This window comes from Paenarthrobacter sp. NPDC058040, assembly GCF_042885775.1.
In the GTDB taxonomy this organism is placed as follows: domain Bacteria; phylum Actinomycetota; class Actinomycetes; order Actinomycetales; family Micrococcaceae; genus Arthrobacter.
Window position 1 is genome coordinate 1 of record NZ_JBHVRN010000007.1, and the last position, 55,048, is coordinate 55,048.

The 55,048-nt window shown below is 64.1% G+C and carries 55 protein-coding genes and 1 pseudogene (1 of these 56 cut by a window edge); 33 read left to right on the plus strand and 23 right to left on the minus strand.

Translation table 11 applies throughout. The features are described from left to right. Positions 1 to 134: pseudogene (locus tag ACFVSJ_RS10685) on the minus strand (aspartate aminotransferase); the annotation flags it as partial. A 156-nt stretch (positions 135 to 290) separates the two neighbouring features. On the opposite strand from ACFVSJ_RS10685, the gene ACFVSJ_RS10690 reads away from it, so the two are divergent. The 9 genes from ACFVSJ_RS10690 to ACFVSJ_RS10730 all read left to right on the plus strand — a co-directional run bounded on the left by ACFVSJ_RS10690 (position 291) and on the right by ACFVSJ_RS10730 (position 7,198). Next, on the plus strand, positions 291 to 920 hold the full coding sequence (locus ACFVSJ_RS10690) for a DedA family protein (RefSeq protein ID WP_387436715.1): 630 nt from the start codon (positions 291 to 293) through the stop codon (positions 918 to 920). A 179-nt stretch (positions 921 to 1,099) separates the two neighbouring features. Beyond that, positions 1,100 to 1,402, plus strand: a complete 303-nt coding sequence (locus tag ACFVSJ_RS10695; RefSeq protein WP_387436717.1) for an urease subunit gamma — start codon at positions 1,100 to 1,102, stop codon at positions 1,400 to 1,402. An 8-nt stretch (positions 1,403 to 1,410) separates the two neighbouring features. After that, a complete protein-coding gene (locus tag ACFVSJ_RS10700) occupies positions 1,411 to 1,764 on the plus strand; it encodes an urease subunit beta (protein WP_387436719.1) in 354 nt (117 codons plus the stop codon). Next, complete coding sequence (gene ureC / locus ACFVSJ_RS10705; protein ID WP_387436722.1) at positions 1,761 to 3,491, plus strand: urease subunit alpha; 1,731 nt, start codon at positions 1,761 to 1,763, stop codon at positions 3,489 to 3,491. Before ACFVSJ_RS10700 ends, ureC begins: the two co-directional genes overlap by 4 nt. A 7-nt stretch (positions 3,492 to 3,498) precedes the next feature. Next, entirely contained in the window at positions 3,499 to 3,975 is a 477-nt protein-coding gene (ureE, locus tag ACFVSJ_RS10710) for an urease accessory protein UreE (RefSeq protein ID WP_387436724.1), read from the plus strand. Then, entirely contained in the window at positions 3,956 to 4,636 is a 681-nt protein-coding gene (locus ACFVSJ_RS10715) for an urease accessory protein UreF (protein ID WP_387436726.1), read from the plus strand. The genes ureE and ACFVSJ_RS10715 overlap by 20 nt, the downstream gene beginning before the upstream one ends. A gap of 14 nt (positions 4,637 to 4,650) precedes the next feature. After that, positions 4,651 to 5,268 carry an urease accessory protein UreG gene (gene ureG, locus ACFVSJ_RS10720; RefSeq protein WP_387436729.1) on the plus strand — a complete coding sequence of 206 codons (618 nt, stop codon included), beginning with the start codon at positions 4,651 to 4,653 and terminating at the stop codon, positions 5,266 to 5,268. A 185-nt stretch (positions 5,269 to 5,453) separates the two neighbouring features. Continuing rightward, entirely contained in the window at positions 5,454 to 6,155 is a 702-nt protein-coding gene (locus ACFVSJ_RS10725) for an urease accessory protein UreD (RefSeq protein ID WP_387436731.1), read from the plus strand. Continuing rightward, positions 6,155 to 7,198: a HoxN/HupN/NixA family nickel/cobalt transporter gene (locus ACFVSJ_RS10730; RefSeq protein WP_387436733.1), complete on the plus strand. Its 1,044-nt coding sequence runs from the start codon at positions 6,155 to 6,157 to the stop codon at positions 7,196 to 7,198. Before ACFVSJ_RS10725 ends, ACFVSJ_RS10730 begins: the two co-directional genes overlap by 1 nt. Positions 7,199 to 7,291: 93 nt before the next feature. On the opposite strand, the gene ACFVSJ_RS10735 is transcribed toward ACFVSJ_RS10730, so the two are convergent. Beyond that, a complete protein-coding gene (locus ACFVSJ_RS10735; protein ID WP_387436735.1) occupies positions 7,292 to 8,269 on the minus strand; it encodes a serine hydrolase domain-containing protein in 978 nt (325 codons plus the stop codon). A 117-nt stretch (positions 8,270 to 8,386) separates the two neighbouring features. Here ACFVSJ_RS10735 and ACFVSJ_RS10740 point away from each other — a divergent pair, with 117 nt between their 5' ends. The 4 genes from ACFVSJ_RS10740 to ACFVSJ_RS10755 all read left to right on the plus strand — a co-directional run bounded on the left by ACFVSJ_RS10740 (position 8,387) and on the right by ACFVSJ_RS10755 (position 10,546). Further along, positions 8,387 to 8,896: an RNA polymerase sigma factor gene (locus ACFVSJ_RS10740; RefSeq protein ID WP_387436737.1), complete on the plus strand. Its 510-nt coding sequence runs from the start codon at positions 8,387 to 8,389 to the stop codon at positions 8,894 to 8,896. Between the two features lie 2 nt (positions 8,897 to 8,898). Then, positions 8,899 to 9,915: a hypothetical protein gene (locus tag ACFVSJ_RS10745; protein ID WP_387436739.1), complete on the plus strand. Its 1,017-nt coding sequence runs from the start codon at positions 8,899 to 8,901 to the stop codon at positions 9,913 to 9,915. A gap of 206 nt (positions 9,916 to 10,121) precedes the next feature. Continuing rightward, on the plus strand, positions 10,122 to 10,319 hold the full coding sequence (locus ACFVSJ_RS10750) for a hypothetical protein (protein ID WP_387436741.1): 198 nt from the start codon (positions 10,122 to 10,124) through the stop codon (positions 10,317 to 10,319). Next, positions 10,316 to 10,546, plus strand: coding sequence for a hypothetical protein (locus ACFVSJ_RS10755; protein WP_387436743.1), 231 nt, complete (start codon positions 10,316 to 10,318; stop codon positions 10,544 to 10,546). The genes ACFVSJ_RS10750 and ACFVSJ_RS10755 overlap by 4 nt, the downstream gene beginning before the upstream one ends. A gap of 70 nt (positions 10,547 to 10,616) precedes the next feature. Here the strand turns inward: ACFVSJ_RS10755 and ACFVSJ_RS10760 are convergent, their stop codons facing one another. Genes ACFVSJ_RS10760 through ACFVSJ_RS10775 form a run of 4 tightly spaced genes read right to left on the minus strand, consistent with a single transcriptional unit; the run spans position 10,617 to position 14,332 of the window. After that, a complete protein-coding gene (locus tag ACFVSJ_RS10760) occupies positions 10,617 to 11,447 on the minus strand; it encodes an aldo/keto reductase (RefSeq protein ID WP_387436745.1) in 831 nt (276 codons plus the stop codon). Between the two features lie 59 nt (positions 11,448 to 11,506). Further along, a complete protein-coding gene (locus ACFVSJ_RS10765; protein WP_387436747.1) occupies positions 11,507 to 12,523 on the minus strand; it encodes an SDR family oxidoreductase in 1,017 nt (338 codons plus the stop codon). After that, positions 12,520 to 13,491 carry an aldo/keto reductase gene (locus tag ACFVSJ_RS10770; RefSeq protein ID WP_387436748.1) on the minus strand — a complete coding sequence of 324 codons (972 nt, stop codon included), beginning with the start codon at positions 13,489 to 13,491 and terminating at the stop codon, positions 12,520 to 12,522. Before ACFVSJ_RS10770 ends, ACFVSJ_RS10765 begins: the two co-directional genes overlap by 4 nt. A gap of 19 nt (positions 13,492 to 13,510) precedes the next feature. Then, positions 13,511 to 14,332 carry an aldo/keto reductase gene (locus ACFVSJ_RS10775; RefSeq protein WP_387436750.1) on the minus strand — a complete coding sequence of 274 codons (822 nt, stop codon included), beginning with the start codon at positions 14,330 to 14,332 and terminating at the stop codon, positions 13,511 to 13,513. Between the two features lie 189 nt (positions 14,333 to 14,521). On the opposite strand from ACFVSJ_RS10775, the gene ACFVSJ_RS10780 reads away from it, so the two are divergent. Next, a complete protein-coding gene (locus ACFVSJ_RS10780) occupies positions 14,522 to 15,409 on the plus strand; it encodes a helix-turn-helix transcriptional regulator (protein ID WP_387436752.1) in 888 nt (295 codons plus the stop codon). Between the two features lie 63 nt (positions 15,410 to 15,472). Here ACFVSJ_RS10780 and ACFVSJ_RS10785 read toward each other — a convergent pair whose 3' ends face one another. Continuing rightward, the gene (locus ACFVSJ_RS10785; RefSeq protein WP_347111077.1) at positions 15,473 to 15,682 is read right to left on the minus strand and encodes a dodecin; all 210 of its coding nucleotides are present in this window, start codon (positions 15,680 to 15,682) and stop codon (positions 15,473 to 15,475) included. Positions 15,683 to 15,883: 201 nt separating this feature from the next. Between ACFVSJ_RS10785 and ACFVSJ_RS10790 the strand changes: the two genes are divergently transcribed. After that, positions 15,884 to 16,315: a universal stress protein gene (locus tag ACFVSJ_RS10790; protein WP_387436754.1), complete on the plus strand. Its 432-nt coding sequence runs from the start codon at positions 15,884 to 15,886 to the stop codon at positions 16,313 to 16,315. Positions 16,316 to 16,394: 79 nt separating this feature from the next. Here the strand turns inward: ACFVSJ_RS10790 and ACFVSJ_RS10795 are convergent, their stop codons facing one another. The 6 genes from ACFVSJ_RS10795 to ACFVSJ_RS10820 are packed head-to-tail and all read right to left on the minus strand — an operon-like array spanning position 16,395 to position 24,301. Then, entirely contained in the window at positions 16,395 to 18,089 is a 1,695-nt protein-coding gene (locus ACFVSJ_RS10795; RefSeq protein WP_387436757.1) for a thiamine pyrophosphate-binding protein, read from the minus strand. Further along, positions 18,086 to 18,862, minus strand: coding sequence for a cyclase family protein (locus tag ACFVSJ_RS10800; protein WP_387436759.1), 777 nt, complete (start codon positions 18,860 to 18,862; stop codon positions 18,086 to 18,088). Before ACFVSJ_RS10800 ends, ACFVSJ_RS10795 begins: the two co-directional genes overlap by 4 nt. Positions 18,863 to 18,869: 7 nt before the next feature. Further along, complete coding sequence (locus ACFVSJ_RS10805) at positions 18,870 to 20,462, minus strand: phytoene desaturase family protein (protein WP_387436761.1); 1,593 nt, start codon at positions 20,460 to 20,462, stop codon at positions 18,870 to 18,872. A 14-nt stretch (positions 20,463 to 20,476) separates the two neighbouring features. After that, entirely contained in the window at positions 20,477 to 22,216 is a 1,740-nt protein-coding gene (locus tag ACFVSJ_RS10810) for a flavin reductase (protein ID WP_387436763.1), read from the minus strand. Positions 22,217 to 22,242: 26 nt separating this feature from the next. Continuing rightward, positions 22,243 to 23,481 carry a styrene monooxygenase/indole monooxygenase family protein gene (locus ACFVSJ_RS10815; protein ID WP_387436765.1) on the minus strand — a complete coding sequence of 413 codons (1,239 nt, stop codon included), beginning with the start codon at positions 23,479 to 23,481 and terminating at the stop codon, positions 22,243 to 22,245. 31 nt (positions 23,482 to 23,512) lie between these two features. Then, positions 23,513 to 24,301 (minus strand): SDR family oxidoreductase, encoded by a 789-nt coding sequence (locus ACFVSJ_RS10820; protein WP_387436767.1) that lies wholly within the window; start codon positions 24,299 to 24,301, stop codon positions 23,513 to 23,515. A 449-nt stretch (positions 24,302 to 24,750) separates the two neighbouring features. On the opposite strand from ACFVSJ_RS10820, the gene ACFVSJ_RS10825 reads away from it, so the two are divergent. Then, a complete protein-coding gene (locus tag ACFVSJ_RS10825; RefSeq protein ID WP_387436769.1) occupies positions 24,751 to 25,719 on the plus strand; it encodes an AraC family transcriptional regulator in 969 nt (322 codons plus the stop codon). A gap of 168 nt (positions 25,720 to 25,887) precedes the next feature. On the opposite strand, the gene ACFVSJ_RS10830 is transcribed toward ACFVSJ_RS10825, so the two are convergent. From ACFVSJ_RS10830 to ACFVSJ_RS10840, 3 genes are all read right to left on the minus strand, one after another. After that, entirely contained in the window at positions 25,888 to 26,460 is a 573-nt protein-coding gene (locus ACFVSJ_RS10830) for a nucleotidyltransferase domain-containing protein (protein WP_387437068.1), read from the minus strand. Positions 26,461 to 26,573: 113 nt separating this feature from the next. Beyond that, a complete protein-coding gene (locus ACFVSJ_RS10835; protein WP_387436771.1) occupies positions 26,574 to 27,275 on the minus strand; it encodes a FadR/GntR family transcriptional regulator in 702 nt (233 codons plus the stop codon). Positions 27,276 to 27,348: 73 nt separating this feature from the next. Beyond that, on the minus strand, positions 27,349 to 28,152 hold the full coding sequence (locus ACFVSJ_RS10840) for an alpha/beta fold hydrolase (RefSeq protein ID WP_387436773.1): 804 nt from the start codon (positions 28,150 to 28,152) through the stop codon (positions 27,349 to 27,351). Positions 28,153 to 28,283: 131 nt separating this feature from the next. Between ACFVSJ_RS10840 and ACFVSJ_RS10845 the strand changes: the two genes are divergently transcribed. The 5 genes from ACFVSJ_RS10845 to ACFVSJ_RS10865 all read left to right on the plus strand — a co-directional run bounded on the left by ACFVSJ_RS10845 (position 28,284) and on the right by ACFVSJ_RS10865 (position 33,582). After that, positions 28,284 to 29,777 carry a four-carbon acid sugar kinase family protein gene (locus ACFVSJ_RS10845; protein WP_387436774.1) on the plus strand — a complete coding sequence of 498 codons (1,494 nt, stop codon included), beginning with the start codon at positions 28,284 to 28,286 and terminating at the stop codon, positions 29,775 to 29,777. Positions 29,778 to 29,802: 25 nt separating this feature from the next. Beyond that, positions 29,803 to 30,702 (plus strand): NAD(P)-dependent oxidoreductase, encoded by a 900-nt coding sequence (locus ACFVSJ_RS10850; protein WP_387436776.1) that lies wholly within the window; start codon positions 29,803 to 29,805, stop codon positions 30,700 to 30,702. Positions 30,703 to 30,815: 113 nt separating this feature from the next. Next, positions 30,816 to 32,282: a GntP family transporter gene (locus tag ACFVSJ_RS10855; protein WP_387436778.1), complete on the plus strand. Its 1,467-nt coding sequence runs from the start codon at positions 30,816 to 30,818 to the stop codon at positions 32,280 to 32,282. Next, complete coding sequence (locus tag ACFVSJ_RS10860) at positions 32,282 to 33,157, plus strand: class II fructose-bisphosphate aldolase (protein ID WP_387436780.1); 876 nt, start codon at positions 32,282 to 32,284, stop codon at positions 33,155 to 33,157. Before ACFVSJ_RS10855 ends, ACFVSJ_RS10860 begins: the two co-directional genes overlap by 1 nt. Positions 33,158 to 33,195: 38 nt before the next feature. Beyond that, on the plus strand, positions 33,196 to 33,582 hold the full coding sequence (locus ACFVSJ_RS10865) for a DUF1304 domain-containing protein (protein ID WP_387436781.1): 387 nt from the start codon (positions 33,196 to 33,198) through the stop codon (positions 33,580 to 33,582). 69 nt (positions 33,583 to 33,651) lie between these two features. Here ACFVSJ_RS10865 and ACFVSJ_RS10870 read toward each other — a convergent pair whose 3' ends face one another. From ACFVSJ_RS10870 to ACFVSJ_RS10880, 3 genes are read right to left on the minus strand one after another with little or no spacing between them, the layout of a single operon-like run. Further along, positions 33,652 to 34,071, minus strand: coding sequence for a VOC family protein (locus ACFVSJ_RS10870; protein ID WP_387436783.1), 420 nt, complete (start codon positions 34,069 to 34,071; stop codon positions 33,652 to 33,654). Between the two features lie 43 nt (positions 34,072 to 34,114). After that, positions 34,115 to 34,498 (minus strand): hypothetical protein, encoded by a 384-nt coding sequence (locus tag ACFVSJ_RS10875; protein ID WP_387436785.1) that lies wholly within the window; start codon positions 34,496 to 34,498, stop codon positions 34,115 to 34,117. A gap of 21 nt (positions 34,499 to 34,519) precedes the next feature. After that, on the minus strand, positions 34,520 to 35,134 hold the full coding sequence (locus ACFVSJ_RS10880) for an AsnC family transcriptional regulator (protein WP_387436787.1): 615 nt from the start codon (positions 35,132 to 35,134) through the stop codon (positions 34,520 to 34,522). Positions 35,135 to 35,270: 136 nt separating this feature from the next. Between ACFVSJ_RS10880 and ACFVSJ_RS10885 the strand changes: the two genes are divergently transcribed. From ACFVSJ_RS10885 to ACFVSJ_RS10900, 4 genes are all read left to right on the plus strand, one after another. Beyond that, positions 35,271 to 36,689: an MFS transporter gene (locus ACFVSJ_RS10885; RefSeq protein ID WP_387436789.1), complete on the plus strand. Its 1,419-nt coding sequence runs from the start codon at positions 35,271 to 35,273 to the stop codon at positions 36,687 to 36,689. Then, positions 36,686 to 37,891, plus strand: coding sequence for an amidohydrolase (locus ACFVSJ_RS10890; RefSeq protein WP_387436791.1), 1,206 nt, complete (start codon positions 36,686 to 36,688; stop codon positions 37,889 to 37,891). The genes ACFVSJ_RS10885 and ACFVSJ_RS10890 overlap by 4 nt, the downstream gene beginning before the upstream one ends. A 72-nt stretch (positions 37,892 to 37,963) precedes the next feature. Further along, positions 37,964 to 39,301: an acyltransferase gene (locus tag ACFVSJ_RS10895; RefSeq protein ID WP_387436792.1), complete on the plus strand. Its 1,338-nt coding sequence runs from the start codon at positions 37,964 to 37,966 to the stop codon at positions 39,299 to 39,301. Next, positions 39,298 to 39,651 (plus strand): GNAT family N-acetyltransferase, encoded by a 354-nt coding sequence (locus ACFVSJ_RS10900; RefSeq protein WP_387436794.1) that lies wholly within the window; start codon positions 39,298 to 39,300, stop codon positions 39,649 to 39,651. The genes ACFVSJ_RS10895 and ACFVSJ_RS10900 overlap by 4 nt, the downstream gene beginning before the upstream one ends. On the opposite strand, the gene ACFVSJ_RS10905 is transcribed toward ACFVSJ_RS10900, so the two are convergent. Next, the gene (locus ACFVSJ_RS10905) at positions 39,648 to 40,190 is read right to left on the minus strand and encodes a hypothetical protein (RefSeq protein WP_387436796.1); all 543 of its coding nucleotides are present in this window, start codon (positions 40,188 to 40,190) and stop codon (positions 39,648 to 39,650) included. The two genes, ACFVSJ_RS10900 and ACFVSJ_RS10905, sit on opposite strands and share 4 nt — an antisense overlap. 234 nt (positions 40,191 to 40,424) lie before the next feature. Between ACFVSJ_RS10905 and ACFVSJ_RS10910 the strand changes: the two genes are divergently transcribed. Together ACFVSJ_RS10910 and ACFVSJ_RS10915 are read left to right on the plus strand one after the other, a co-directional pair. Continuing rightward, positions 40,425 to 42,002: a sigma-70 family RNA polymerase sigma factor gene (locus ACFVSJ_RS10910; RefSeq protein WP_387436798.1), complete on the plus strand. Its 1,578-nt coding sequence runs from the start codon at positions 40,425 to 40,427 to the stop codon at positions 42,000 to 42,002. Between the two features lie 131 nt (positions 42,003 to 42,133). Continuing rightward, positions 42,134 to 45,079, plus strand: coding sequence for a hypothetical protein (locus ACFVSJ_RS10915; RefSeq protein WP_387436800.1), 2,946 nt, complete (start codon positions 42,134 to 42,136; stop codon positions 45,077 to 45,079). A gap of 66 nt (positions 45,080 to 45,145) precedes the next feature. Here ACFVSJ_RS10915 and ACFVSJ_RS10920 read toward each other — a convergent pair whose 3' ends face one another. Beyond that, positions 45,146 to 45,508, minus strand: coding sequence for a hypothetical protein (locus ACFVSJ_RS10920; RefSeq protein ID WP_387436801.1), 363 nt, complete (start codon positions 45,506 to 45,508; stop codon positions 45,146 to 45,148). 269 nt (positions 45,509 to 45,777) lie between these two features. Here ACFVSJ_RS10920 and ACFVSJ_RS10925 point away from each other — a divergent pair, with 269 nt between their 5' ends. The 5 genes from ACFVSJ_RS10925 (at position 45,778) to ACFVSJ_RS10945 (ending at position 51,987) form a co-directional block, all read left to right on the plus strand. Continuing rightward, entirely contained in the window at positions 45,778 to 47,340 is a 1,563-nt protein-coding gene (locus ACFVSJ_RS10925) for a pyridoxal phosphate-dependent decarboxylase family protein (RefSeq protein WP_387436803.1), read from the plus strand. Next, entirely contained in the window at positions 47,337 to 48,680 is a 1,344-nt protein-coding gene (locus ACFVSJ_RS10930; RefSeq protein ID WP_387436805.1) for a lysine N(6)-hydroxylase/L-ornithine N(5)-oxygenase family protein, read from the plus strand. Before ACFVSJ_RS10925 ends, ACFVSJ_RS10930 begins: the two co-directional genes overlap by 4 nt. Next, on the plus strand, positions 48,677 to 49,267 hold the full coding sequence (locus ACFVSJ_RS10935) for a GNAT family N-acetyltransferase (protein ID WP_387436807.1): 591 nt from the start codon (positions 48,677 to 48,679) through the stop codon (positions 49,265 to 49,267). Before ACFVSJ_RS10930 ends, ACFVSJ_RS10935 begins: the two co-directional genes overlap by 4 nt. Beyond that, positions 49,264 to 51,111, plus strand: coding sequence for an IucA/IucC family protein (locus tag ACFVSJ_RS10940; protein WP_387436809.1), 1,848 nt, complete (start codon positions 49,264 to 49,266; stop codon positions 51,109 to 51,111). The genes ACFVSJ_RS10935 and ACFVSJ_RS10940 overlap by 4 nt, the downstream gene beginning before the upstream one ends. Before the next feature lie 96 nt (positions 51,112 to 51,207). Then, positions 51,208 to 51,987, plus strand: coding sequence for an SDR family NAD(P)-dependent oxidoreductase (locus ACFVSJ_RS10945; RefSeq protein ID WP_387436811.1), 780 nt, complete (start codon positions 51,208 to 51,210; stop codon positions 51,985 to 51,987). Here ACFVSJ_RS10945 and ACFVSJ_RS10950 read toward each other — a convergent pair. Next, a complete protein-coding gene (locus tag ACFVSJ_RS10950; protein ID WP_387437069.1) occupies positions 51,977 to 53,485 on the minus strand; it encodes an MFS transporter in 1,509 nt (502 codons plus the stop codon). The two genes, ACFVSJ_RS10945 and ACFVSJ_RS10950, sit on opposite strands and share 11 nt — an antisense overlap. Positions 53,486 to 54,006: 521 nt before the next feature. Between ACFVSJ_RS10950 and ACFVSJ_RS10955 the strand changes: the two genes are divergently transcribed. Continuing rightward, on the plus strand, positions 54,007 to 54,663 hold the full coding sequence (locus tag ACFVSJ_RS10955; protein ID WP_387436813.1) for a ScbR family autoregulator-binding transcription factor: 657 nt from the start codon (positions 54,007 to 54,009) through the stop codon (positions 54,661 to 54,663). Here the strand turns inward: ACFVSJ_RS10955 and ACFVSJ_RS10960 are convergent. After that, on the minus strand, positions 54,660 to 55,048 hold the final stretch of the coding sequence (locus ACFVSJ_RS10960) for an FUSC family protein (RefSeq protein WP_387437070.1). Its footprint extends 694 nt past the window's final position; 389 of the gene's 1,083 nt are visible here — the last part of the coding sequence; its start codon lies beyond the right edge, outside the window — the gene reads right to left on this strand; the stop codon is at positions 54,660 to 54,662. The two genes, ACFVSJ_RS10955 and ACFVSJ_RS10960, sit on opposite strands and share 4 nt — an antisense overlap.

Consider the following 55,048-nt stretch of genomic DNA (forward strand, 5'->3'; position numbering starts at 1 on the left):
GTGGGGATGTTGATGTCGCCAAGGTGGAAGGGGTAGACGAGGTTGCCCTTCGCCTTCCAAGCGGCAGCGGCCTGCGCGACGCTGAAAGCAGTTTCGGTGCCCAGGCGTTCGAGCCGGTGTGCGAGTTTCTGCATGTGCGGTATAACTCCTCATCGAGCTGGTCACGCTTGTAGCGTGAGGTACGCAACTAGTATATTAGTGATGTATTAGGCTGTCTACGGGTTGCCTGAGAATTAACTGCTGCCGTCCGGCCCTCCCTTGGGAACCGGATTTCTGCCACACTCGGAGCCATGCAGTCGCTGTTCGAGGGACTCCTCCACGCCAGCCCGTTGGTGGTGGTCTGCATCGTCTTCGCCTTGGTCTTCGCCGAAGACGCCCTGTTCATCGGCTTCGTCATTCCCGGCGAGACGGCCGCCGTCATTGGCGGAGTCTTCGCCAGCCAGGGCGATCTGCCGCTGTGGTTGATGATCCTGGTGGTTGTCTCCGCAGCCATCCTCGGCGACACCGTGGGCTACGAGATCGGCAAGCATCTGGGCCCTCGCATCATGCGGATGAAGATCCTGGACAAACGGCGGGCCCGCCTGCAGCACGCGGAAGACTTCCTGGCCAGGCGGGGCGGCCTCGCCGTATTCCTCGGACGTTTCACGGCGTTCTTCCGTGCCGTCATGCCTGCCCTTGCCGGGCTCAGCCAAATGCCCTACCGCCGTTTCGCGACGTGGAACTTCACCGGCGGCATCGTGTGGGGAAGCCTCTTCGTCACCATCGGCTTCGTTGCCGGGAATTCCTACGAGGAAGTAGCCCGTATTTTCGGCCGTGGTGCCGCGCTGGTGGTCGCGGGCATCGCCGTCGTGATTCTCATCATCTGGCAGGTGCGGAAGCACCGGGCCGAGGGGAAGCCGAAGGCCGCTCCGCGGGAGTAGGAAACGCGGACGAAACTTTGCAAGTCATACGCTGGTCGCAATTCGTTGGCAGGGATCTCAAGTGGATATGTCAGACGTTTGGAGCTATAAGAGTAGTAGCGCCCGACGTCCTCGGCTGTTCCAGCCTCGAGTGATCTGACGTCCGTCTGCGCAGCACCAGGAAGTTTGAAGGAGAACCTATGCATCTTTTGCCGCGTGAGCAGGAAAAACTCATGATCGTGGTGGCGGCTGACCTTGCCAGGCGCAGACAGGCGCGCGGGTTGAAACTGAACTACCCGGAATCGGTAGCGATCATCAGTTACGAGCTCATCGAGGGTGCCCGCGACGGCAAGACAGTGGCCGAACTCATGAGCTACGGAACAACGCTCCTCCGCCGCGAGGACGTGATGGAAGGCGTCCCTGAGATGATCCACGACGTCCAGATCGAGGCCACCTTCCCCGACGGCACCAAGCTCGTCACCGTCCACGACCCCATCCGCTAGGAGCCCACATGATCCCCGGAGAGTACCGGCTCCAGCCCGGAGCCATCGTCTGCAACGGCGGCCGCGACGCGATCGCCGTCGAAGTCATCAACCGAGGCGACCGTCCCGTCCAGATCGGTTCGCACTACCACTTCGCCGAGGCGAACCGCGCACTTGAATTCGACCGCGAAGCCGCCTATGGCCGCCGCCTGGACATCCCGGCAGGCACCGCCGCGCGCTTCGAACCCGGCGATACGAAAACCGTCCACTTGATCGATCTGGCAGGGTCCCGCGAAGTCTTCGGGCTGCGGAACGCCGTTAATGGAAAGCTCGACGGCGGCACACGCCCGGGCGGGGCCGTCGCCGAAGGAGCCGCAGAATGAGCTTCGAAATTTCCCGTAAGCAGTACTCGGAGCTTTACGGCCCCACTACCGGTGACGCCATCCGTCTTGCCGACACCGAACTTTTCCTTGAGATCGAGAACGACCTCACCAGCTATGGCGAAGAGGTGGTGTTCGGCGGCGGCAAGGTGATCCGGGACGGGATGGGCCAGAACGGGCAGTTGACCCGTGCAGAGGACATCCCGGACACCGTCATCACCAACGTCATCGTGCTGGACTACACCGGCATCTACAAGGCCGATGTCGCCCTCAAGGACGGCCACATCTTCAAGATCGGCAAGGCCGGCAACCCGCAGATCACCGACGGCGTGGACATCGTGATCGGTGCCAGCACGGAGATCATCGCGGGTGAGCGGAAGATCCTCACCGCAGGCGGCATCGACACCCACATCCACTACATCTCCCCGGAGCAGGTCCCCACCGCACTGTGCAACGGAGTCACCACCATGGTGGGTGGCGGGACCGGGCCCGCGGAAGGCACTAAAGCCACCACCATCACTCCCGGCCCTTGGCACATCTCCCGCATGCTCCAGGCTGTAGAGGGACTCCCCATCAACATCGGCATCTTCGGGAAGGGCCACGCCTCCGCCGTCGAGCCCCTCGCAGAGCAGATCCGCGCGGGTGCCGTCGGCCTGAAAGTCCACGAGGACTGGGGCGCCACCACGTCCTCCATCGACATGTCCCTGCGCGTTGCTGACGAATACGACATCCAGGTGGCCATCCACACGGACACCCTGAACGAGTGCGGTTTCGTTGAGGACACCATCAACGCCATCGATGGCCGCGTGATCCACACCTTCCACACTGAAGGCGCAGGCGGAGGCCACGCACCGGACATCATCAAGATCGCCGGGCTGCCCAACGTGCTGCCCGCGTCCACCAACCCCACCCTGCCGTACACGAGGAACACCATCGAAGAGCACTTGGACATGCTCATGGTGTGCCACCACCTCAACCCGGACATCCCGGAAGACGTGGCCTTCGCCGACTCACGCATCCGTGCCGAAACCATCGCCGCGGAGGACGTCCTCCACGATCTTGGCGTCTTCGCCATCACGTCCTCCGATTCCCAGGCCATGGGCCGGGTTGGCGAAGTGGTCACCCGCACGTGGCAGGTGGCCGATGCCATGAAGCGCCAACGCGGAGTGCTGCACGATCCCTCCGGCGCCGTGCACGGCTCCCCGGACAGCGACAACTTCCGCCTGAAGCGTTACGTGGCCAAATACACCATCAACCCGGCCATCGCGCAGGGCATGGCGGACAGCATCGGCTCGGTGGAACCGGGCAAGTTCGCCGACCTGGTGCTGTGGGATCCGGCGTTCTTTGGAGTGAAACCGGAAGTGGTGATCAAGGGCGGCCAGATCGCGTACGCCCTCATGGGCGACTCCAACGGCTCCATCCCCACGCCGCAACCCCGCACCATGCGGCCGATGTTCGCCACGTACGGCAAAGCGCTGCAGCAGTCCTCCATCACGTTCCTGTCCAAGGCCGCAATCGAGGCAGGCGTACCGGAAAAACTCGGCTTGGAACGGGTTATCCGGCCAGTCAGCGGCATCCGCGACGTACGCAAAGGGGACCTCAAGCACAACGGCGAAACCCCGGACATCGTTGTCGACCCCGAAACCTACAAGGTGACGGTGGACGGCGTCGAGGCCACCTGCGAACCCTCCGACGTGCTGCCCATGGCGCAGCGCTACTTCCTCTTCTAGGACATCCATGATCATCGAAAAAATCCTGGGCAACCTCCACGAGGTACCCCACAGTACCTACGCCGGACACCATAAGGAAAAGGTCGTCCTCCCCAGCGCCCTGCTGGTCAAGCGCATCCAACGCGTCACCACCGATCACGGCAAAGAACTCGGCATCCGCCTCCCCTCAGGATCCGGAGACCTCCGCGACGGCGACATCCTCGCCGTCGAAGACGCCAACGTCATTGTCATCTCCGTGCTGCCCACGGACGTCCTGGTGATCGCAGCCCGGACCATCCACGAAATGGGCGTCGTGGCACACTCGCTCGGCAACCGCCACCTCCAGGCGCAGTTCTTTGAAGCTTCGTCGGACTACGGGGCCGAGGTCATGGTGTGCCAGTACGACCACACCGTCGAGGACTATCTCAAGCATGTTGGCGTGCCGTATGAGAGGCAGGAGCGGGTGATGCCGGTGCCGTTCCGCCATGCAGAGCACACGCACTGATTACCAACTGGCTCTCCAGCAGCTGACCGACTCGGCGTTGCCCACAGGAGCGTTCGCCCACTCCTTGGGGTTTGAGGGGTACATCGAGCGGGAGCTGGTTTCAGACGAACTGTCCTTTAGCCGGTGGCTGGGCGCGTTCGTGGGCCAGCAGCTGACCTACTCCGACGGCCTCGCAATCCGCTTTTTCTACGAGGATGTTGCCCTGCCCGAGTTGGACGAAGCCCTCACCGGATGCCTGCTGGCGCGGGAGGTGCGCGAAGCGTCATCCAAGATGGGTGGGCGATTGCTCGAGATCGGCAGCGAGGTATTTCCGTCTCCGGAGCTGGAGGCCTACCGAAGCCTGGTCCGGGAGGGCAAAGCGGTGGGCCACCAGCCCCTGGCGTTCGCCGTCGTCGCGCGTTCACTCGGCGTGCCTCTCCGCGAGGCGCTGGCCGCCTACTTCTTCGCCACCGTCACCTCGCTGACGCAAAACGCGGTACGCGCCATCCCGCTCGGCCAAAACGCCGGGCAGCGGGTACTTAGGAGCGCGCACGACGCCGTTGCTGCCGCCGTCGATGCGGTCCCGCACCTGAGCTGGGACGACCTTGGGGCCGTGAGCCCCGGACTGGAAATTTCACAAATGCGGCACGAGCGCCAACGCGCCCGCATGTTCATGAGCTAAACCAAGGAGGACACATGACTGAGCCCATCATCATCGGCATCGGCGGACCCGTCGGAGCGGGAAAGACCCAACTCGTGGAGCGCATCACCCGCCACATGAGCACGGACATCTCCATGGCCGCCATCACCAACGACATCTACACGATCGAAGACGCCAAAATCCTCGCAGCCAACGGCATCCTGCCGGAGGACCGGATCATCGGCGTCGAAACCGGCGGCTGCCCGCACACCGCCATCCGCGAAGACACGTCCATGAACACCGCCGCCATCGAAGAACTCAAGCAACGTCACCCGGACCTGCAGGTGATCTTCGTCGAATCCGGCGGCGACAACCTCTCCGCAACGTTCAGCCCCGAACTCGTGGACTTCTCCATCTACATCATCGACGTCGCCCAAGGCGAAAAGATTCCGCGCAAGGCCGGCCAAGGCATGATCAAGTCGGACCTGTTCATCATCAACAAAACGGACCTGGCACCCCACGTGGGCGCTGACCTGTCCATCATGGAGCGGGACTCCAAGGAATTCCGCGGGAACAAGCCGTTCTGCTTTACGAACCTGAAGACTGATGAGGGGTTGCAGGAGGTCCTTGGCTGGATCAAGCGCGACGTCCTGATGCTCGACCTGGCGCAATGAGTCAGCCGAGTTTCGCTCTCGTCTCACCTCGGGCCGCGTCCGCGCATCGCCCTGTGCGGGGGCGGTTGGAGCTTGGCGTCAGTGTGCGCCGGGGGCGTTCCGTTGCTTCGCGGCAGTTTCATGAGGGGGCTTTGCGGGTGTTGCGGCCGCACTATCTCGATGGGAGTGGGCAGGTTTGCTACGTCATGGTCAATCCTGGCGGGGCTTACCTGGGGGCGGATTTGTTCCTTATCGATGTGGAGGTGGAGGCCGGCGCGGAGTTGTTGCTGACTACGCAGTCGGCCACCAAGATTTACCGGACGCCGGGGTCGTTTGCTGAGCAGCGGACGGTCATCAGGCTGGGGGAGCGGTCGCGGTTGGAGTTGGTTCCGGACCAGCTCATCGCCTACCGGGAGGCCAGCTACAGGCAGGTTTCGCACATCAGCCTCCACCCGTCGTCGAGCCTGGTCATGGCGGAAGTCATCACGCCGGGGTGGTCGCCGGACGGAGCCGACTTCCGATACGAGGAGTTGCGGCTCCGGAATGAGATCCGGGTGGAAACGTCGGCCGGTCCCAAGCTCCTTGCGCTCGACAACCTCCTGATCCGGCCGCCGATGGGCGACGTGACGGGCATGGGCTTCATGGAGGGCTTCAGCCACTTGGGCTCGCTGATTGTGGTGGACCCGCGCGTGGACCAGGAACTGGCCGACGAGCTGGACCGGATCGCCCGTGACTATCGGGCCCATTCGGGTGTTTCATTGACCATCAGCGTTGCCGGGACCACGGGGTTGGTCCTGCGCTCGTTGTCCAACAGCACCCAGGAACTCAACGAATTGCTGGGCGCCTGCACAGGCCTTGTACGGAAGCGCTGGCACGGGCAGGAGCCCTTGAACCTAAGGAAGTATTAATGACTGCGCTGACTGAGTTCGCCACGATGTACCGGGAACGGGAGACGCTGTCCCTGCGGACCCGGCTGCTCTTCACCTTCGGTGCCGTAGTCGCATTGCATGCTGCCGCCGTCGTGCTTTTGCTGTTCGGTTCCGTTGGAAGCGCGCAGCCGCTGGCGCTGGGCCTGGTGGTCACCGCCTACGTTGCGGGAATCAAGCACAGCTACGACTGGGACCACATCGCCGCGATCGACAACTCGACGCGGAAGTTCGTGGCGCAGCGAAAGGACCCGGTGAGCGTGGGGTTCGCGTTCAGCCTGGGGCACAGCTCCGTGGTGGTCCTGGCTGGTTTGCTGGTGGTGGCGGGTGCGACGGTGATCGGGCAGTTCATGGAGGACGGCACCACCGGCAACAAAGTCCTTGGGCTCATTGGCAGTGGTGTTTCTGGCCTGTTCCTGCTGGTCATGGGCTTGTTCAACGGCTCGGCGTTTGTGCGCGCAACGCAGGTTTACCGCAACGTGCAGGCCGGCGGCGACGTCCGCCCCGAAGACCTGGAGGCCAAGGGATTCGTGGCCAGGCTCCTGGCCAAGCCGCTGTCCAAAGTGGAGCGTCCGCGCAACATCTACGTGATCGGCTTCCTGTTCGGGCTGGGCTTCGACACTGCAACCACCATCGGGTTGCTGGTCATCACCACGACGGCGTCACTCGCCGGAGTCTCGCCGCTCGCCCTGATGGCGTTGCCGTTGGCGTTCACCGCAGCGATGACCCTGTGCGATTCCGCGAACGGCGTGGCCATGATGAAGATGTACAAATCGGCCATCCACAACCCGCGACGCAAGCTTGGGTTCAACGCCGTGATCACGGGCATTTCCGCGGTGTCGGCGCTGTTCATTTCTGTCATTACGCTGGGTGGGTTCCTGAACGCTGCCTTCGACCTGGAAGACCCCGTGACCACGTGGCTGGGCGAAATCGACCTCGGCGACGCCGGCCTGATCCTGGTGGCCCTGCTGCTGCTCGTGTGGGCCGTCTCAGCCTGGCGTGGACGGATGAAACCCGCCGCCTGACCTGCACACCTCGTCGACCCAACTGGGTCGCAGTTAAGCGCGTTTTGACGGCTGTAAACGCGCACAAATGCGACCCAGTTGGGCGTGCGGGGGCTAGGAAGCCGCGACGGCGTTGAACAGTTCCGTCGTGTCGACGCCCAGGTCCGGGGTGTCCAGGACGTTGGTCAGGAACACCACGCAACGGTCCTGCTCCGGCAGCATCCACCACTCCGTACCCGCCCACCCCGGGTGGCCGTAGATCCCGCGGGCCGTCAACTCGGATTCATTCGCGGGCAGTTGGAAGCCAAGTCCGGTGTGGCGTCGCGGGCTGGGCAGGACACTGATGAAGGGGACGTCCTTGGTTCGCGGCCTCCGCATCGCCGCCAGCGTGGCGGGTTGGACCGCCTTCCCGGAATCGCGCAGGAGCTCGGTGCCCAGATTGAGCAGGTCCGCAGCGGTTCCGAAGAGGCCAGCGCCGGGATGCCTGTTCTTGTACATGGCGTGGACATCGAGGCTGGGTTCGCTGTCCACATGGACGGTGTGTGGCTTGCATCCGGCATCGAAAGTCAGTCCCTGGGCCCCCGTGTCGGCGGCGAGGGCAAGGAGCTGCTCCTCAAACGGACGCCCATCGGCCCACTCAGCCATGGCAGCAGCCCCTTCAAACGCGAGGTTGCAGTACTGCACCAACGAACCCGCGTAAAAAGTCTGCCCCGCCTTGGTGAGGGCATCACGCAGGGGAGTCGCGGCGTCGATATTCGGGTCGGTAATCCCGGAGCGGTGACTGAGCAGGTGTTCCAAGGTGACGTTGTCCGTGCGGTCTGCGCCGAAACCCGGAACGGCGGTGGCCAAAAACGTACCCAACGACAACTTGCCCAACTCCACCTGCCGCATGACCGTCAGCGCGGTGATGGGCTTGGTCACCGAGAAAAGGGCAAAGTGGTCGTCGGCCGTCGCGTTCCTGCCGCCGTCGCTCCCAAACGCCACGATCTCCTCGATGCCTTCGCTTGAGGCGATGCCGAGCACCGCCACCGGCACCCGCCCTTGCTCGGTCTGCTTCCGGGCCCAGTCGATGGCCGGTCCTGTATTTACCATGGCTCGAATCTATCGCGCCTTTCTCCAGATTTTTCGAACAAGCTGTAACCCAGGTGCGGCACCCGGAAACTATATGGGTATCCTGCAGTTCCGGGTTCTATTCATCAGGGGGAAATCGTGCTTTCCGAGCGCGAATTGGCGTTTATCGCCATTCACAAAGACAGCTACCCAGCCGTCTTCAGGTTTGTTGGCCGACGCGTCGAGTCGGTGGAGGTGGCAGAGGAAATTGCCGCCGATGTATTCCGTGTGGTGTGGCAGAAATGGTCCGACGACACCCGGCCCGAACTCGCCTACTTGTTGGGCATCGCCCGCAATTTGGTGGGCAACGCCTACCGCAGCCGCGACCGCCAACAGGCGCTCCAAGAGAAACTGCGCACGACGACGGTGCAGCGTTTCGGTGGTGGATCCGAAAACGTCGCGGTACAGGATGCGATGGCGCGGCTGCGCGAAAAGGACCGCGACATCCTCCAGTTGGCCTACTGGGACGGCTTGGGTTCCGCCGAAATCGCGCTGGTCCTCCAATGCAGCGAATCGGCCGCCAAGGTCCGTCTGCATCGCGCCCGCACAGCATTCCGGAAACAACTGCCTGCAGGTTTAGAGACGACTACAGAGAAGTTGGGGGTCTGACCATGGATCCGATCAAGAACCAGATTGCCGCAATCGACCCGTTCGATCCCGCCACAGAGCCGAGCGGGGAGGAAGCCCTGCACAGAATGCTGTCCGGCTCCACGGTCTACAGCGACACGAACCCGCTGCGGAGCGTTCCCTCGCTCGAGGATCGCCGACGCCGCAAGGCACGCATCGCGGGAGGCCTGCTCCTCGGCGCCGCAGCCGTCACGGCCGGCGTGTTGGTGGCCTCGAACTTCGGCCCGGTCAGCTCCACGCCGGCGCCGGCAGTAACCCTGGACACCGCCACGCCAACGCCTTCCGTCACGCCGACACCGTCGCCCACCGCAACGCCCTCGGCAAGCACGACGCCGGAACCCACCCAGGTGCCGACGCCCACCACATCCGCTGTGGCCACCACGGTGCCGGTGGTGCCACCGGTCCAGGTGCCGACGACGAAGACGTTCACATTCCCTGATGGGCATTTGTCGTTCGTGTACCCGGCGGATTGGACCATCCAGACGGAGCAGGGCCCCTACAGTGCGCCGGAAGACCAGGCTAATTCGATTATTGCCCACGTCTACGATGCCGCCGGATCCGACGTGGCGAGGATTTTCAACGGGATGTATGGCGACGGCACAGCTGGACCTGTAAACCGAACGATTTTGGATCGCGCTGTGGTTGCAGGCGTAAGGGACAACTCCGGTGAGACGGTGGAGTTTGGATTCTCTTGGACTCAGTCCCGATACGTTCCCTACGAGGGGCCCGCATATGAGGGTATGCCGACCGCGCCAACTGGTCCGCCGGAGGATCCGCCCTACTACACCATGGACGTCCGGATCTCCTCGATGCTGGAATCCGGACCCACGACGTCCGGCACCAACCAGGTCCGGGTACCCAACGGCATCATGAACGCGTACGTGAACTTCGACCCCAACAAAAGGCCAACCTTCGCCACCCCTGCGGCAGCCAAGGCGTGGATGGGCACGCAGCAGTACGCCCAGCTCAAGGCAATGTTGCTCAGCCTGAGTTACAAATAGGACCAAAAGAAGGCCCGCAGGACCTTGATCGGAGGATCTGCGGGCCTTCCGCCGCGCCCAGGGTCGAAAATGTGCTGGGCAAGTGCATGGCACTGTGCATAAACCTTGTGCAATTGCCTATAACAAAGGGCTCCCAAGTTTCATAGGGTTGAGGAGATCTGCTTCACACTGCACAATGCCCTAGCTACCAAGGATGAGATTCAACGATGAAGAGCATCGCCCTCCTGCGCGAACGAGCCACCCGCGTTATGCCCACCGGTTCCCACTGCCCGGCCTCGGGCTTGTGGAGCCCGGATTCCGAGCCGGACGCGGTCCAGGTTTTCCCTGAGGGGCACGTCCTTCCGGCGCACAACGGGGTTGCTACGGTGTGGCGGCGCCGTTCAGCCGCCGACGTCTCGGCATGAGCAGGAGCATCCTCAGCAGGCCGGAGGATTACAGGCACGTTCCGGCGGCGGAATGGACGGGACTCAAGGCCGGAGATCCGATCTGGATTTACGATGTCGCCTGGGGCGCGGGAACCGGACGCGTGGACGACGTCTCGCAGCACCAGGAGCTCTTGTGGGTTGTCCTCGAACCGACCGGCCGCAAACTCCTGTGCGGCACGGACGACGTTGAGGTCTGGGCCGCCTAAGAACCACCGAGATGGCATTAGGTGCCAATGTTTGAGCGGAGCATTGGCATCTAATGCCATCTCGGCGTATTTAATGCCCCTGCACGTCGGAGTCCACGCCGGCGTCAGGTCCGGCGTCGAGGGTTTGCAGGCCAGCCAGATCGTCGTGGTCCAGTTCGAAACCGAAGACGTCCAGGTTCTCCTGCATGCGCTGCGGATTGGCCGTCTTCGGAATGGCCACCAGGCCCTGCTGGACATGCCAGCGCAGCACTATTTGGCCCGGGGTCTTGCCGTGCTTTCCGGCAATCGTTGCCAACACCGGAGCGTTAAGAAGGTCGCTGCTGGCACCCAGCGGGCTGTACGACTCCGTGACGATGCCGTGTTGATCGTTGAAGGCCCGGGCCGCCGGACGCGGGATGGAAGGGCTGACCTGGATCTGGTTCACCGCAGGAACCACGCCCGTTTCCGCGAACAGCCTGTCAAGGTGCGAAGGCTTGAAGTTGGAAACGCCGATGGAGCGGACCTTGCCGGATGCCTGGAGTTCCTCGAAGGTCTTCCACGTGGCGACGAACTCGTCGCGGCGGGGGAGCGGCCAGTGGATCAGCAGCAGGTCCACGTAGTCCAGGCCGAGGCGCTTCAAGGAACCGTCCAGCCCTGCAACAGCTTTGCCGGAGCCCTGGAACTCGCCGTCCAGCTTGGTGGTGATGAACAGTTCCTCCCTCTCCACGCCGCTGTTCCGGATCCCGTTGCCCACGCCGGTTTCATTCCCGTACTTCACCGCGGTGTCGATATGCCGGTATCCGCGGGAGACGGCTTCCACCACGGCTTCGGCCACCTGGGCATCGTCCAAGGGCCACGTGCCCAGGCCCAGTTGGGGAATGCTGAACCCGTCGTTGAGTTTGATGAGCGGGGCAAGTGCCATTGGCCAATCTCCTTAGCGTGGGAACGTGCGGAAAACCGAAAGACAGCGTTCTTGCTGTTCTACGCCGGCTGCGCAGGACTTGGCAACAAGGCCTGCCGGGACCAGTCGTAGAGCCGGTCACTCAAGGTCATGAAGTCCTGGTCCACCACCTGTAGGTCCGGATGCTGGTCATGCCACTCCACGATCTCCCGGGCGCCATCAGCAAAGGGAATGGTTGCTGCGTAGTCCGGGACCAGTGCCTTGATCTTGGTGTTGTCGAAGACCACCGAATGGGAACGGTCGCCCAGGAGGTTTGGTCCCAGCGCGGGACTGTGCGCCGCGATGGTCTCCGAGGAAACGTGGAAGAGCTCCGGCTCGGGAACGCCGGCGGCCCGTGCAAACAAGCGATAGACCTGGTCCCACGGGAGGAATTCGTCAGAGGTAATGGTGTAGCTTTCGCCAACGGCCTGCGGGCGCCCGAGGAGTCCAACGAACGCCTTGGCAAAATCCCGGCTGTGGGTGAGCGTCCACAGCGAGGTCCCATCGCCGTGGACCAGCACGGGCTTGCCTGCGCGCATCCGGTGGATGTCAGTCCATCCACCCACCATGGCGATTTTGCTCCGGTCATAGGTGTGGGACGGCCGAACCACGGTGACCGGGAAATCCTGCTCCCGGTATGCCTGGAACAAGACTTCCTCGCAGGCAATCTTGTCCCGCGAATACTGCCAGAACGGGTTCTTCAGGGGCGTCGATTCCCGGATCGGCAGTGTGGTGGGCGGCTTCTGGTAGGCCGAGGCGGAACTGATGAAGACGTACTGGCCTGTCCGCCCGCGGAACAACTCCAAAGCCGTGCGAGCCTGGTCCGGAGTGTAAGAGATGAAGTCCGCAACGGCGTCGTACTCCCGTCCGCCAAGTACCTCACGCACCGCCTGGACATCGCGGATATCGGCGTGGAGCACCTCGGCGCCTTCGGGGACCGGCCGCCCGGCCGACCGTCCGCGGTTGAGGATGGTCAGCCGGTGGCCCAGCGCGACGGCGCGTTCAGCCGCCGCCGCACTGATGACACCGGTCCCGCCGATGAACAGGATGCTGCTCACCAGGCGTAGTCCTCCGGGGCGGGGCGGTGGCCCGGGAAAATGTCGTCCAGGCGCTTGAGGGCGTCCTCGTTCAGGGTGACGTCCAGCGCCCGGATGGCCGAGTCCAGCTGCTCCTGGGTGCGCGGACCGACGATGGGCGCCGTCACTGCGGGCTGGTGGAGCAGCCACGCCAGCGCTACATCGCCGGGTGCGTGTCCCAGTTCGTCGGCGAAATCCTCGTACTGGCGGATCTGGTCTTCGTGCTGGCGGAGGGTCTCCAGGGCCCGGCCTTCGGTGCGGCGGACGCCTTGCTCTTCCTGCTTCAACACGCCACCCAGCAGGCCACCCTGCAGCGGTGACCAAGGGATCAGCCCGAGTCCGTACTGCTGGGCCGCGGGGATGACTTCAAGCTCCAACTCCCGGCGGAACAGGTTGTAGATGGACTGTTCGCTGACCAAGCCCGTGTAGTTGCGGCGACGTGCCGCTTCCTGGGCCTGGGCGATGTGCCATCCGGCAAAGTTGCTGCTGCCCGAGTACAGGATCTTGCCCTGCTGGACTGCCACCTCGATGGCCTGCCAGATCTCGTCCCACGGAGTATCGCGGTCGATGTGGTGGAACTGGTAGACATCGATGTAGTCCGTCTGCAGGCGCTTCAGGCTGGCATCCAGGGCCCGGCGGATGTTCAACGCGGACAGCTTGGATTCGTTGGGGCGATCGGTCATGGTGCCGTACAACTTGGTGGCTATCACGGTCCGTTCGCGGCGCTCGCCGCCCTTCGCGAACCAGCGGCCGATGATTTCCTCGGTCCAGCCGCGGTGCTCGGTGCCGCCGTACACGTTGGCGGTATCGAAGAAGTTGATGCCAGAGTCCAGCGCGGAATCCATGATCGAGTGCGAGGCTTCTTCCTCGGTCTTCGGGCCGAAGTTCATGGTGCCCAGGCATAGGCGGGAAACTTTGAGGCCGGAGCGGCCCAAGTGCGTGTACTGCATGCTGTTGGTGTCCTTCTCTCTAGAGCTGGGTAAAAGCTGCGACGGCGGGATCGGAGCCGATGCGGGCTCCCGCGTCCAGGGCGGTGATCGCGGCGAGTTCGGATTCGGTGAGGCTCAAGTCCGCCGCGCCGATGTTCTCCCGCATGCGGGCAGAGTCGGCGGACTTGGGAATCACGATGGTGCCCTGGGCCAGGTGCCAGGCGAGGATGACCTGGGCGGGCGTGGTCTCGTGGGCCGCGGCAACCAGGGCCACTTGCTCGGCGTTCAGGTCCTTGCCCTGGCCGAGCGGGCTGTAGGCTTCCACGGCAATCGTCAGGTCGCGGCACTTGTCCGCGAGCCCAGCCTGCTGGAACGTCGGGTGGAGCTCGATCTGATTGACCGCCGGAACCACTTCGGCGTCACGGAGCAGGGTGTCCACGTGGTCGGCAAGGAAGTTGGAGATGCCAATGGCGCGGATTTGCTTGTCCTGGTAAAGCTTCTCCATTTCCTTCCATGCCTGCGTGAAGAGCCCTTGGGACGGAACAGGCCAGTGGATCAGGTACAGGTCCAGCACGTCCAGGCCCAATGCTTCACGGCTGCGCTGGAAAGCATCGTGCGCTTCGCCCTGCTCGCCGTTCCGGAGCTTGGTGGTGATGAAGAGTTCCTCGCGGGGGATGCCCGATGCCGCGATGGCCGCACCCACGCCGGCTTCGTTCCGGTAGGCCGCGGCTGTGTCGATGTGCCTGTATCCGGCTTCGAGAGCGTCTTCCACCACCTTCTGCGTCTCTTCCGGAGGCACTTGGAAGACGCCGAATCCGAGCTGGGGAATGGTGACGCCGTTGTTCAATGTCAGCTCTGGCATGGAAGGTCTCCTTAGACAAGTTGGTTCGTGGAGCCGCGATTTCCAGAAAGCGTTTTCAGTAGGCTCTGTATCGAGCCTATGCAGTTTTGGCCCGCGAGTCAGCCCCACTGCGTGATCCTGTTTTTCCTAGGTCTGCCAGTCCTACCCACAGAGATAGGCGGGTGGCGGTCGCAGGGGCAGAATGGATGGATGGGTCAAAGCGCTGAGTTCGGAAAGTTCCTCAAAGTCATGCGTGCCCGCCTCTCCCCGGACGATGCCGGCGCCTTGGGGTCAACGGGTTCCCGCCGTGTTCCGGGCCTCCGCCGCGAGGAAGTGGCCAGGCTCTCCGGAGTAAGCACGGACTACTACACGCGGCTGGAACAGGGACGGAACATCCACCCGTCCAAAGCGGTCCTCGACTCGGTGGCTCGTGCCCTGCGCCTGGACGCGGGGGAACAGGCCCACATGCTGGACCTGCTGGCTCACTGCGCCAACTCCGCTGCGGGTCCGGGCCCCGTACAGAAGGTTCGCCCTGCCGTACGGCAGCTGCTTGACGCCGTCGGGGATGTCCCGGCGATGGTCCTGGGCCGCCGGACGGATGTCTTGGCCGCCAACCGCATGGCCAACCTGTTGTTCACGGACTTCACGTCTTTGCCTGCCGCGGAACGGAACCTGACCCGCTGGCTGATCCTCGATTCCGCCGCCGGCGTGCTCTTCCGTGACTGGAAGACCGTGGCGGCCGAGGCCGTGGGGTCCTTGCGCATGGACGTCGGACGCCACCCGAACGATCCCCAGACCAATCAGTTGGTGGGTGAACTCGCCGTCCACAGCGAGCACTTCCGCCAATGGTGGGCCGGGCACCGGGTTGCTACCCGCTCCGCCGGCGCCGTCCGCCTGCACCATGCACTCGTGGGCGACCTCGAGTTGAACTTTGAAACCCTCAGTCTCCCGGACGACGCCGACCAGCACCTGCGGGTGTATTCCGCGAAGGCCGGTTCGCCGTCGTCGGACGCTTTGACGCTGCTGAGCAGCTTCGGCGAGGTGGGGGTGGAATCAACGCCAGCCGAGCCTGAACCAGCCCGCCGAGATGACAGTTAATGCCAATGTTTGCGGTAAACATTGGCATTAACTGTCAATTCGGCGAAGGGTTGGAGGGCGGGCTCAGCGTTCCAGGCGGAAGCCAAGCTTGATGGTGACCTGCCAATCGGCCACGGCACCATCCTCAAGGTGGCCGCGGATCTCCTTGACCTCGAACCAGTCCAGGTTGCGAAGGGTCTGGGATGCGGCGGAAATGCCGTTCTTGATGGCGTCGTCAACGCCCTCGGTGGAAGTTCCTACAATTTCGGAAACGCTATACGTGTGGCCAGCCATGGGTGCTCCTCATCATCGTCACTGAATCCTTCGGAAATCCCGGCCCGCCAGGCAGGCCGTCCATGCAGACTAGCCCACGGATCATCGCGCGGCCAGAGCTTGTTTCGGGCATGGCTCCCGTGCCAGTCGTTGCTCGTCCAGCCGCGGGATCGCGTGTAGATTTTCTTGCAGCACCACCCAAACCATCAATGAGGAGCACTCATGTCAGAAGTGATCGTTGTCGGCGTTGACAACAGCGAAACCGCCAAGCGGGCAGCCGTGGCAGCAGCAAAGATGGCCACGGCACTCGGTGCCGAGTTGCACGTGATCAGCGGTTTCTCGGATGACCGCATCGAGGAATTCGGCAGCGGCAGCGACCGCATCACGGTTTCCTCGGCCGATTCCGCCGAGTACGTGGCCCGCAAGGTTGCCGAGGAGCTTGACGTTCCGGACAACAGCGTCAAGTACTACGCCGCCCGCGGTACTCCGGCGAACGCCCTCATCAACTACGCCGAGACGCACAACGCCTCGCTGATCGTTGTGGGCAACAAGCGCATGAAGGGCCTGGGCCGCGTCCTGGGCAGCATCGCGAACAGCGTGGCCCACGGCGCTCCGTGCGACGTGTACATCGTGAACACCGAAGTGGACGCGTAAGCACCCAAGTAGGTCGCAGTTGAGCGCGTTTTGACCGCTCATAACGCGCTTAACTGCGACCCAGTTGGGGGCCCGGCACTTAGTGGCCTTGGAACGCCTCCGCCAGCCACCACGAACCGCCGTCGGAGGCGATCTTCGCGTCGATCACGAGCGGCCTGTCCTGCGTCCCGGCAGCGTACGCCTCCAGCCAAGGCTGCACTGTGGCCAAGTCGCCCACGGTCCGGACAGTGACGCCCTCGGCCCCGAATCCCCGCGCGATGGCGGCGATATCCGTCTCCGGGAACACCACACTGGCTAGATCCTGTTCGGGATTCCCTGACGCGAAATGGTGCACTTCCGCCCCGTATGCGGCGTCGTTGTAGATGATGCAGACCAGCGGCAGCTTCATCCGAACCGCGGTTTCGAGCTCGCTGATGCCCATGAGGAACCCGCCGTCGCCGGCACCGAGCACCGGGAGACGGTCCGGTTGCGCCGCGGCTGCTCCGATTGCCGTGTACAGCCCCAGCCCGATCGCCTGGAAAGCCTGCGTGAAGCAGAAACCGAACTCGTCCGGCACGGCAAGATACTGGCTCGGGTAGCCCATGAAGTTGCCCGAATCCACGGAAACGATCCGCTCGGCCGGGAGCAAGGAATCCAGTTCGCGGCTCAGGACGCGTGGATCTATACGGACATCCGTGGACACATCCGGAGTGGAAACGTCCCGCCACCGCGAACCCTCCTTGATGGCCAACGCATTCGCCTCGGTGCGGTACTTCTCTGCGGGCTCCGGCTGTGAAGCGGCCAGCGCGGCCAAGGCGTCCGTGGCGGTCAGTGCGGAGTCACCCAGCACGCCCAGCGAGATGGGCCGGTTGGCGCCCAGCGCGGCGTCTTCGACGTCGATCTGGACCACCTTGGCGTCCGGGGAGATCAGGAGTCCGTGCCGCATGGTCCACATGTTCAGCGTGCAGCCCCACCCGACGATCAGGTCTGCTCCGCTGATGAACTCCGCCGTGACGGGCGAGGAGAAACCGCCGGAAATCCCGAGGTTGTGCGGATCGCCGTTGAACAGGCCGCTCGCCACCGCGGAGGTCGCTACCAGGGCACCGGCATGCCGCGCCAGGGCCAAGATTTGGTCCCGGGCACCCCGCCCGCCGCGCCCGGCCACGAACACCGGCCGCTCAGCTTCGGCGATCAAAGCCACCAGCCGCTGCACCGCGGCGTCGTCCGGCCGCACCGTCCAGGGAACAGGTACGACGACGGCACCCACCTCGTCCGCGGCGGCTCCACTTTGGATGTCGAGCGGCAAGCTGAGGACCACGGTGCGGCGCTCGTTGACGGCGGTGCGGAAGGCCCGGACGGTGTCAGCTACGGCGGTTGCGGGGGAGTGGATGCGTTCGGCCACGGCGCCGACGCTGCGTGCCAGGGCGTCCTGGTCGATCTTGAAGTTTGACCTCGTAGCGGCTGCCTGGGTGTCGGCTGTCAGGACGATCATGGGTGTGCGGCTCTTGGCAGCTTCCCCTACGCCGGTGATGGCGTTGGTGAGTCCACAGCCTTGATGCGTGGTGACCACGCCTACTTTGCCGGACATCCGCCCGTAGGCATCGGCCATGGTGGCGGCACCGCCCTCATGCCGGGCAGCAGTGAAGGGAACGCCTTCAGCCATGAGGGTGCCGGTGACATCGAAGTTGCCGCTGCCCACCACGCCGAAGACATGCCCGACGCCGAGCTTCGCCAACGTCCGCCCGACGAGCGTGGAAACCCTGGGCTGCCCGTTCAATTCCGGTTCCGTGCTCATGCGTGCTCCACCAGCGCATACACGCGGCTGGGACTGCCCGTGCCACCGACGATGGGCAGTGGAGCAACCACCAGCGTGGCGCCGGTGACCGGGAGCCGGTCCACGTTCCGCAGCGACGTCACACCATACTTGTCGGCGCCCAGCAGGAAGGAGTGGACCGGGAACATCGGGTCCAAGGTACCGGCCTGCCCGGCGTCGATACCCACGGTTTCCACGCCGAAACCGCTGATCGAGGCGTTGCCCGCGAGCCATTTGGCACCTGCCGCGGAGACCCCGGGAGTGTGGGGACCGGCGTCGTCCGCGTTGACGAAAGCCGCAGCGTCCCCGCCGCGGGCCGCCCAACCGGTGCGGAAGATGACCCAGCAGTTCTCCGGGAACAACCCGTGCTCAGACTGCCACTGCTCGAAGTGTTCCGGTTCCAGCAGGAAATCAGGGTCCTCCGCAGCTTCGGCAACCTTATCGATGACCGCAACCGGTCCCACCAGTCGGTGGGGTTCGATCTGGTCCACGGATTTGCCGTCCTTGCCGGTGATCCAGTGGACCGGGGCGTCCAGGTGCGTCCCGGCGTGCTCCCCAACAGTGACGTCGTTCCACGCCCAGGCCGGGCCGGCGTCGTCGAAATTGCTGACCGGCGAGACCGAGAGTCCCACCGTGTTCGCGAACGGCTGCGGCAGGTTCAGGATGGGGGTTTCGGAGCTGAGCGGGGTGGTGAGGTCGATGATTTCCACCGAGCCATTCGAAAGGGCTGCAGTGAGCCCGGCCAGAACAGACATTGTTCTCCTATCGCGTGGTGTTCTTGGATCGTTTGGACATGATGCGCTGGGCCGCGAGGTGGCCGGAACCGCCGGAGAGGCCCGGCCCCGGGTGGGTTGAGGCACCGATGTGCCAGAGGCCTTTGACGTGTGTTTGGTGCCCCGCGGCTTGGGGAAACGGCCGCCACAGCAGGTTTTGGAAGAGCTCGGCCGATCCGCCGTAGGGGTCGCCGTGCACTGCGTTCGGGTTGGCGGCGGCGAGGTCCGTCGGGGCGATGATGTCGGAGGCGAGGACGGTTGCCTGGGTTCCGGGGGCAAACTGCTCCAGCCTGGACAGGACCCGTTCAAGGTAGCCCTGCTTGAGCTTCTCGGTCCAGCCTTCCGCTACGGAGAGCTGGCCCGCCGCGTCCCCCACAGGGGAGAAGGGGACCTCCTGGAGTTGGAGCCATAGCGTCGCCTTGCCCTCCGGTGCGCGCGATGGGTCCAGGACATATTGCTGGCCCACCACCACCGTGGGCTCAGCCGGCAGCAGGCCTGCCTCCGCCTGGGCGCACGCAATGCCCGTACTGTCCGAACCGCTGCTGAGATGGATCAGTGGAACGTTGTTCAGCCGGGGATCGAGCCACTCCACGGGCTTGTCCAGTGCCAGATGGATCTGCATGGCGCCGCGGCCGTTCTGGTATCGGGTTGCTGCCTCGGACAGCTCCGCCGGCGCATCGGGGAGCAGCCGCGTGTAGAGGGCCTGTGGTGAAACGTTGGCCAGGACCGTGGTTGCCGGAACGATCCCCTGGGACGTCCGGACCCCGGTCACCGAGCCGGATACGGACAGGATCTCCTGGGCTTCGGCACCCACCATGATCCGGACCCCGTGATCACGCAACAGTGACTCAAAGGCCTCGACAAAGCGCGAGGCACCACCTTTCACTACGGGAAGGCCAAAGCCGTGCATGCTCATCGCCATGACGGGCAGCATCACCCCACCCGTCGCCTGGTCCGGCCCGAGCCCGGCGTGCAGGAGCCACGGCGACCACAGCTGGTCCACTTCCCAACCATCGAAGCGGCTGCGGAGGTAGTTCCGGCCGCTCATCACCGAATTCCGGACAAACTGCTCGTTAGCCTTGATCCGGCCGGTCCGCAGGGCACCGAAGGCCAGTTTCAAGACCCCCGCAAAAGAACGAAGCTCGGCTCCGAAAGCCCCGAACACGGTGCCGGAGTGCCTGCCCAGCTCATCCAGCATGGCGAGGTAGGCCGCTTGGTCCTGCGGCTCCTTGAATGCTGCCGCCGTTTCAGCCGGATCGCGGTGGGCGATGACCACCCGGCGGCCGCCCGACGGGTCGGCGGCAACCGAGGCCGTCACGGCGCCGGAGGTGTTGCAGTACTCGAGGCCCCTCGCGTGCAGATCACTTCCCAAGGCCGCATAGGCGCCGCCCGATACGAACAGCGGATGCCAGGACGAGAACGAGTCGTGGATGAACCCTGGGAGCGTCCGTTCTCCGGAGTGGATGAAGCCGCCCAAGCGCTCGGACTGCTCGATCAGGCACACCCGTTGCCCGGCCATCGCCAGTTCCGCTGCCGCAACCAGGGAGTTGATGCCGGAACCGATCACAGCAACGTCGTACATGGAGGGATCCTCTCTCAGAAATCGGGGTGCGTGGCCGTGGCGTGGTACTTGCCGCTGTGGAACACGAGGGGAGCGCCGCCGTCGTTGCTGTATTTCTCCACCTCGCCAACGTAAATCACATGGTCGCCCGCGTCGTGGCGCGACACCGTGCGGCACTGGAACGTGGCCACGGCGCCATCCAGCAGGGGAACCCCCGCGATGCCTTCGGTGGTCTCCGCTCCAGCGAACTTGTCCGTGGACGGAGTGGCGAATTGGCGCGAGAGGACGTGCTGGTCGCTGGCCAGGATGTTGATGGCGAAGTGGGACGCGTCCTCGAAGTCCGTCAGGCTGGGGGCACGTTTGCTGGGGCACCAGAGCACCAGCGGCGGCTCCATGGAAACCGAGGTGAAGGAGTTCGCCGTCATGCCCACCTTCCGGCCATCGGGAGAGACAGTGGTGACCACCGTGACACCGGTGGCGAACTGCCCCAGCGCGCTCCGGAAATCGCGGACGTCGAACACCGAGGTGTCCTCTTCCTTCCGTGCCTGCATGAAGTCCGCGGCCGCCGTCGGATCGAACCACCAGGGGTAGGACGTGCGGGGATCGTCGAACCCGGCGACGATGCTCGCCGCCAGCGCCGGGTGCTCCGCCGCCTCGCTCAGGAGGGTCACCTGGTGGTCCCGCCGCGGTTTGAGCAGGTCATTGGTCCACGCAACGGACCATTGCCCCCAGCCACGCCAGAACTCGTCGAAGGTCCGCTCCATCCACTCGCGGTCAAACGCCTGCTTGCCGCGCCGGACGATTGAATCGAGGTAATACTTCGCGGCCAGCGTGGCGTTGTTGGACCCCTGTCCGGTCAAGGGATCGTTGAGGACCACGGCATCGCCCAAGCCGAACACCAGGCTGCCATTCGCAAGCTCGCCGACAGCGGAACGCACGGTGGGCGTGATGCGACCCAGGAGCGTGGCGCCGCTATCGGTCAGTTGCGCCCCCTCGAAGGCCTGCGCCTCGTGCGGGAAATGGTCGCGCAGGATCTCCAGCGAACGCTCCAGCTGCTCTTCGGGAGTCACGACGCCGGCCCAACGGTCCATGGGGCCGCCCACCACGCCCTCGAACACCATCATGCGGCAGGGCCCGGACACTGTGAGGCCGGGGAACGTGAAGAACTCGCCCACGCCGGGTGCCATGGACATCCGGATGCCGTCGCCGCCCGGGCCGGCGGCAGCACCGCCGTCGTTATTGCCGGCTGCGGTGACGTAGTTCAGGGCCAGGACGCGCTGGGGGCGGTCGAAAGGCGACTTGGCCTTGTCCCGCGGGAAGATCTGGCCGATCTCGCCCTTGCCCGTGCTGACGATCACCAGTTCGTAGTCGCGGGACAATTCCTCCAGCATGCGCGGGGTGACTTTCTCGATCCGGAAGTCGCCGCCCGCAGCGACGAACCGTTCGATCCACTGGGCACTCTTGATGCGCTGGTCGATGGACCGGGCCGGGGCGTCCAGCGGAGCTTCCCATTCGATGACCTCCGGCTCGCGGTCGACGCGGACCCTGATGGACGTGATCTCCGGAACGGCTCCTGATTCTTGTGGTGCTGTGCCCATCTGGGCCTCGGCGTCCAAGGCCGTGGAGAACATGCACTGGCTGGACATGACTTTTCCGGTGCGGATCTGGGCCGCCGAGCGATCAGAAAACAGCGTGACCGCGTAGCCCTCCCGCTGCAGGCCCAAGGCCAGTTGGGCGCCGGATTCGCCGGCCCCGATAATTGCGATGTTGCGCATGGTGAGTCCTTAGTAGCAGGGGCGTGCTAGGAAACGTTGGCCTCTTGAAGGCTGGCGAGGTAATCGGCAGCTTTGTCCGGGTGCATGAACCACTCCTGGAACTCAGGAGGGTGGTTGAACCCGTTCGCGAAGCGATGGGCGATCTCAGGTGCTTGGTTGGCCGCGCCCAGGAGTTCCAGGACATGCGGCGGGGGAGGAGCCAGCAACGCATTGGTCCACTGGGCAACGTGCTGTGCGTAGTCCCAGTAGCGCTCGAACGTAGCCTGCATGAATCCGGCGTTGTACTCGCCGCCGTGCCGGACGATGCTGTCCAGGTACGACGCCGCACACTTGCTCGCGTTGTTTGAACCCTGACCGGTGATGGGATCGTTCAAAACCACGACGTCGGCCAGGCCCAGTACCTGCCTGCCGCTGGGGAGCGTTGCGATCGGGTGGCGGACGGTGGGGGCGAAGCGGCCCTGCAGGATGCCGTTGGGGTCGGTCAGTTCCACGTCGTTGGCCCGCTCGGCTTCCCAGGGAAGGAAGGTCTTGAGGATGTTCTTGGAGGTTTCCAGGTGCTCCTCGGGAGTGAGGCCCTTCCAGACATCCATGGGGCCGCCGGGTACGCCTTCGAAGACCATGATTTCGCAGGGGCCTGTGGTGGTGAGCGCCGGGAAAACGAAGTACTCGCCCACTCCCGGGATGAGGTTGAAGGACACCGCGGAGTAATCCTCGCGGGGCGTCAGGCCCTTCACGTAGGTCAGGGCCAGCGCGCGCTGGGGAGCATCGTAGGTGCTGCGCGCGGCGTCGCGGGTGAAGAGCTGCGCGATCTCTCCCTTGCCGGCGGCCACGATCACCAGGTCCGAGTTCAGGGTGTACCGTTCAAGGTCCTCCACACCGGCGTCTTCGAACACCAGCTCACCGCCGCGCTTGGTGAATTCCTCCATGAACCGGGGGAACTTGACGCGCTGGTCGATGGATTTGGCGTGGTTGTCCAGTCGTGAGGCCCAGCTGATGGCCTTTTCGCCCGGCAGCTCAGGGTGCGGGATGGTGAAGGAAATGCCGTCGACTGTGGGTGCGTCGGGCCAGAAATCCAGCCCGAGGTTCCTCTCGTGTTCCAAGGCATTGTGGAAGATGCACTGGCTCGAAGCTACCTTGCCGTCGCGGATTTCCTCCGGGGTGCGGTTCGAGATGGTGGTGACCTGGAAGCCGGCGTCCAGCAGGCCGATGCCCAGCTGCAGGCCCGACTGGCCTGCACCGACGATGGTGATGTGGCGTTGCGTCATGGTGTTGGATCTTTCTTCTCGTTGGAGTGGTTCAGTTGGCCGCGAGCAGCGGGATGGTTTCTTCGGCGCGTTCCGGCCCCAAAGCCGAGTAGCCGCCGTCGACAGCCCAATCGGCGCCGGTCACGAAACTCGCTTGGTCGCCGGCAAGGAAGGCGACGACGTCACCCACCTCGTGCGGGCGGCCCACCCGCTTGAGTGCGTGGAAGGGCGCGGCCACGGAATCCGTCTTTTCAAGGTTGCCGTTGCTGAGGGAGTCCATGATGTTGCTCCACACCCAGCCAGGGCTCACCGAGTTGACCCGGATGCCGTCCGACGCGAAATCGACGGCCATGCTGCGGGTTACCTGGACCAGTGCGGCTTTGCTGGCGGGGTAGAGCCAACGGCCGGTCTGGGCCACTGAGCTGGAAATGGAGGTGAAATTGATAATGACTCCGTGTCCTGACTTTGCCAGATGCGGCCGCGCGGTGTTGGCCGCCACTACCGCGCTGACCAGGTTGACGTTGAGCGCTTCCAACCACTCGGCCCGGCCTGATGCTGCTCCTTCATCCTTGTATGTGCAGGCGAGGTTGACCAGGATGTCCAGGCTTCCGTGTTTGGCAACGGTCCCTTCCACGAGATCGTTGACGGCGGCATCGTCGGTGATGTCCGTGTGGGAGTAGTGGATTCCTTCTCCGAGCGCCTTGGCGAGGGTGCCGCCGTCGGGGTTGATGTCAGCGACCACCACGGTGGCGCCGGCGTCCCGCAGGGCGGTGACCACACCCTGGCCCACCTTGGTTGCCCCGCCGGTGACGACCGCTGTCCTGCCGCTGAGTCCTGTCATGGCCAAACCTCCGCTTTATCGTGTTACGGAAATATGACGTGCGTCATATTTGTCTTGGAAGCGACTCTAGAGAGCCGTCGGTATCCGGAATATCCAGTTGGCGCGGCGATCATCCGAAAAGCGCAGAGGCCGCTCAGTCGCCCAGCTCATCGGCCGGCTCGACGTCCCAACCGGCCCAGGGTGTCGCGGTCAGGCGTGTGTCCGGCAGTCGTAGTTGGCTTTCCCACGCCTCGAAGTGGCGTTCCCACTCCTCGCGGCGATTGTTGACGAGTTTGATGTTCTTCGCGGGTGCTCACCTCGATTCAGTGCTGTTGCGGGAATATGACGTGCGTCATACTTGTTCTAAAAGCGACTCTAGGCAGCAGCGGATGCACGGAATATCCAGAAGGCGTGAGGATCATCCGATAAGCGCAATGCGTTGCTTGCAGACCCTGTGAAGTAGGTGCCCGATGGTGAGGATCCTTCCCCGCGATGTTCTGCGCGGGCAGCCGACCACGGCCACCAAGGATGTCGACGAGGCACATGCCAAGATTGCCGAGTTGTTCTGCGGCCATGAGCTCGCGCCCCGGACCCGCACGGCCGCGGTGAACATGAAGCTGCGCTCGCAGCATCGCGGGGACGTGGGAATCGAGTTCCTGGACTACGGATCCGACGTCCGCATTGATCCGGAAGGGTTGCAGGACTTCCACTTGGTCCAGATACCTTTGGCCGGCCATGCTTCGATGCGCGTGGGCTCGCAGACGGTTGAATCTACCCCGCGCATGGCCACCGTTCCGCCGCTCGACAGGCCATTCTCCATGGCGTGGGACGCCGGGAGCCCGCACCTGATCGTGTACGTGCGCCGAACGGCACTTGAGCGCGTTGCCTTGGAGCTATACGGGCAGCAGGGCAGTGCGCTGGGCTACGGCATGGACCTCGCAAGCGGCGCCGGCCGCGCTTTCCTGAGGTCCGTCGTCGAACTTCACGATGACCTGATCAGCCAGCCGGCTGCCGCCGCCCCCGCCTTCGTGCAGGGGTTGCTGGCGGACGGCATGATGTCCCGGCTGTTGATGGCGATGGAGCCCGCGGCTCCCGTTTCCCGCGACGAAGAGTCCGAAAGTCGGCTGGTCCGGGAATGCCGGGAACTCCTGGAACGGCACGCTATTGAGGAACTTACCGTCCCGGATATCGCCGAATGCCTGGGCGTTTCCGTGCGAACCCTGCAGACGGCGCTGCGGGCGGAAACCGGTGCCACGCCGTCGGAGTTGCTGCGGTCCATCCGCCTGGACCGTGCCCGCGAAATGCTGCTTGAGGCGACCCCCCGCGAGCAGACCGTCACCGCTGTGGCCGAGTTGTGCGGCTTCACGCATCAGGGCAGGTTCTCGGCGCTGTACCTGCAGACGTTCGGTGAGCTCCCATCGGAGAGCCTCCGCCGCTGACCCCAACTGGGTCGCATTAGTGCGCGTTATGACGGCTCACAACGCGCACAAATGCGACCCAGTTGGGCATGATTCCGCGCCTAGCTCTGAGCTCGTTCAATCAGTGCGTCCATCGCCCTTGCCTAGCCGGCCTTTGCGGATGCTTTCGTTCCCTTGCGCCGTCCTCACTCAGGCCGCCTGGGCGCCACGCAGTTTGCGCTTCAGCCACTTGCCGTCCCCGTAAATCGTCTGCCCTTCGGACACGATGGAATCGAAGATGGGGGCCGGTGCTACTTCCGACTCTCGGTAAACAAGTGGTCGGGTGTCGTTCCCGGTCCAAGCGCTGAGGCCTGCGGCTAAGTCCGCAATCCGTGTCTCGGCTTGCAACTCGTCAACGGCGTCGGGGAGGGCAATGAACAGGTCAATATCGCTATCAGTCCGCATATCATTACGTACTGCCGAGCCGAAGATAGTGACGACGATGGGCCGGAATTCCCATGCGCGCACAGTTTGTTTAGTGCGCTCGGACAGTAGCTCTTTCGCGGACGCCATGGACTTCACGTAATCAGCCAAGAGATGGTCTTGGTTGAGGCTGTAAGTGTGGGTCCTCCCGGCAAGTTTCTCCACGACGATGCCCTGTTCCACCAGCCTGACCAGTGCCTTGCGAACTCCGGCCAGCGAGCCCTTTTCGGGAAGCAGCGCATTAAGGCCCGGCGCGGTGAAGTCCGCCTCCGCCCGCGCGAGTACGTAGAGCACGCCCATATCCAACGTAGGACTAATGGCAGTCAGCGGATTTTGCAGCCTCAAATCAACCCCCAAGGTCTACTATTGTGCGCTTATATACACAATAGTAGACCTTCGACGGGGGTGACGCGCTACGCCTCCAGCACGTACGTCTTCAGGTCGTCCAGGGTCTGCTGCATGTGGGCGTCCATCGCGAGCCTGGCGTCGTTGGGATTCCGGGAAGACAACGCAGTGGTGATGTTCCGGTGGTGCCCGATCGCGTGCTCCTGGATCTCCGGTACCGCGGAGGTTTCGGTGCGGCGGGCTTCCAAGACCCGGTGCAGCGGCTCAAAGAGTACGGCTACAAACACGTTCCCCGAAGCGTGCAGGATGACGTCGTGGAACGCGAGGTCGGCCTCCACGAAGGCGGCAACATCGTTGACTTCGTGCGCGGCCTGCATCTTGTCCACGTGGTCCTTGAGCAGGGCAAGGTCCTGGTCCGAGATCCGCTCGGCGGCCAATTCGCAGGCACCGGTTTCCAGCATGCGCCGGAGTTCGATCAACTGGATGGCGGCCTCGGCATCCTTGGTGCCTTCGGACGCTGCCCGCAGCACGGCCTCAAGGGACGCCCACTGGTTGAGCGGATTGACGAACGTTCCGCGACCCCGTTCAACGCTCAGGATCCGCTGCGCCTCGAGGGTTTTCATGGCTTCACGCACGGTCATGCGGCTCACCTCATGCTTGGCGCTGAGCTCCAGCTCGCCCGGGACTACCGTTCCGGGCGGAAACTCGCCCGCCACAATCCGGTCCAGCAGCTCATCAGCAACGACGCCGACCAGCGACTTGCGTGCCATGTGTCCCCATTTCTGTACTTCGGACCCTCCGGCCGCAGGATTTTCCTTCCGGGCGGAATGGTTGTCAGACATCTTACGCTGGCGGTTGCCAGCTTGTTCTCCAAAATTCATTCAATGTCGCAGCGCACTCACCGGGCCGTTCCCAGTGGACGCTGTGCCCGGCGTCGGCTATTGCGTGCAGACGCCGGCCCGGGGCTGCGGCAACGAATGCTTCCATCTGCCCGAGCGACCGCACGCGGTCCCCGGTTCCGGCGATCACCAGCAGTGGCGCGTGGACGCGCCCGGGCACTGAAGGTTCGACGCCGGTCATGGCCGCCTTCGCGCTGGCAGCGAGAACCGGAAAGGGCGTATCAAACCCCGTGCTGAGCAGCTCCTTGTCCCCCGCGGAGAGCTCTCCGTACCAAGCGTCCATGCACCGCGCGATCGTTCCGGCATCGAAAAAGCCTTGCTCTGCCTGGGATTCAAGCATTCGTCGGAATCCGGGGTTTGGCGGTGCAGGGACCATGCCCACCAAGGCCACCGTGGCCACGAGTTCCGGTCTGGAGGCGGCCAGTGTCAGCGAGACACTCCCGCCCATCGAGTGGCCCACCAGGTGCACTCGGCCACCGCCGCGCGCCTCGATCGCTGCCGCAACCGAGGCCGCCGCCGAATCCAACGTCCACTCAAACCCGGCGGGCAGTTCCTGGCTCGGGTGGTAGCCGGGCAGGTCCACCGTCCAGACGGGTCGTCCGGTGTCCAGCAGTAAAGCAGTCAACGGCTCCCAATACACGGAGCCGGAAGCCCAGCCGTGGATCAAGACGGCTGGAACGTGGCCGCCGGAGGGATCCAAGGGCTCGCGCACGTGCACGAAGCACAGCGGATCCGGGTTTCCAGCCATGGTCCCAGCCTAGTGACGGGAGGCACCTTGCGCGGTGAAGAGCCGTGTGTCACACTAGCATTCAAATGTTAGATGTCTGACATCTTACATTCACAAAACTGCCACACAGATTTCCCACGATGGAGTGCACCGTGATCCTTGAAGCCGACGTTCTGGCCGCCTTCCCGGCGGAAGTTCAGATCCCCGCTCAACTCGTGGCCGACGCCGTTGCCGCGTCCTCTGCTGATACCCCAAAGATCCTGGTGGTCCTGGATGATGACCCCACAGGAACCCAATCGGTGGCCGACCTCGCGGTCCTTACCCGCTGGGACGTGGAGGACTTCACCTGGGCCTTCACCCACATCCGCGAGAACCAGACCAAGCCTGCTGTCTACGTGTTGAGCAACACCCGTAGCCTGGACCCGGCCGAAGCCGCGGCCAGGAACGAGGAAATCGTCCGCAACGCCCTGGCCGCAGCGGCCGGCATCGTCAAGCTGGGCTTCGTGAGCCGCAGCGACTCCACCCTCCGCGGCCATTACCCGCTGGAGCCGGACGTCATCGCCGCCACCGTGGCTGCTGAAACCGGCGAAGCCACGGACGGCGTCGTCATCGTTCCGGCCTTCCCCGACGCCGGCCGCGTCACCATCGGAGGGGTGCACTACATGCGCGCCTCCGGAGAAGACGCCGGCTACCTCACCCCCGTGGCCGAAACCGAATTCGCCAAGGACGCCTCCTTCGGGTTCGCCAACTCCGAAATGGCCAAGTACGTGGAGGAGAAGTCGAAAGGACGCTTCGCCGCAGAAAACGTGATCGTCCTGGACCTGAACATCATCCGCGCAGGCGCCGCAGCCAACGACCCCGCGATCTCCGCCAAGGCCATCGCCGACGCCCTCGAGTCCGCCACGGATTCCACCCCGATCGTGGCCGACATCGTCACCGAAAACGACTTCCGCGCCCTCGCCCTGGGCCTGGAGGAAGCAGAACGCCGCGGCAAGAAGCTCCTCTACCGCGTGGGCCCGCCGTTCGTCCGCGGCCGCATCGGCCAGGAAATCCGCACGGCACTCACCAGCGAAGAAGCCTACGAGGGCAACACCCCCTCCACCGCCGGTGGCCTGATCGTCGTCGGATCCCACGTGGGTCTCACCACCCGCCAGCTCAACGTCCTTACCAGCGAGCACAGCTCGGCAAGGATCATCGAGATCGATGTCGAGAAGCTGCTCACCACAGCAACCGAAGCAGACGAGTACATCGGCACCGTGGTGTCCGACGTCGTCGAAGCCCTCCGCGAAGGCGACGTGATCGTCCACACCAGCCGCCTGCTCATCAAGACCGACGACGCCGCAGCGAGCCTGAAGATCGCCCGCACCGTCTCGGCCGCCGTCGTGGCTGTCGTGAACCGGACCCTGAAGACCTTCCCGCCGCGCTTCGTTATTGCCAAGGGTGGCATCACCTCCTCCGACGTTGCAGCGCACGGCCTGGAAATCCGCCACGCAATCGTCCGCGGCCCCATGCTGCCGGGCATCGTCTCCCTCTGGGAACCGGTGGACGGCCCGGCCAAGGGCATCCCGTACATCGTCTTCGCAGGCAACGTGGGCGACGACCAATCCCTCGCCCAAGTCACCCGCAAACTCAGCAACACCTTCTAACAGCAAAAATTCAATGGAGAACACCATGACCAGCAACTACACCATCACCGTCCTGGGCCTCGGCGCCATGGGCCTGCCGATGGCAACCCGTCTCGCCTCGGAGCTGACCGTTCACGGCTTCGACATCGCCGAAGCCCGCCTGGAGCTCGCTGCTGAGGCCGGCATCAAGACCTTTGCATCTGCCCGCGAAGCCTCCCAGGATGCCGACGCGCTGCTCCTCGCAGTCCGCAACGGCGAGCAGCTGAACGATGTCCTCTTCGGCGAGAACGGCGTTGCGTCGGTCCTGAAGCCGGGCGCCGTCGTGATCCTCGGCAGCACTGTTGGCACCGAAGCGATCCCGGCCACGGTGGCCAAGCTGGCTGAATACGGTGTTGCACTGGTGGACGCTCCGCTTTCCGGCGGGCCCAAGCGCGCTGGCGAAGGCGATCTCCTGATCGTCGTCGGCGCCGAGCCGGAAGCCCTCGAAAAGGCACGTCCCGCGCTGGAGCTGCTGGCTTCCACCCTGAGCATCGTGGGCGACAAGCCCGGCGATGGCCAGGCCCTCAAGACCGTCAACCAGCTCCTGTGTGGCGTGCACATCGCCGCCGCCGCCGAGGCCATGGCCCTCGCCGACGCCCTCGGACTGGACCAGGCGAAGACCCTCGCTGCCCTCGAAGCCGGAGCAGCAGGCTCCTTCATGCTTTCCAACCGCGGCCCCCGCATCCTCGAGGCCTACACCGAGGACGGCGCCGAGGTACTGAGCCGCTTGGACATCTTCGTCAAGGACATGGGCATCGTTGGCAAGGCCACCCGTGCCGCCGGCCTTGCTGCCCCCGTAGCTGCCGCCGCTGAGCAGCTCTACCTCCTCGGCCAGGCCCAGGGCCTCGCCGCCGCCGACGACTCCGCCGTCATCAAGGTTGTCGCGCCCGCCAAGCGCACCGCTTAGGCACCTGCCCAAGTACCCCAGATAGAACCGCGACGACGGCGGTCCCCCCTTCGACGTCGTCGCCCCTTTTTGCCGGTCTTCTAGACTGGTATGTCAAAGGAGACACTCCCCAAATGAATCCCCTCATCAACTCGCTGATGGTTCGCGCCGCTGACGCGCCCGCCATCAAGCCCGCAGTGGAGCTGGGTACTCCGCTGCTGCTGACCATCGCTGCCGCAGGTATCGCCTTGCTGCTGGTGCTGATCATCCGCTTCAAGATCCAGGCCTTCGTGGCCCTGCTGGCCGTCAGCATCCTGGTGGGCGTTGCCGCGCAGATTCCGCTCAAGGACATCTTCACGGTGGTCACCAACGGCGTTGGCAGCACCATGGGCAAGGTGGCGTTGCTCATTGCCCTGGGCGCCATCCTCGGCCGCATGATCGAGGTCTCCGGCGGCGTCCAGTCGCTGGCCACTCACTTCACGGAGAAGCTCGGCGCCAAGCGGGTTGCCGTTGCCCTCACGGCCGTTGGTTTCCTTGTCGCGATCCCGGTGTTCTTCGAAGTGGGCGTCATCGTCCTCGTGCCGATCGTCTACGCCTTCGCGAAGATCGCCAACGTTCACCCCATCAAATTCGGGCTCCCCATGGCCGGCATCATGCTGTCCATCCACGTGGCCGTCCCGCCGCACCCGGGAATCGTTGCAGGCGCCGGCGTCTTCGGCGCGGACATCGGACTCATCACCCTGATCTCGCTGATCATCTGCGTGCCGCTCGGTTTCCTGTCCTACTGGGTTGCCAGCATCATGAACCGCAAGGACTACGAACTTCTCCCTGGCGTCAAGCAGCAGGTGGACGAATTCGGTTCCGACTCCCTGGTCCACGTTGGCCACGACGGCCCCGGCGCCCGTGCCATCGCCCCTCCGCGTCCCGGACTGATCATGTTCCTGATCGCCGCTCCGATCGTCCAGATCCTTCTCGGCACCGTGGGCACGCTCACCATTGCCAAGGACAACTACTGGTACGGCGTCGCGTCGTTCATTGGCAACCCGTTCTTCGCGCTCCTCGTCGCCGTGGCTTTGTCCTTCTTCCTGCTGGCCGTCCGCCGCCACTGGTCCCTGAAGGAAACCGGCGAGATCTTCGAAGGCGCCCTGCCTCCCATCGCGTCCATCCTCATGGTGGTTGCGGCAGGCGGTGTCTTCGGCGAGGTCCTCCGCACCTCCGGCATCGGTGCCGCCCTGTCCCACACGCTGGACAGCCTGGGCCTGCCGGTAATCGTGCTCGGCTTCATCATCTCGCTGGCACTGCGCGCAGCACAGGGTTCGGCCACTGTCGCCATCGTGACCACCACCGGCTTGCTCACCTCCGCGGTCATGGAAGGCGGCTACTCGCCGGCCCAGATCGCGGTGATCGTGATCGCCATCGGCTTCGGCGCCCTCGGCCTGTCCCACGTGACTGACGCCGGCTTCTGGACTGTGATCCGCTACTACGGCCTCACCGTCTCCGATGGCCTCAAGACCTGGACCGTCCTGACCACCATCCTGGGCCTGGCCGGCTTCGTCCTCACGTACGTTGCGTGGATCCTGGTAGGGGGCCTGGCCCACTGATGCGTGCCTCCTTGGACAAGCTAGTGGGCTCCGCCCTGGCATCCGGCTCCGCTGTTCCTGCCTTCACCTGCTACGACTTCACCACTGCCCTTGCTGTTGTTGCGGCAGCTGAGGAAGCACGACGTGGCGTGATCCTGCTGGTCGCGCCGAAGACGGCCTCTACGGCCAACGGGCTCCGGCTTATCACGGCCCTCCGCGGCCTGGCCGACGACGCCACTGTCCCGGTCTCTGTCCAGCTGGACCACGCCTCGGATCTGCGCGTGATCCGTGATTCCGTCGCTGCTGGTGCGGATGCCGTCCTGGCTGACGGATCGTCGCTGCCGTACGAGGACAACATCGCCCTTGTCCGCGAGGTCCGTGCAGAGCTTGACGCTGCCGGCCACGCCGACGTCGTCATCGAAGCGGAACTCGGCGGCCTCGCCGGTGACGAGGACAAGGCCTTCGCCGCCTCGGGTGACGCGCACGACGCCGGGACCTCGGTTTCGGGCCTGACTGACCCGGCGCAGGTGGCTGACTTCGTTGCGCGCACCGGCGCGCAGTTGCTCGCCGTCGCCGTGGGCAATGTGCACGGAAAGTACAAGGGCGAGCCGAACATCCGCTGGGATGTGCTGCAGGATGTGGCCTCCCGTACGTACGTCCCGCTGGTGCTGCACGGCGCCTCGGGAATCCCTGCCGAGGAATTGGCGAAGGCTCCGTCCCTGCACGTGGGGAAGGTGAACTTCAACACCGAGTTGCGCACGGGCATCCTGTCCACGCTTGAGTCCGAGACGGCAGCGCACCGTGCCGACGGCGAGAACCTCCAGGGCCTGCTGGGCCGCTGGAATCACGCAGCCGGGGCCTTTGCCGGCGCCACGCTGGAGCTGCTCAGCGCCTGACCTTCGGCCGTAAATCACTGGGAGGCTAGGATCAACTCATGATCCTGGCCTCCCTGATTTTTGCCCTGATTGCGGCTTTGCTGCACGTTTACATCTTCACTATGGAGTCCATTACCTGGACCAAGCCTGCCACGTGGAAGCGCTTCAGCCTCACGTCGCAGGCCGACGCGGAGACCACCAAACCGCTCGCCTACAACCAGGGCTTCTACAACCTGTTCCTGGCCATCGGCGCTTTCGTGGGCATCATCGCCGTGTGGGCGGGCTCACCCCAGGTGGGTTGGACCCTCGTGTTCAGCTCGTGTGGATCCATGCTGCTGGCCGCGCTGGTCCTCGCGGCCAGCGGACGGAAGTACCTCCGCGCTGCGACCCTGCAGGGCATCACGCCGCTGATCGCCGTCGTGCTGGGAATTCTCGCCCTCCTTTAAAGCAACGCGGGGTCACTTACGGCCCATGTTGACGCCCAGCATCGGCCGTAAGTGACCCCGCGTTGTCCTTTAGTGCTCCGGCGGGCCGGCCTGTGCGGCAGCCTCGTCCATCCAGAGGACTTCCCAGTGGTGGCCGTCGAGATCGCGGAATGCCCGGCTGTACATGAATCCGAGGTCCTGGGCATCGTAGGTTTCGGAGCCGCCGGCTTCGAGGGCTTTGTTGGCCAACTCGTCCACGGCCTCACGGCTGTCGGCCGAGAGGGCAACGATGGCCGCGGTGGAGTTCTGCGTATCGGCGATGGGTTGCTTGGTGAACTCGCTGAACTTGGCGTGCGTCAGGAGCATGGTGTAGATCGTGTCGCTGAAGACCACGCAGGCGGCGGTCTCATCGGTGAAGTTCGGGTTGATGGTGTACCCAAGGGCCGTGTAGAACGCCTTGGACGCCTCAAGGTCGCGGACAGGGAGATTCACGAAGATAGAGGTTGTCATGCGTCTGATCCTGCCGGTGATTCGTCGAGCCGTCCAGAGCGGCTCACCGGGCTTCTTTCCACAGAGGCAGCGGCACTACCCGCACGCTTCGTCCGGACTCGTCGAGCACATGGCCCAGGCGCTTGTAAGTCCGGACCACCGCTTGGCGTGAGAGGACCGAGCTGCCGGGCGCCCGTTGGGCCAGTTCCCGCTCGTAAGCCTGGATTTCCAGGTAGTCGCGGACCCACAGGGTGACCAGCAGGTTCTGGGCGCCAAGGACCTGTGCGCACAGCCGACAGTTGCCGAGGGCTGCGAAGTACCGGCCGACGTCGTCAACGTACTGTGCCGGGACATTCAGCACCAACGTCACTTCGCGGAGGCCCTGCTGCGCGGCCGTGGACGTATCGCAGCGCAACGAGATGTAGCCCGTCCCAAGGAACCGCTCCACACGTCGGCGCGCGGTCTGTGGTTAGACGCCACACGCGGCTCCGAGGTCTGCCCAGCTGGCCCGGCCGTCCCTTGCCAGTTCTTCCAGCAGTGCTGCATCGAGCGTGTCCGGGGAGTAGGCGGGAGGCTGGGCAGGCGGCTCGCTGGAGACGAGCCTTGCCCGCCCGGGCTCCAAGGTTCCGCTGCGCCATTCCGAAGCCTGACGGTACAGCTTGGTCACGAAGACCACCTCCCGGTGGGTAATTCCCGGGAGGCGGGGGAAAGAGCCGGTGACGATGTCCATGAGCTCCTCGTGGCTGGAGGCGAAGCAGTCCATGAACAGGTCGTGGGAGCCGGTGACCAAGGAGATGGTGGCAAACGCCGGCTCCTCGCACAGCCTCTCCAGCAGGGCGTCCGTTTCTCCTGGGACCGAGGAGAGATGGATGAAGACGGACCATCCGGCATTGAGGTACCGCGGCCCGGGCGACGGGGTGATCCAGGCCTGTCCCTGTTCCGCGAGTGCAGTCCACCGGCGTGCCACTGTTGGCGCGGACATGCCCAGCGCATCGGCAATCCGGCTCCATTCGGCCCGCGGATTGATCTGAAGGGCATTCACGATTTCAAGGTCCAGTTCGGAAACTGTGGCTGATTCATTCATTGAGCACCGGCTGATGTGGGATTCAAACAATATCGGAGCCAGTGTAGTCGAGCACCCTAACGTTGTGACTCGCATCACCGATATCCATCGGCTGCGGCGGAGTCCGGCCACGCAGCCCCGGGAACCAAGGAATCACATGGCAAGCAACACAGTTCCTCCGATCACGGAGGCCATCACGCGCAAGAGCATCGCAGGGATGATCCTTGCAATGGCCCTGATCGAATCGCTGAGCGGGGTCACCCAGGGTTATCTCAACCCGATCCTCCCAGCCCTGGGCCCGGTCTTTGAGATTGACGACCCCACCATCAACGGCATCTTCCTCATCTCCAATGTGAGCTTCGCGGTGCTGACGCCCATCATTTCCAGGCTGGGCGACAGCTACGGATACAGGCTCGTGTTGCGCTGGTCCACGAGCATCGTGACGGCCGGCGTGGCGCAGATGGCCCTCTGGCCCTCGCTCTGGACGGTGACCATCGGTGTGGTCATGCTGACCTGCGTTGTCGGATTTATCCCGCTCATGATGGGAATCCTCCGGGTGACCAGCCCCGCCCACACCCGCACGGGCGTCAGCGTCATGATCGGTATGCTCATGATCATGGTGGGAGCCGGCGGCCTGCTGGCAGGCGTCGTCGGAGCCACAGATCCCACGCTGGGTTTTTGGGTTGCCGTGCCATTCGCACTGGCGGCTTTGGTCTGTTCCTTCCTCCTGCCCGACGCCGGGACACCCACCCGTGAAGGCATCGCCCTCCTTCCGATGCTCGCCTGCTCGCTGGGTTTGATCGGATTTGTTGTGGCCCTGTCCATGGGGCCTGAGTGGGGTTGGCTCGACGTTCGCACCTTGGCGGCCGGACTCGCCGGGCTTGCCCTGCTCGCGTACTGGGCCAAGCGCGACTTCAGCGCTCCCGTTGGCCGGCGCTTCATGGATCTGCGCATGCTTTCCCTCCCACGCATCCGTTCCATTTCCCTGGCGACGTTCTTCTTCGGATTTGCCTCCATCAGCTACTTCGGCACCAACGGCATCGTCCTGCACTCCAACCCGGAGAAGACGGGCTACGGCTTCGCCCTCAGCCCGCTCATGATCGCCGTGGTCCTGGCTCTGGCCTCTGTCCTTTCGCTGGCTTCGTCGCTGCTGACAGCCAAGGCCATGAAGAAGTTCGGGGAGCGGGCAACGTTGGTTTCGGCAGGGGTCCTGCTCGCCGGCGGCTTCCTGGTGATGATGTTTGCCCACGGCTCCCTGGCGGGCTATTGCCTTGGATTCGCGCTGTTCAACCTGAGCCTGGGCATGTACCAGGCAGGGACGCGTGCCCTGTCCGTTGAGGGTGTCGCGTTGGAGGAAACCTCGACGGCGGCAGGACTGAACGAGCTGGCCCTCTCGGTTGGGATCGCGGTTGGGGCAGCAGTGGTCAAGTTGATCTCTTCCGCGTCGGTGGAGGCCGGGCGGATCACGGAGAACGGCCTCTTCACCATCTGGGGAACCTTGGCGGCCGCTGCGGTGATAGCGCCCGCTGCGAGTGCCCGCTACGCCAAGCGCAAGTCCACGGAGGTGGCAGCATGATCGCCGCCAGCAGCACAAGCCGGCAGGCCGTCGTCGTACGTCCGCCCCAGCCGGACTACAACCGGGAGTTGGACACCGCCCTGGCCCGGTGGCAGGGTGACCTCTTGGACCTGAGCCACGCCATCCATGCCGATCCTGAACTGGGCGGCCAGGAGTTCCGCGCCGTCAAACGGGTCAGCAGCCTCCTCCGCAAGGCGGGATTCAGCTTTGACGAGCGGCAGCCGTCCCAGCCCACCGCGTTCAGCGCGTCCTGTGGAAGCGGTGACCTGGTGGTGGCCTTGTGCGTCGAATACGATGCGTTACCGGGCATCGGCCACGCCTGCGGGCACAACGTGAATGCCGCCAGCACCGTGGGCGCCGCCCTTGCCTTGGCGGCCGTTGCTGACCGGGCAGGCCTCACCGTAAAAGTCCTCGGGACCCCCGCCGAAGAAACCACTGGCGGCAAGGTTGACCTGCTCGAAGAGGGCTTCTTCGACGGCGTCTCGCTGGCCATGATGGCGCACGCCGCCGCAGAGGACGTGATCGGCTCGACGTCCCTGGCCATGGCTATGTGGGACGTGGTTTTCGAAGGGCAAGCAGCCCATGCGGCAGCGGCTCCCTGGGAAGGGGTCAATGCGCTCGACGCCTTGCTCGTGGCCCAGACGGCCATCGCCGCAGCACGCCAGCAACTTCCGCCGGCGTCAATCGTTTCGCTCATCGTCAACAATGGCGGCAGCGCCGTGAACGTGATCCCCGAGCGCACCGGCGCGAGCGTTGAGATGAGGGCTCCGAGCATTGAAAACCTCCGGGTGATCCAGGAGAAGGTCAGGCGATGCCTCGAAGCCGGCGCGCTCGCGAGCGGTTGCACCCTCCAAGTCACCCCGCACGGCAACGCGTACGCCGAACTCCGCCAGGACACGTTCCTGTCCGAGGCTTACCGGGAGGCCATAGGGAATCGGGGCAGGAGTGTGTCCTTCAGCTCCGAGCCGATGGCATCTACGGACATGGGCAACGTTTCGCAGGCCGTACCAAGCATCCACCCGATGGTGGGCTATGACGTCCGCGGTGCCGCTCATCACACGGCTGCGTTCGCCGCCTTCGGTGCCTCGGCGGGAGCGGACAGGGCAGTCCTTGACGCCGCCTACGGGCTTGCGGCGGCCGCGTGCTCGGCTGCCGTAAACCCGGACCAGCGGGAGCGATTGGTGCGCGGAAACCGCACCTAGCGCGGGGCCCGGCGCTCTGGTCCCTTCGCCAACCCGGGCGGACAATGGAGGCAGCACGAGGTTGGGAGGGCCATGGAGAGTCCGCGGCATCTGGAAACTCCCGCCGGCCAAGCAACGGCCACGCGGCGGGATCCGGCGATCGACCTTGTCCGCTTCACCTGCCTGCTCCTGGTGGTTGCCGCCCACTGCATGATGGTCAGCCCGGTCCTCCACAGGGACGGAACGGTGACCACCGGGAACACTTTGATGGACCAAGGCTGGTTCACGCCCGTGGTCTGGGTTCTCATGATCGTTCCGCTGTTCTTCGTGATGGGCGGAGCGACGGGCCTGCAATCCTGGCGGCGCCTCCAGGCCCGCGGTGGCAACGGGTTCCAGTTCGCCCAAGTGCGCCTCCTGCGCTTGGTCCGTCCGGCCATGGCGCTTCTGGCCGTCATGTGGGCGGGGCTGTGGGCTGCGCTCTTGCTGGGCGTCCACCCGCAAGTGATCCAGCTGATGGCTACCGGCGCGGCGATGCCCCTGTGGTTCCTGGCCGCCTACCTCACGGCCCAGGTAAGCATCCCACTGATGGCCCGGTTCCACGATCGCGCCCCCCTGCTCACGTTCGGCGTCCTGACGGCGCTGATCATCACGGTGGATTCGCTGCGGGGTGCTCTTCCGGTAGTGGCTTTTGTCAACATGGTGTTTGTCTGGTGCGCGGTGCAGCAGCTGGGTTTCTTCCTGGCCGACGGATACTTCCAGGACCGTAGCCGCGCGTGGTTGCTGGGTGCCATCACCGCCGCCAATCTGCTGTTGGGCGTGGTCACCGGAGTGGCCATCTACCCCGGCAACATGGTGGAGAACATCAACCCGCCCAATCTCTGCATGCTCCTGCTCGGCATCTCGCAAACTGCAACGCTTCAGCTGCTCCGCAACGGAATTGCCTGGCTGGGCTCGGTCCGCTGGATCCAGGCCTTGATCGGAGTTGCAGGGCGTCGTGCAATGACCGTCTACCTCTGGCATTTGCCGCTCCTGGTGGGCATGGCCGGGCTGCTGCTGCTGACTGATTTCCCCAAGCCGTCGCCGGCCACCGCCGAGTGGTGGTGGGGGCGTATCCCGGTGTTCTTCGCCGTGGTTGCCTTGTTGGTGCCGGTCATTGCGGTTTTTGGGCGCCTGGAAAACCGTCCGACGGCGGCCAGCCACGCACGCGGCCCCTCGCGGACCGCTGTGGTGACTGCCGGCGTCGTGGTTTTCCTTCCGGTGATGGACGCCGCCCTGAACGGCCTGACGCTGGCACTGCTGGGTGGGGGAGCGGCGTGCTTCGCGCTCGCCGTCCTGCTGCTTGGGCGGGTTCCGACGCCGGTGCTTCCGCCGGCGGGCGAGGCGGGCTCCACGTTGCCAGCGCAAGGTTTACGTGCCAATCTCGAATCATGACCGACACTGACTCCTTGGCCGACTCGTTCCGCGCTGGTGTGACCACCGTCCGCAACGATAAATTCCACCGCTACGAACTCCACGTCGATGGGGAGCTGGCCGTCATCTCCCAATTCATCGACCGGCCGGGTCACATCGATTTCACCCACACCGAAACCAAGCCCCAGTTCAAGGGGCAGGGGCTGGCCAAGGTGCTGGCCCACTTTGCCCTTGATGATGTGGTGGCTTCCGGCAAGCGCATCATTCCGCATTGCCCCTACATCGCCGCTTACTTGCAGAAGCACGACGGCTATGAGCAGGACGTCGACTGGCCGGCCGAGAAGCCCGTGGGCGAACCGGACAACGACTAGCGGCTTAGCTTCCGGGCGCCGGCCAGCCTACGTGGCCGGCGCCTGGGCTTCACTGACGTGACCGGTGTGGAACTCCAATGTCCCAGGCCTGGGCGGGTTGACCGTACCGGCCACGGAGTCCGCGCGCCTGACAAAGAGACGATTGCGTCGTGTTCGTCCGTGACTTGCCGGCCAAGGCGGGAGGCACGGACCTGCATGGCGCTGACCAGGCTGCCCCCGTGGGAGTGGTCCACCTCTGTGACGCGATAAGAGAAGCTCCGCATGACGCTTTCGCCCGGCGCCAACGACTGAATGGCAAGGTCCTCATGGGCCGGACTGGACGCGTAAGCAAGCGGTTCCATGGCCTCGTTGGTGAACGAGCGTGGAATAAGACGAATGTTACGAAGGTGACTTTTGGAGCCGTTGCTGATCCAGGCCGTGAAGATGACCGTGTCCCCGGGGCGGGCTGTGGACCTGTCCGCACCATAGACGAGCTTCACGTGCCGTGCCCGAACGGTGTGTGCAATCCTGACCGTGCGGGATCCCGGCGGCGGGGCCATTCGGGATCCTGATTGCCCGTTTTTCCGCGCGGAACGGGCGATTTTCGCCGGCGAGGGCAGGCGTGTGGCGAGTCGGTTTCCGGATGCCGATGCTGTGGTGAGGGGCCTCATGTGCTGCTAGTGGAGTCACTGCCCGCATCGTGTTGCAATGCCGAGGGCGTTTTTTGACCCCCTTATAGTCGTAAGTAACCTGCGGTTCAAGTCAACGAGCAATCTGATGTCACACTACTGCCTATGGATCAAGCAATAGTGGTGGGAACACCCGGGGGATCGTCCCTGGCAGCAGGTGAGGACAACGATCCCCAGCTTCTGGATCTGGTGCGTCAAGGCGCAGCTGACGCGTTCCACACCCTCTACAACCGGCACCTCGCGATCGCCCAATACGTCGCCAGGCAGCAGACCGACAACCCCAGCGACGCCGACGACGTTGTTGCGGAATCCTTTGCGTCGATCTTTCAATCGTTGAAGGACGGCAAAGGGCCCAAGGAGTTCTTCCGGTCCTACCTTCTGACCGTCGTGCGACGCACCGCCTACGAGCGGAACAAGAAGGCCCGCCGCACGCCCATGGCTGCCGATGACAGCATCCTCGATTCCGCGGTCCATGACGCGGACACGGTCATGATGGAGTTCGAGTCGAGCACCATGGCCAAGGCCTTCAAGTCGCTGCCCGAGCGGTGGCAGGCGGTCCTGTGGCACATGGACATTGAAGGGTTGAAGCCCGCGGCGGTCGCGCCCTTCGTGGGCCTGAGCCCCAACGGCGTCTCTTCCCTTGCCATCCGGGCCAGGGAAGGCCTCCGCCAGGCCTACCTGCAGCACCACATCAGCCAGGCAGTTGACAAAGCCTGTGATGAATACGCCAGTCAACTGGGCAAATACGCGCGGAATGCGTTGAAGCGTTCCTCGCAGGAAAAGGTCAGTGCACACCTGGCCGGCTGCGCACAGTGCACGGCACTGCTGGTGGAGCTCAGCGATGTCGAAGGACGCATGCGCGGTATCATCTTCCCGCTCCTCGCCGGGATCGCGTTCACACCGGGCGTGGCGGCTGCGATCGCCTCAGGCGGCGCGGGCACGGTTTCCAGCGGTTTGACGGCGCAAGCCACCACCACCGGGGGCAAGGGTTCGAGCCTGCCTTGGAAAGTTGTTGCGGCACTTACTGCCGCAGCGATCGCCTTGGCGGGGCTGGTGGTCTTTCTTCTGCAGCCTGCGTCCCAGACAACCCAGTCAGCGCCACCTGTTGCCGCTGTACCCGAGACGCCAATCTTGGTACCCCCGGTTGTTCCGGCGCCGACATCGCCACCAACCGTGCCGTCTGCCGAAGCACCTCCCACAGGGCCGCCGCCGGCCGCGCCGGCGACGCCCGCCGTCGTGGTTCCCGAGGTGCCGGTGACGCATCGGAAGGCAATTGTTGTCGACTCTGCGGTTGTTACCTCGACTCCCACGGCAACGCCATCCGCAACCCCTCAAACTGTTGGCGCCGTGTTTACTTCCGTTGCCGGTGCAAATGCCGTGGAGAGGGACGTTTCCGTGGAATTTTCGTTGACAGGCGACGGAACTCCGACGTCCGGCGAGGCCGTCTTCACGCTCCCCGACGAGGCGACTTTCATCTCCGGGAAAACCTTTGTGCCCGCCGGCTGGGAATGCACCGCGGCAGGTGCGCGCGAAGTTCGCTGCGCCACCGATTCACTGGACCCGGCCCGACTTGCGTTCAAGCTGGGTGTTTCCCTGCCCCAGTCGTCCACGATCGGAACACTGGACTATCAATTTGGAGGTCATGGGATCGTCACCAAGACGTTCACCAACACCTTCCAGTAAGAGCTGCAAAAACTTTCTGAGAAATTTTCCCTCGATCGCGTCACGATCCGCTGCGTGGCCCCACTAGCGGTTGTGGGGCACTGTCTGTCGGCGCTCCTCACGGAACCAGATCCGGACAAGCAAGAGGGAAAATGAAGCATTCGCATCTGCGAAAGCTGTTGGCGGGGCTCGTCGCCGCAGCGGTCGTGTCTCTAGGGGCGGGTGGTGCCGTGACGCCGCCCGCAGTTGCCACGCAGTCCGTGGCCCCGGGCGTCCCGCAGCCCGGTACGGTGGTCTTCACCGAGGACTTCGAAAACGGCACCAACAACACTGCCCTCGGGGCCCAGTCCTACGCAGCAGCCGGTTCGGCCGCCTATGTGGGAAGTTCAGGCGCCACATACACTGGATCGCCGTCCTGGATCGATGCTGCACGGTGCAACGGTGTGATTCTCAGTTACCGGAACAGCAGCACGCCGCCGTGGGCGGCCTCGGGATCCGTTGCCTCCGGCACCAACAACCGATGTGCGGACATCGCGGGAGTCCGCAGCTATCAGTTCCTGCGGATGTTGGCGAGAGGAATGGGGCAGCAGTTCAACCCCGGCTCACCGGACACCGACCATGTAACAAGTTCCTTCACCGAATGTGTGTCCAACAACGCGTCACAAGGTTCCTGCGACACCCTCCCGTCCGGCCCGGCCGGGGGAGTCATGTTCAAGACAGTTGATCCGCTGCCCACCACGCCGGGCCACTACTACACATTCGGCGTGGACACTGCCTACATGAATTGCTTTGGCGGGAGCTCCGACCCCTCCTACCAATTCGCCAGGATCGACGGCGATGGAACAGTCACCCCCATTGGGACTGCCCTGAACGGCTGCCAGGCCAGCCAGGATCCGAATGTCCACTCGTACCAACAGCGGGTTACCAGCGACGTCGGCGGCAACTTCGGAACGGTCACCAGGACGGTGAACATCAAATCGATGCTCACCAACCAGGCCTTCCAAGCCCCGGGGACATCCATGGGCCTGGAAATGTGGAACAACAACGGTGCCACCAACGGCAACGATGGCGCCTTTGACAACGTTCGTTTGGTGGACGTCACCCCACAGTTGGATACGTCGTTTTCCCCGTCGACGATTGCCGCTGGCGGAACTGCGACTCTGAGCTTCACCGTGACGAATACGAGCGAACTCAACGCCAAGAATGACTGGTCTTTCACCGATTCCCTTCCGACGGGCCTCAAAGTGGCCGCGGCTCCGAACATTGGCGGTACCTGCGTCCAGTCGGCAGGCAAGCCGGTGACCACAACGGCCAAATCCGGTACCGGCGCCATCACGGTCACCGGAGGCGACCTCGCGTCAGGCCAGCAGTCCTGCATCATCACGGTGGATGTCACGGCGGACACTGCCGGCAGCTACGGCAATGGTCCTGGCAACGTCGCCACGAATCTGAACCCGCCGGAGAACGCCACCCTGCTTGTTGCCGGTGCACCCCGGATCTCCGTCAGCAAGGTGCTGGGTTCCCCTCGCCTGGCCGATTCGGATCAGTTCACCGTTGAAATCCGCTCAGGTTCTGCCACGGGGCAGGTGGTCAACAGCACGGCAAACTCCACTACCTCTGGTGCGGGGTCGGCAGTAACCCCCGGCTCGGGTACCACGGGCAATTATGCCGCCAAGGCAGGCAGTACCTACTACATCACGGAATCCGGGCCAAACCTCACGGCCTATGGATCCGCCATTACCTGCACGGACGCCAAAGGACTCCAACGAGGGTTGCCCACAGCCGCCGCCTTCGATGGTTCCCTGGCCGTGACTCCAGTTTCCGGCGCGGACATCAACTGCGTGCTGACCAACACTGCCCTGCCTGCACCCGGCATGGAATTTACCAAGACTGCTGATGCCTCGGCTGTCAGGTCACCCTCGCGCCTTGGCGACGTGATCACGTACCAGTTCAAGGCCCGGAACAGCGGCAACGTGAAACTGACAGGTGTTGTGATCGACGATCCCCTCGCAGGCATGTCTGCCCTCAAATACGCCTGGCCGGGCAAACCCGGCGAGTTGTTGCCGGGCCAAACGGCGACGGCAACGGCCAGTTATGCGATCACGCAGGCCGATATCGACGCCGGTCACGTCACCAACGCGGCAACGGCAACGGCCACTGCGCCCAGCGGTGAAGCGCTCCCGCCCATTCCGGGAACGGCGGATACCCGATTGGCCCCGGCTCCGGCCATGGAATTCAGCAACTCGGCGGCGGTGCCTGCCAGGGCCGGGCCGGCGCTTGTCGGCGACCAGATCGCCTACCAGCTCACCGCCAGGAACACCGGCAACGTGAAACTGACCGGCGTAACGATCGACGATCCGATGGCTGGTCTTTCACCGCTGGTCTACAGCTGGCCGCGAACACAAGGCGAGTTGCTGCCGGGTGAGGCGGTCACGGCCCAGGCTGCCTACCACGTCACCCAGGCGGACATCGACGCCGGCCATGTGGTTAATGTGGCGACAGCAACGGGCACTCCTCCCACCGGCGCGACGATCACTCCGCCCGCGGCAATCACCGACACCCCGCTGTCGCCGAACGCCGCTTTGGTGTTTTCTAAGGCCGTGGATGCCTCGGCTGTGGGAGATCCCGCGACGGCGGGGGACATCCTGGCCTACCACTTCACGGTGAAAAACGTCGGCACGGCCGCCTTCACCGGTGTGGCCATCCAAGACCCCATGACCGGATTGTCCGGCCTGAAGTACAACTGGCCGGGCACTGCCGGAGAATTGCAGCCCGGCCAGACGATGACGGCCACGGCAACGTACATCATCACGCAAGCCGACGTCACTGCAGGCAAAGTGGTCAACAGCGCTGCCGCCACGGGAACGTCCCAATCGGGACTCCGGGTCATCACACCCTCGGCAAGTGCTGAGGTGACGTTCCCGCCGGTTGACCCGGTTGACCCGGTTGTTCCGGTTGACCCGGTTGTTCCCGACCGGGCAGGAGAATCGCTGGCTTTCACAGGTGTTGCTGTCGCCTTGGTGCCCATCAGCGCCCTTGCAACGGGCGCGGGACTGCTCCTCTTCCTCAGCGCACGCCGCAAACGTTCGGACGCGTAGGGCAGGAGTGCGGCAACGGCTCAAGCAGCCGGGCCGGAGCCCCACTGGGGAAGCGGCCGATCGGGTTCATGGGGACCGGGTTGGCCGCTTCTTTTGCCATTGGGCAGCGTGCCAGAACAGGAGCGCAGCGGTGAGCAGAATGGCGGCCAAAGCACCGTAGGGAGCCGCCGAGAGGAGGATGAAATTGTATTGCACCATCGGACTGGCAACGGATGGGGCAAGTCCCTCGATAGCCGCACTGAAGGCCCAAATGGTGAACCAGCCCAGGGCCAGATCAAGCAGCCACAGGGCCACAACGAAGGGGTTGACCAGCAGGCGCCTCGGTGACGCATCGATCGGCTCAGGCGCGTTCGGACTCACGGCCCGCACGGAATTGCCCTGTTCGTCGATCTCGCGAAAGCCGATTCGTTCGTGAACGTCGTCAGTCATTGGTCCCCCAACCGTTGAGAATGAGCGTGCTTCCCAGCACTCTACTCCCACCGTGCCAGTGGCCTGAATGAGTCATCGGCCGGCCGAAAAGGCGTGGCATTGTGCACGCAAAACGCCTGCAGGAAAAGTCAATGACGTGCTCCCCGCAGTAGATCGTGAAGAAACCGCCTTCTGAGCGAATTAGGTCACAAAAGTTTGACGGAAAGGCAAACCTAAGTAAGGCTTGCCTTTGCTAACTAGCGACCCCAATGCAACGGAAGGAAGCTGTCGTGACGTCACCCAGTGTCGAAGAGCAGATAGCTCAGGAGCAGGACTTTGGCTCCAAAGTGGAGCTGGCACTCGCTGCCACCAACCAGCTGTTCAACGCACGAAATTCGCCCAGCTATGTGGCGCAGGTCCTCCAAGGAGTCAACGCCGTCTCCACCAAAGTCCAGCGGACCACCCAGCCGTTCACCGGCGTCGCACATGCAGAGCTGGAGGCCAAGGTTGGTGAAGTCGACCTCGAGCGCCCCCTCCCGGATACCGCTGCCGCCCTGGAAGAGCTTGAGGAGCTCTACCTCAAGGACGCCATCTACTTCCACGACTCCCGTTACGCCGCTCACCTGAACTGCCCCGTGGTCATCCCGGCGCTGGTGGGCGAAGCCGTGCTCTCCGCCGTGAACTCCTCCATGGACACGTGGGACCAGAGCGCGGGGGCCACCATGATTGAACGCCGCCTCATCGATTGGACCGCTGAGCGCATCGGCTTCGACGCAGAGGCCGACGGTGTCTTCACCTCCGGCGGCAGCCAGTCCAACTTCCAGGCGCTGCTGATTGCCCGCAACCACGCCGTCGCCAAGCTCCGCACCGACCGTCCCGAAGCCCGGCTGCCGCACCTGCTGGACCGCCTCCGCATCTTCACCTCGGTGGACAGCCACTTCAGCATCCAGAAGTCCGCCTCGATGCTTGGCCTCGGCTTTGACGCCGTCGTTGCCGTTCCCACGGCCGAAGACCACCGCATGGACCCCACCGCACTCGCGGCTGCTTTGGCGGAAGCGCACGACGCCGGCCTGGTACCCATGGCGGTGGTGGCCACCGCCGGGACCACTGATTTCGGGTCAGTTGACCCGCTCGCGGAGCTCGCTGCCTTGGTCCGTGCGTACGACTCCTGGCTGCACGTTGACGCCGCGTACGGTGGAGGACTCCTGGTCTCGGGCGGTTACCGTCACCTGCTCAACGGGATCCACCTGGCCGATTCCGTCACGGTGGACTTCCACAAGACGTTCTTCCAGCCCGTCAGCTCCAGCGCCGTCCTGGTCCGCAACGGTGCCATGCTGCGCCACGTCACCTACTATGCCGATTACCTGAATCCGGAGAGCGCCGCCAAGGCCGAGATCCCCAACCAGGTGGACAAGAGCATCCAGACCACCCGTCGCTTCGATGCCCTGAAGCTCTGGCTCACCCTGCGCATCATGGGCGCCGACGCCATTGGCGCCCTCTTCGACGAAGCGATCGACCTTGCTGGCCGCGTGGGGGCCCTGCTGGCGGAGGATGCCGAGTTCGAGCTCGCCGCCGCTCCGCAGCTGAGCACGCTTGTCTTCCGCTACCGCCCTGTGGTGGACGGCGTCGTCCTCGACGAGGACGCTGCCGACGCACTCAACCCGGCGATCCGCGCCGCCATCTTCGCCTCTGGTGAGGCCGTAGTAGCCGGCACCAAGGTTGCTGGACGCCACTACCTCAAATTCACCCTCCTCAACGCCGAGGCCTCCCTGAGGGACATTCAGGAAATCATCGAACTCATCCGCCGGACGGGCGCCAGCCTGCTCGCAAACACCACGGAGGCCGCCGCGTGAGCACCCCGGACAACAGCAGGATTTATGACGTCGCCGGGATCGGCGTCGGGCCTTTCAACCTGGGCCTGGCCGCGCTGAGCGAGCCCGTGGAGAACCTGGACTGCGTCTTCCTGGAACGCCGCGAGTCCTTCGACTGGCACCCGGGCATGATGCTGGAGCCGGCGCACCTGCAGGTCCCGTTCATGGCGGACCTGGTGACCCTGGCAGACCCGACGTCGCCGTACTCGTTCCTCAACTTCCTGAAGCAGACCGGCCGCCTGTACCGCTTCTACATCCGGGAGAACTTCTACCCGCTGCGTGCGGAGTTCAACCAGTACTGCCAGTGGGTGGCCGGGCAGCTTGAGTCGGTTCGTTTTAGCACGGATGTGCTGGATGTGGCTTACGACGACGGCGTGTACCGCCTTTCGGTGCAGGGGCCGGGTGGCGCTGAGGTGCTTCGCGCCAGGCGCCTGGTCCTTGGCACGGGAACCTCGCCGTACATCCCCGTTTCCTGTGCAGGGATAGTGGACGGCGGGGGACTTGTCCTCCACAACGCCGAGTACTTGGCCAGGAAGGCCGAACTGCAGTCCAAGCGCAGCATCACGATCGTGGGTAGTGGCCAGAGCGCGGCCGAGCTGTACTACGAACTCCTGCAGGAAATCGACGTCTACGGCTACCAGCTCAACTGGGTGACCCGCTCCGGCCGTTTCTTCCCCTTGGAGTACACCAAGCTCACGCTGGAAATGACCTCTCCGGAGTACGTGGACTACTTCCACTCGCTGCCGTTGGACCAGCGCGATTCGTTGATCAAGAACCAGAAGAACCTCTACAAGGGCATCAACTCGGACCTGATCGACGACATCTACGATCTCCTCTACACCAAGAGCCTCTCCGGGATCGTCGATACCCAGCTGCACACCCACTCGTCCCTGACGGCTGCTGAATGGGATCCTGTTACCGGGACCCACACCCTGCAGTTGCGCCACGAGGAGCACGGCCGCGACTACACACTGGAGTCTGAAGCAGTGGTGCTCGCCACTGGCTACTCCTACAAGGAGCCAGCCTTCCTCTCCGGCATCAAGGACCGCATCCGCCGGGACGCCAAGGGCCGGTTCGACGTCGAACGCAACTACGGTACCGGCGTCGAACCCGGCGAGATCTTCGTGCAGAACGCCGAACTTCACACGCACGGCTTCGTCACCCCGGACCTCGGGATGGCCGCGTACCGCAACTCCTGCATCCTGCGCGAGATTACGGGCCGCGAGGTCTACCCGATCGAGCGCAGCATCGCGTTCCAGCAGTTCGGCGCCCCCGCAGCCGTGCCCGCCCCTGTCCCGGCAACCGCTGGAGCCACGGTATGAGCTTCACATTCCGGCCGGTCAATCCTGTGGCCGACGCACCTGTCCTCCACAGCTGGGTGAGCCAGGAGTACGCGCGGTTCTGGGGCATGGTCGGATGTGCCGAACAGGATGTTGTGGAGGAATACTCCAAGATCGCCGAGTCGGGCCACCACCAGGCCTTCCTTGGACTCGACCACGGTGTTCCCGCCTTCCTGATGGAGCGGTACCGTCCCGACTCCTCGCCGTTGGCTGACGTTTACGAGGTCCAGCCAGGTGACATTGGCATGCACCTCCTGGTGTCGCCGCCGAGCGGTGACCCGCAGCCCGGTTACACCACCGCCGTCATGCAGGCCGTGATGGCGTCACTGTTCGAGGACCCTGCAATCCGGCGGGTCGTCGTCGAGCCTGACGCGCGTAACCATAAGATCCATGCGCTCAATGAAAAGGTGGGCTTCCGCCCGCACGGCGTGGTGACCCTTCCCGCCGTCGATCCTTCCGAGGACCACAAGCAGGGGCTGCTGAGCTTCTGTACCCGCGAGGACTTCCACGCCACCCTGACCCCGATTCTGGCCGCGCCCGTCGCGGTGACCGGAGGAGAATCCCTGTGACCACCACAGCCACCGGCAGCGCGACCACCACCGAGGCCGCCGCGACTGTCTCCCACCTCAACCCGGAGCGTTGGGCAGTAGCCAACCGGCACCTCGTCCGGAAGGCCATCGCCGAGTTCTCCCACGAGCGGATTCTGGTCCCGGACCTGATCCGGGAGGAGGAAGCCGGCGTCGGGCTGTACCGCGTGGTGAGCGACGACGACACTGTGGAGTACCGCTTCCGGGCCCGGTTGCTGCAACTCGAGCACTGGTCCATTTCAGCGGATTCGATTGCACGCCTGCGGGACGGGGTGGAGCTGCCACTCGATGCCATGGACTTCATTGCCGAGTTCCACGAGGCCCTCGGCATCAAGATGGACATGTTGCCCGTGTATCTCGAAGAAATCAGCAGCACGTTGGCAGGCCATGCCTACAAGCAGGGCAAGCCGTTCGGTTCGGCCGAGCTTGCCGCGGGCGTCACCGGTGGATTCGACGTTGCCGCGGACTTCCAGGCGATCGAGCACAGCATGACCGAAGGGCACCCGTGCTTCGTGGCCAACAACGGACGCTTGGGCTTCGGGATCGCCGATTATCACTCGTTTGCGCCTGAAACGGGTGCGGCTGTGAGGCTGCAGTGGATCGCCGTGCACCGGTCCAAGGCCGTGTTCACGTCGAGTGCGGATCTGGACTACCGCACGCACTTTGAGGCGGAACTCGGCCCGGCCACTTTGGCCTGGTTCAACGCCGAGCTCTCCGCGTCCGGACTGGATCCCGAGGACTACCTCCTCATGCCGGTCCATCCGTGGCAGTGGGACAACAAGCTCACCGTGACGTTCGCGGCAGAAATCGCCCAGCGGCACATCGTGCACCTGGGAACGGGCGAAGACGATTACCAGGCCCAGCAGTCCATCCGCACGTTCTTCAACACTACCTCGCCGGAGAAGGCCTACGTCAAAACGGCCATGTCCGTGATCAACATGGGCTTTATGCGTGGGCTCTCGCCGCAATACATGAAGGCAACGCCGGCTATTAATGACTGGCTGCAGGAACTGATCGGCAATGACCAGGAGCTCCAGAACCGGGGCCTGGCCATGATCAAGGAAAGTGCGGCAATCGGCTACCACAACCACTACTACGAGGCAGCGTCCGCCAAGGGTTCCCCGTACCGGAAGATGCTGTCCGCCTTGTGGAGGGAAAGTCCGCTTCCCTTGCTGGGGGATGGCCAGCAGTTGGCCACCATGGCGTCACTGCTGCACGTGGATGCTTCGGGCGTCTCCATGGTCTCCTCGCTGATTTCAAGGTCCGGCCTGGCACCGACCGAATGGCTGCGCCGCTATTTCGAGGCCTACCTCGTGCCGCTGGTGCACTGCCTCTACGAGTACGAGTTGGCGTTCATGCCGCATGGCGAAAACGTCATCCTCATCCTCGAAAACGGCGTACCGGTCCGCGCGATCATGAAGGACCTCGCCGAGGAAATCGTGGTGATGGGCGATCGCTTGGAGCTTCCGGAGGAGGTCTCCCGCATCAAGGCGGAGATCCCCGCCGAGGAAATGGTCCTGGCCATCTTCACGGACGTCTTCGACTGCATCTTCCGCTTCCTCGGAGCCATCCTGGTAGAGGACGGGACTCTCCGCGAGGAGGAGTTCTGGGGAACTGCGGCCTCCGTGCTGCGCGAATACCAGGAACGCCACCCCGAGCTTGCCGATCAGTTCGCCATGCACGATCTCTTCGCGCCGGACTTCGAGTTGTCCTGCCTCAACCGGCTGCAGCTGCGGAACAACCAGCAAATGCTGGACATCTCGGATCCGTCCGGCGGTCTCCAAATGGCCGGCCGCCTGGCCAACCCCCTGGCCAAGTTCGCCTAGGCTCCCCGCCGAGATGGCAGTTAATGGCAATGGTGGTCGCAGACATTGTCATCAATTGCCATCTCGGTGGGAGTTGTTGGCGGCTAGTCTTGGCGCATGACCACTCGAGCCAACGAACTTACTGCCTTGGTTACCGGAGCGACGGCAGGGCTTGGTGCCGAGTTTGCGCGCCAGCTCGCCGAATCGGGCCACCACCTGGTCCTGGTGGCACGCGACGAGGAGCGCCTGAGAGCCAAAGCCGATGAGTTCGAACGCGACTTCAGTATCTCGGCGGAGGTCCTGTCCGCGGACCTGACCACCGACGTCGGGGTTTCGGCGGTGGCGGACCGGCTCCGGGACGCTGCCCGGCCAGTGGACGTCTTGGTCAACAACGCCGGGATCGGGCTCCTCAAATCCTTCGAGAAGAACGATCTGGACGCGGAGCGCAGGCACCTCCGACTCCACGTGGAGACACCCATGGAACTGTGCCACGCGGCCCTGGAGGTGATGCTGGCTCGAGGCAGCGGCCGGATCATCAACGTGGCAAGCGTGGCGGCGTTCGCCAACCGCGGAACGTACTCCGCTGCCAAGGCCTGGCAGGTGACGTTCAGCCGCTGGGCGAACCTTGCCTACGCCACGTCAGGTGTCCAGGTGACGGCTGTTTGCCCGGGTTTTACCCACACCGAATTCCACGAGCGCATGGGCATGGACAAGTCCGTGGCTCCGCGTTTCCTGTGGCTCACCGCCGAACGCGTAGTGCGGGAGGGGCTGGAGGACAACGCACAGGGCAAAGCCATCTCCATCCCCACCCGCCGCTACAAAGTGGTCAGTTTCTTCGCCCGTATTCTTCCAGCGAAGCTCACGTCGGGACCGCCGCGGAGGCCGCTCAAACCCTAGAAGCATCCTGCAAAGGCATGGCGTCCAGGTCGAGCAGCGGATTGGTGTCCTGGCCGGCTTCGAGTTCCCTCGCTTCAGCCTCGGTGTCCACGCTCGGCATCGACCCGGGCAACGGACGGCGTGCGGATTCCGGCAGGAAATAGATGGCGATCGCACCGATGACCGACGTGCCTGCCAGGTAGAACGCCGGCGCCATGTCGCTTCTGGAGAGGTCGATCAGGGCCTGGACAATGAAGGGCGTGGTGCCGCCGAAGATGGCCACGGAAAAGTTGTACGCGATGCCCATGCTGCTGAAGCGGCTGGACGTCGGGAACAATGCCGGAAGGGCCGAAGCCAGATTGGCAACGTAGAACGTTACGGGGAAGGCAACCAAGGCGAGGCCTGCGAGGGTGGACCAGACGGCTCCGATCCCGATCAGCAGGAACGCGGGGATGGCCAGCACGATGGTGCTGCCCGCGCCGATCCAGAGCACGGGCCGCCGACCGATGCGGTCGGAGAGCTTCCCCGTCAGTGGAATGCACAGCGACATCACTACCAGCACCGGAATGCTGAGCAACGTGCCATGGATGGGGTCATAGCCCTTGGACTCGGTCAGGTACGTTGGTATGTAGGAGGTCAGGGCGTAACCCACGGTGTTTGCTGCCGCCGCGAGGACCATGGCCAGAACGATGTGCCGCCAGTGTGCCTTGAGGATTGCCGCCGGCCCGCCGGCTTTTGCCTGGGCATCTGCGGCAGCCTTGGCGGCGTTTGCATTCTGGGCGTCCAGCGTTGCCTGGAATTGTGGCGATTCCTCGATTCTGGTGCGGAAGTAGACTGCGGCAGCGCCCAAGGGGCCCGCAATCAGGAACGGCAGCCGCCATCCCCATTCCTCCATGGCGCCTTGCCCGAGCGTGAGTTGCAGGGCGGAAACCAAGGCGGCCCCCATGGCGAAGCCCAGATAGGAGCCCATGTCCAGGAAGCTGGCAAAGTAGCCGCGCTTCTTGTCGGGGGCGTATTCGCAAACGAACGTGGTGGCTCCTGCGTACTCACCGCCAGTGGAGAATCCCTGGGCAAGTTTCAGGACCACCAACAGCACCGCGGCCCAGATGCCGATCTGTGCGTAGCCGGGCAGGATGCCCACGGCGAAGGTGCTGGCCGACATGAGCAGGAGAGTCGCCGCGAGGACCTTTTGGCGCCCTACCTTGTCACCGAGCCAGCCAAAGACCAGGCCGCCCAGCGGCCGTGCAATGAACGTCGCGGCAAAGGTTCCGAGCAGGAACAGTGTCTGGACGGACCTGTCCGCTTCCGGGAGGAACACTGGTCCCATGGTGGTGATCAGGTAGCCAAAGACGCCGACGTCGTACCACTCCATCGTGTTGCCGACGATTGTGCCGCCAAGGGCCTTCTTCAACATCTTCCGGTCCACGACGTTGACGTCGGTCCACCGGAGGCGCCGCCTGGGCGCCGCTTGCGCCGGATTCTCCCCCGGATTCCGGCTGTTCTTACTGCTTTGATCGATGGTGCTGGCACCTTTGATTGTCGTCAACAGTTCAGTTCCTTTGGTGTTCTGCGACCGCGGGGATGCTGGCCGCGCCGGTTGGCAGCCCGAACGTTGCTTCTGTCCAACTGTCCTCCCGGGCTCACGCGTTCGTCATCAGGACAGCCGGCTTACGTGCGCCGGCGCCTGGTTTCACAGGACAAAGGGGAGGTGTTCCTGCAGTTTCGAAATGATCAACATGGTTCGCCTTACGCAACAGGCAACCCTGACAAGGGTGCTTCAGCTCACATTCAATGTCAAGAAGATGTCGAATGCGTGCGGGCCACCAAAAGAGGCTCCACACCCAGCGCGAATCTTGTTTTAAAACCGGATGTATGGTTTGTTTTAAACTGAGTCGGTCGGGGCATCGAGTGCCTTCAGCGGAGGATTGCCTCCGGTGGGGATCGCATTGGGGGGAGCCCCGACCGGCCGCGTACCATCCACTGTGGGCCCGATTGCTGGCATTCCTGGCACCACATTATTGCGAGAGTCGAGGTTCCCGGATGGTCCTTCAAGACCGTGCCAAGGCGACGCGGGAGGCGATCGTTGCGGGTGCAGCGCACGTCTTTGAGGAGCGTGGGTTCGGCTCCGCGACTATCGCACAGGTCGCTGAGGCTGCCCAGGTGACGAAGGGCGCCTTGTACTTCCATTTCAAGTCCAAGGACGAACTGGCCGGTGCAGTCCTGGAAGCGCAGCACTCGATCGCGATGGCGGCGGGCGGGCGCATTCTTGATGAGCAGGCACCGGCCCTGGAGACGATCATCCGGCTCTGTGGAGCCTTTGGAAAGCTGCTGGTCACCGACCACATTGTCAGGGCGGGCATCCGGTTGACCCTCGAGGCTTCGGCCTTCGGCCAGGACGTCCAGAAGCCCTACCAGGACTGGATCGACACCATGCGCCAACTCGCCGCGGACGGAATACACCAGGGGCATATCCGCCCGTCGGTGGATCCCGCGGAATTTTCCCGCTATATCGTCGCGTCATTCACAGGGGTTCAGATGGTTTCGAACGTCCTTAATGGGCGGAAAGACGTCATGGTCCGGATACGGCAGATGTGGGAAATCCTGCTCCCGGGAATCATCGATGAGAACGCCGGGCTTAACCCGGCAGAGCTGAGCGCACTGGTGCCGCTCGGACCCACGGCGAGCACGCGGTCTTAGCTTGCAACGGCCCGGTTCAGGCCCCGCCGCTGCACCACCACAGCCACGGCAATCCCCATCACTGCACCCACGAACGTCTCCACGGCACGCTCCAGCACCAGCACGCCCGGATCCATGGGTGACGCGAGCTGGGCGATCAGCAGGACAACCGGGGTGAAGAACACCATGGCCCACCCGTAGTGCCTGGCCATGAACAACTCGGTGGGGAACTGGCACAGCACAACAACGACGGCGAGGACCACCGCGGCATGGCCGGGGAAGTACTGCAGCGGGGACAGCGGACTGGGGAAGAGGACGACGGCGACCACCGCCAACCCGAGGAACGTCCCCACGATGCGGTGGATGCCTCGGTGGACGCGGCTTGGGAGGTCGGCACCTGCGAGCG

Excerpts from the sequence above, each read along its gene's own strand:
- ACFVSJ_RS10690 (WP_387436715.1), top strand. The coding sequence starts at position 291 with ATGCAGTCGCTGTTCGAGGGACTCCTCCACGCCAGCCCGTTGGTGGTG.
- ACFVSJ_RS10695 (WP_387436717.1), top strand. The coding sequence starts at position 1,100 with ATGCATCTTTTGCCGCGTGAGCAGGAAAAACTCATGATCGTGGTGGCG.
- ACFVSJ_RS10700 (WP_387436719.1), top strand. The coding sequence starts at position 1,411 with ATGATCCCCGGAGAGTACCGGCTCCAGCCCGGAGCCATCGTCTGCAAC.
- ureC (WP_387436722.1), top strand. The coding sequence starts at position 1,761 with ATGAGCTTCGAAATTTCCCGTAAGCAGTACTCGGAGCTTTACGGCCCC.
- ureE (WP_387436724.1), top strand. The coding sequence starts at position 3,499 with ATGATCATCGAAAAAATCCTGGGCAACCTCCACGAGGTACCCCACAGT.
- ACFVSJ_RS10715 (WP_387436726.1), top strand. The coding sequence starts at position 3,956 with ATGCAGAGCACACGCACTGATTACCAACTGGCTCTCCAGCAGCTGACC.
- ureG (WP_387436729.1), top strand. The coding sequence starts at position 4,651 with ATGACTGAGCCCATCATCATCGGCATCGGCGGACCCGTCGGAGCGGGA.
- ACFVSJ_RS10725 (WP_387436731.1), top strand. The coding sequence starts at position 5,454 with ATGGTCAATCCTGGCGGGGCTTACCTGGGGGCGGATTTGTTCCTTATC.
- ACFVSJ_RS10730 (WP_387436733.1), top strand. The coding sequence starts at position 6,155 with ATGACTGCGCTGACTGAGTTCGCCACGATGTACCGGGAACGGGAGACG.
- ACFVSJ_RS10735 (WP_387436735.1), bottom strand. The coding sequence starts at position 8,269 with ATGGTAAATACAGGACCGGCCATCGACTGGGCCCGGAAGCAGACCGAG.
- ACFVSJ_RS10745 (WP_387436739.1), top strand. The coding sequence starts at position 8,899 with ATGGATCCGATCAAGAACCAGATTGCCGCAATCGACCCGTTCGATCCC.
- ACFVSJ_RS10750 (WP_387436741.1), top strand. The coding sequence starts at position 10,122 with ATGAAGAGCATCGCCCTCCTGCGCGAACGAGCCACCCGCGTTATGCCC.
- ACFVSJ_RS10755 (WP_387436743.1), top strand. The coding sequence starts at position 10,316 with ATGAGCAGGAGCATCCTCAGCAGGCCGGAGGATTACAGGCACGTTCCG.
- ACFVSJ_RS10760 (WP_387436745.1), bottom strand. The coding sequence starts at position 11,447 with ATGGCACTTGCCCCGCTCATCAAACTCAACGACGGGTTCAGCATTCCC.
- ACFVSJ_RS10770 (WP_387436748.1), bottom strand. The coding sequence starts at position 13,491 with ATGCAGTACACGCACTTGGGCCGCTCCGGCCTCAAAGTTTCCCGCCTA.
- ACFVSJ_RS10775 (WP_387436750.1), bottom strand. The coding sequence starts at position 14,332 with ATGCCAGAGCTGACATTGAACAACGGCGTCACCATTCCCCAGCTCGGA.
- ACFVSJ_RS10780 (WP_387436752.1), top strand. The coding sequence starts at position 14,522 with ATGGGTCAAAGCGCTGAGTTCGGAAAGTTCCTCAAAGTCATGCGTGCC.
- ACFVSJ_RS10785 (WP_347111077.1), bottom strand. The coding sequence starts at position 15,682 with ATGGCTGGCCACACGTATAGCGTTTCCGAAATTGTAGGAACTTCCACC.
- ACFVSJ_RS10790 (WP_387436754.1), top strand. The coding sequence starts at position 15,884 with ATGTCAGAAGTGATCGTTGTCGGCGTTGACAACAGCGAAACCGCCAAG.
- ACFVSJ_RS10795 (WP_387436757.1), bottom strand. The coding sequence starts at position 18,089 with ATGAGCACGGAACCGGAATTGAACGGGCAGCCCAGGGTTTCCACGCTC.
- ACFVSJ_RS10800 (WP_387436759.1), bottom strand. The coding sequence starts at position 18,862 with ATGTCTGTTCTGGCCGGGCTCACTGCAGCCCTTTCGAATGGCTCGGTG.
- ACFVSJ_RS10805 (WP_387436761.1), bottom strand. The coding sequence starts at position 20,462 with ATGTACGACGTTGCTGTGATCGGTTCCGGCATCAACTCCCTGGTTGCG.
- ACFVSJ_RS10810 (WP_387436763.1), bottom strand. The coding sequence starts at position 22,216 with ATGCGCAACATCGCAATTATCGGGGCCGGCGAATCCGGCGCCCAACTG.
- ACFVSJ_RS10815 (WP_387436765.1), bottom strand. The coding sequence starts at position 23,481 with ATGACGCAACGCCACATCACCATCGTCGGTGCAGGCCAGTCGGGCCTG.
- ACFVSJ_RS10820 (WP_387436767.1), bottom strand. The coding sequence starts at position 24,301 with ATGACAGGACTCAGCGGCAGGACAGCGGTCGTCACCGGCGGGGCAACC.
- ACFVSJ_RS10825 (WP_387436769.1), top strand. The coding sequence starts at position 24,751 with ATGGTGAGGATCCTTCCCCGCGATGTTCTGCGCGGGCAGCCGACCACG.
- ACFVSJ_RS10830 (WP_387437068.1), bottom strand. The coding sequence starts at position 26,460 with ATGGGCGTGCTCTACGTACTCGCGCGGGCGGAGGCGGACTTCACCGCG.
- ACFVSJ_RS10835 (WP_387436771.1), bottom strand. The coding sequence starts at position 27,275 with ATGGCACGCAAGTCGCTGGTCGGCGTCGTTGCTGATGAGCTGCTGGAC.
- ACFVSJ_RS10840 (WP_387436773.1), bottom strand. The coding sequence starts at position 28,152 with ATGGCTGGAAACCCGGATCCGCTGTGCTTCGTGCACGTGCGCGAGCCC.
- ACFVSJ_RS10850 (WP_387436776.1), top strand. The coding sequence starts at position 29,803 with ATGACCAGCAACTACACCATCACCGTCCTGGGCCTCGGCGCCATGGGC.
- ACFVSJ_RS10855 (WP_387436778.1), top strand. The coding sequence starts at position 30,816 with ATGAATCCCCTCATCAACTCGCTGATGGTTCGCGCCGCTGACGCGCCC.
- ACFVSJ_RS10860 (WP_387436780.1), top strand. The coding sequence starts at position 32,282 with ATGCGTGCCTCCTTGGACAAGCTAGTGGGCTCCGCCCTGGCATCCGGC.
- ACFVSJ_RS10865 (WP_387436781.1), top strand. The coding sequence starts at position 33,196 with ATGATCCTGGCCTCCCTGATTTTTGCCCTGATTGCGGCTTTGCTGCAC.
- ACFVSJ_RS10870 (WP_387436783.1), bottom strand. The coding sequence starts at position 34,071 with ATGACAACCTCTATCTTCGTGAATCTCCCTGTCCGCGACCTTGAGGCG.
- ACFVSJ_RS10880 (WP_387436787.1), bottom strand. The coding sequence starts at position 35,134 with ATGAATGAATCAGCCACAGTTTCCGAACTGGACCTTGAAATCGTGAAT.
- ACFVSJ_RS10885 (WP_387436789.1), top strand. The coding sequence starts at position 35,271 with ATGGCAAGCAACACAGTTCCTCCGATCACGGAGGCCATCACGCGCAAG.
- ACFVSJ_RS10890 (WP_387436791.1), top strand. The coding sequence starts at position 36,686 with ATGATCGCCGCCAGCAGCACAAGCCGGCAGGCCGTCGTCGTACGTCCG.
- ACFVSJ_RS10895 (WP_387436792.1), top strand. The coding sequence starts at position 37,964 with ATGGAGAGTCCGCGGCATCTGGAAACTCCCGCCGGCCAAGCAACGGCC.
- ACFVSJ_RS10900 (WP_387436794.1), top strand. The coding sequence starts at position 39,298 with ATGACCGACACTGACTCCTTGGCCGACTCGTTCCGCGCTGGTGTGACC.
- ACFVSJ_RS10905 (WP_387436796.1), bottom strand. The coding sequence starts at position 40,190 with ATGGCCCCGCCGCCGGGATCCCGCACGGTCAGGATTGCACACACCGTT.
- ACFVSJ_RS10910 (WP_387436798.1), top strand. The coding sequence starts at position 40,425 with ATGGATCAAGCAATAGTGGTGGGAACACCCGGGGGATCGTCCCTGGCA.
- ACFVSJ_RS10915 (WP_387436800.1), top strand. The coding sequence starts at position 42,134 with ATGAAGCATTCGCATCTGCGAAAGCTGTTGGCGGGGCTCGTCGCCGCA.
- ACFVSJ_RS10920 (WP_387436801.1), bottom strand. The coding sequence starts at position 45,508 with ATGACTGACGACGTTCACGAACGAATCGGCTTTCGCGAGATCGACGAA.
- ACFVSJ_RS10935 (WP_387436807.1), top strand. The coding sequence starts at position 48,677 with ATGAGCTTCACATTCCGGCCGGTCAATCCTGTGGCCGACGCACCTGTC.
- ACFVSJ_RS10945 (WP_387436811.1), top strand. The coding sequence starts at position 51,208 with ATGACCACTCGAGCCAACGAACTTACTGCCTTGGTTACCGGAGCGACG.
- ACFVSJ_RS10955 (WP_387436813.1), top strand. The coding sequence starts at position 54,007 with ATGGTCCTTCAAGACCGTGCCAAGGCGACGCGGGAGGCGATCGTTGCG.